The 55,565-nt window shown below is 64.4% G+C and carries 55 protein-coding genes, 3 pseudogenes and 1 riboswitch (2 of these 59 cut by a window edge); of the genes and pseudogenes, 28 read left to right on the forward strand and 30 right to left on the reverse strand.

Annotation, left to right across the window (positions count from 1 at the left end; genetic code table 11):
- A protein-coding gene (locus LB552_RS19245) for a PrkA family serine protein kinase (RefSeq protein ID WP_140845861.1) crosses the window boundary here: on the reverse strand, positions 1-120 show its start. 1,830 nt of this gene lie to the left of the window's left edge; only the first 120 of its 1,950 coding nucleotides appear in the window; its start codon is at positions 118-120; the stop codon falls past the left edge of the window.
- A gap of 276 nt (positions 121-396) precedes the next feature.
- Between LB552_RS19245 and LB552_RS19250 the strand changes: the two genes are divergently transcribed.
- Positions 397-1,203, forward strand: a complete 807-nt coding sequence (locus tag LB552_RS19250; protein WP_224609393.1) for an alpha/beta hydrolase — start codon at positions 397-399, stop codon at positions 1,201-1,203.
- Positions 1,204-1,207: 4 nt separating this feature from the next.
- Here the strand turns inward: LB552_RS19250 and LB552_RS19255 are convergent, their stop codons facing one another.
- Complete coding sequence (locus LB552_RS19255; RefSeq protein WP_140845863.1) at positions 1,208-1,510, reverse strand: BolA family protein; 303 nt, start codon at positions 1,508-1,510, stop codon at positions 1,208-1,210.
- Positions 1,511-1,646: 136 nt separating this feature from the next.
- Here LB552_RS19255 and LB552_RS19260 point away from each other — a divergent pair, with 136 nt between their 5' ends.
- The 4 genes from LB552_RS19260 (at position 1,647) to LB552_RS19275 (ending at position 6,349) form a co-directional block, all read left to right on the forward strand.
- A complete protein-coding gene (locus tag LB552_RS19260) occupies positions 1,647-2,270 on the forward strand; it encodes a J domain-containing protein (RefSeq protein ID WP_095767437.1) in 624 nt (207 codons plus the stop codon).
- Positions 2,271-2,395: 125 nt separating this feature from the next.
- Positions 2,396-3,382, forward strand: a complete 987-nt coding sequence (gene cobS, locus LB552_RS19265) for a cobaltochelatase subunit CobS (RefSeq protein WP_095767438.1) — start codon at positions 2,396-2,398, stop codon at positions 3,380-3,382.
- Positions 3,383-3,437: 55 nt separating this feature from the next.
- Positions 3,438-5,336 carry a cobaltochelatase subunit CobT gene (gene cobT / locus LB552_RS19270; protein ID WP_224609396.1) on the forward strand — a complete coding sequence of 633 codons (1,899 nt, stop codon included), beginning with the start codon at positions 3,438-3,440 and terminating at the stop codon, positions 5,334-5,336.
- On the forward strand, positions 5,333-6,349 hold the full coding sequence (locus LB552_RS19275) for an esterase-like activity of phytase family protein (RefSeq protein ID WP_224609399.1): 1,017 nt from the start codon (positions 5,333-5,335) through the stop codon (positions 6,347-6,349). Before cobT ends, LB552_RS19275 begins: the two co-directional genes overlap by 4 nt.
- Positions 6,350-6,400: 51 nt before the next feature.
- Here the strand turns inward: LB552_RS19275 and LB552_RS19280 are convergent, their stop codons facing one another.
- The 5 genes from LB552_RS19280 to rpmB form a co-directional block, all read right to left on the reverse strand.
- Entirely contained in the window at positions 6,401-7,210 is an 810-nt protein-coding gene (locus tag LB552_RS19280) for a hypothetical protein (RefSeq protein ID WP_224609401.1), read from the reverse strand.
- A 221-nt stretch (positions 7,211-7,431) separates the two neighbouring features.
- Positions 7,432-9,207 carry a GtrA family protein gene (locus LB552_RS19285; protein WP_224609404.1) on the reverse strand — a complete coding sequence of 592 codons (1,776 nt, stop codon included), beginning with the start codon at positions 9,205-9,207 and terminating at the stop codon, positions 7,432-7,434.
- A gap of 190 nt (positions 9,208-9,397) precedes the next feature.
- Entirely contained in the window at positions 9,398-10,072 is a 675-nt protein-coding gene (locus LB552_RS19290; RefSeq protein WP_224609407.1) for a hypothetical protein, read from the reverse strand.
- Between the two features lie 29 nt (positions 10,073-10,101).
- Positions 10,102-10,782, reverse strand: coding sequence for a queuosine precursor transporter (locus LB552_RS19295; protein WP_224609410.1), 681 nt, complete (start codon positions 10,780-10,782; stop codon positions 10,102-10,104).
- A gap of 114 nt (positions 10,783-10,896) precedes the next feature.
- A complete protein-coding gene (rpmB, locus tag LB552_RS19300; protein ID WP_095767449.1) occupies positions 10,897-11,193 on the reverse strand; it encodes a 50S ribosomal protein L28 in 297 nt (98 codons plus the stop codon).
- A 256-nt stretch (positions 11,194-11,449) separates the two neighbouring features.
- Between rpmB and LB552_RS19305 the strand changes: the two genes are divergently transcribed.
- The 3 genes and pseudogenes from LB552_RS19305 to LB552_RS19315 all read left to right on the forward strand — a co-directional run bounded on the left by LB552_RS19305 (position 11,450) and on the right by LB552_RS19315 (position 13,828).
- The gene (locus LB552_RS19305) at positions 11,450-12,241 is read left to right on the forward strand and encodes a DUF3108 domain-containing protein (protein WP_224545932.1); all 792 of its coding nucleotides are present in this window, start codon (positions 11,450-11,452) and stop codon (positions 12,239-12,241) included.
- A 32-nt stretch (positions 12,242-12,273) separates the two neighbouring features.
- Positions 12,274-13,161, forward strand: a complete 888-nt coding sequence (locus tag LB552_RS19310) for a DMT family transporter (RefSeq protein ID WP_224609412.1) — start codon at positions 12,274-12,276, stop codon at positions 13,159-13,161.
- Positions 13,158-13,828: pseudogene (locus tag LB552_RS19315) on the forward strand (lysoplasmalogenase family protein). Before LB552_RS19310 ends, LB552_RS19315 begins: the two are co-directional and overlap by 4 nt.
- Positions 13,829-13,904: 76 nt before the next feature.
- On the opposite strand, the gene LB552_RS19320 reads toward LB552_RS19315, so the two are convergent.
- Positions 13,905-14,351, reverse strand: a complete 447-nt coding sequence (locus LB552_RS19320) for a cupin domain-containing protein (protein ID WP_224609415.1) — start codon at positions 14,349-14,351, stop codon at positions 13,905-13,907.
- A gap of 53 nt (positions 14,352-14,404) precedes the next feature.
- Positions 14,405-15,172, reverse strand: a complete 768-nt coding sequence (gene gloB / locus LB552_RS19325; RefSeq protein ID WP_224609418.1) for a hydroxyacylglutathione hydrolase — start codon at positions 15,170-15,172, stop codon at positions 14,405-14,407.
- Between the two features lie 116 nt (positions 15,173-15,288).
- Between gloB and LB552_RS19330 the strand changes: the two genes are divergently transcribed.
- From LB552_RS19330 to LB552_RS19340, 3 genes are all read left to right on the forward strand, one after another.
- Positions 15,289-16,065 carry a class I SAM-dependent methyltransferase gene (locus LB552_RS19330; protein ID WP_095767455.1) on the forward strand — a complete coding sequence of 259 codons (777 nt, stop codon included), beginning with the start codon at positions 15,289-15,291 and terminating at the stop codon, positions 16,063-16,065.
- Between the two features lie 120 nt (positions 16,066-16,185).
- Entirely contained in the window at positions 16,186-18,015 is a 1,830-nt protein-coding gene (locus LB552_RS19335) for an ABC transporter ATP-binding protein/permease (protein WP_224609421.1), read from the forward strand.
- Between the two features lie 61 nt (positions 18,016-18,076).
- A complete protein-coding gene (locus LB552_RS19340; protein WP_411966349.1) occupies positions 18,077-18,868 on the forward strand; it encodes a DUF1194 domain-containing protein in 792 nt (263 codons plus the stop codon).
- Positions 18,869-18,882: 14 nt separating this feature from the next.
- On the opposite strand, the gene LB552_RS19345 is transcribed toward LB552_RS19340, so the two are convergent.
- Positions 18,883-19,812 carry a glycosyltransferase family 2 protein gene (locus LB552_RS19345; protein WP_224609428.1) on the reverse strand — a complete coding sequence of 310 codons (930 nt, stop codon included), beginning with the start codon at positions 19,810-19,812 and terminating at the stop codon, positions 18,883-18,885.
- 239 nt (positions 19,813-20,051) lie between these two features.
- Here LB552_RS19345 and LB552_RS19350 point away from each other — a divergent pair.
- Positions 20,052-20,225, forward strand: a pseudogene (locus tag LB552_RS19350) (DUF1330 domain-containing protein); the annotation flags it as partial.
- Positions 20,226-20,241: 16 nt separating this feature from the next.
- Here LB552_RS19350 and LB552_RS19355 read toward each other — a convergent pair.
- From LB552_RS19355 to metX, 4 genes are read right to left on the reverse strand one after another with little or no spacing between them, the layout of a single operon-like run.
- Positions 20,242-21,234 (reverse strand): glycosyltransferase, encoded by a 993-nt coding sequence (locus LB552_RS19355; RefSeq protein ID WP_224609431.1) that lies wholly within the window; start codon positions 21,232-21,234, stop codon positions 20,242-20,244.
- 30 nt (positions 21,235-21,264) lie between these two features.
- Positions 21,265-21,624: a Stf0 family sulfotransferase gene (locus tag LB552_RS29900; protein ID WP_411966351.1), complete on the reverse strand. Its 360-nt coding sequence runs from the start codon at positions 21,622-21,624 to the stop codon at positions 21,265-21,267.
- A gap of 22 nt (positions 21,625-21,646) precedes the next feature.
- Positions 21,647-22,261: a methionine biosynthesis protein MetW gene (gene metW, locus LB552_RS19365; RefSeq protein ID WP_224609435.1), complete on the reverse strand. Its 615-nt coding sequence runs from the start codon at positions 22,259-22,261 to the stop codon at positions 21,647-21,649.
- Between the two features lie 58 nt (positions 22,262-22,319).
- Positions 22,320-23,489, reverse strand: coding sequence for a homoserine O-acetyltransferase MetX (gene metX, locus LB552_RS19370; RefSeq protein WP_095767562.1), 1,170 nt, complete (start codon positions 23,487-23,489; stop codon positions 22,320-22,322).
- Positions 23,490-23,586: 97 nt separating this feature from the next.
- Positions 23,587-23,664, reverse strand: a riboswitch (SAM riboswitch).
- 146 nt (positions 23,665-23,810) lie between these two features.
- On the opposite strand from metX, the gene hisC reads away from it, so the two are divergent.
- Positions 23,811-24,914 carry a histidinol-phosphate transaminase gene (hisC, locus tag LB552_RS19375; RefSeq protein ID WP_224609437.1) on the forward strand — a complete coding sequence of 368 codons (1,104 nt, stop codon included), beginning with the start codon at positions 23,811-23,813 and terminating at the stop codon, positions 24,912-24,914.
- A gap of 6 nt (positions 24,915-24,920) precedes the next feature.
- Positions 24,921-25,856 (forward strand): prephenate/arogenate dehydrogenase family protein, encoded by a 936-nt coding sequence (locus tag LB552_RS19380; RefSeq protein ID WP_181174906.1) that lies wholly within the window; start codon positions 24,921-24,923, stop codon positions 25,854-25,856.
- 331 nt (positions 25,857-26,187) lie between these two features.
- On the opposite strand, the gene LB552_RS19385 is transcribed toward LB552_RS19380, so the two are convergent.
- Together LB552_RS19385 and LB552_RS19390 are read right to left on the reverse strand one after the other, a co-directional pair.
- Positions 26,188-27,120, reverse strand: coding sequence for a sugar kinase (locus LB552_RS19385; RefSeq protein WP_224609440.1), 933 nt, complete (start codon positions 27,118-27,120; stop codon positions 26,188-26,190).
- Positions 27,121-27,209: 89 nt separating this feature from the next.
- A complete protein-coding gene (locus LB552_RS19390) occupies positions 27,210-28,208 on the reverse strand; it encodes a DUF2125 domain-containing protein (protein ID WP_224609443.1) in 999 nt (332 codons plus the stop codon).
- A gap of 118 nt (positions 28,209-28,326) precedes the next feature.
- Between LB552_RS19390 and LB552_RS19395 the strand changes: the two are divergent.
- From LB552_RS19395 to LB552_RS19405, 3 genes and pseudogenes are all read left to right on the forward strand, one after another.
- A pseudogene (locus tag LB552_RS19395) lies at positions 28,327-28,847 on the forward strand (gamma-glutamylcyclotransferase).
- A 212-nt stretch (positions 28,848-29,059) separates the two neighbouring features.
- On the forward strand, positions 29,060-30,007 hold the full coding sequence (locus LB552_RS19400) for an aldo/keto reductase (RefSeq protein ID WP_224609446.1): 948 nt from the start codon (positions 29,060-29,062) through the stop codon (positions 30,005-30,007).
- A gap of 84 nt (positions 30,008-30,091) precedes the next feature.
- The gene (locus tag LB552_RS19405; RefSeq protein ID WP_224609448.1) at positions 30,092-30,712 is read left to right on the forward strand and encodes a LysE family translocator; all 621 of its coding nucleotides are present in this window, start codon (positions 30,092-30,094) and stop codon (positions 30,710-30,712) included.
- 4 nt (positions 30,713-30,716) lie between these two features.
- Here LB552_RS19405 and LB552_RS19410 read toward each other — a convergent pair whose 3' ends face one another.
- On the reverse strand, positions 30,717-31,511 hold the full coding sequence (locus LB552_RS19410; RefSeq protein ID WP_224609451.1) for a lysophospholipid acyltransferase family protein: 795 nt from the start codon (positions 31,509-31,511) through the stop codon (positions 30,717-30,719).
- Between the two features lie 81 nt (positions 31,512-31,592).
- On the reverse strand, positions 31,593-32,495 hold the full coding sequence (locus LB552_RS19415; protein ID WP_224609454.1) for a LysR family transcriptional regulator: 903 nt from the start codon (positions 32,493-32,495) through the stop codon (positions 31,593-31,595).
- A 101-nt stretch (positions 32,496-32,596) separates the two neighbouring features.
- Here LB552_RS19415 and LB552_RS19420 point away from each other — a divergent pair, with 101 nt between their 5' ends.
- A complete protein-coding gene (locus LB552_RS19420; RefSeq protein ID WP_224609457.1) occupies positions 32,597-33,211 on the forward strand; it encodes a pyridoxamine 5'-phosphate oxidase family protein in 615 nt (204 codons plus the stop codon).
- Here the strand turns inward: LB552_RS19420 and LB552_RS19425 are convergent.
- The 3 genes from LB552_RS19425 to ftsE form a co-directional block, all read right to left on the reverse strand.
- The gene (locus LB552_RS19425) at positions 33,208-33,936 is read right to left on the reverse strand and encodes a YdcF family protein (RefSeq protein ID WP_224609460.1); all 729 of its coding nucleotides are present in this window, start codon (positions 33,934-33,936) and stop codon (positions 33,208-33,210) included. The two genes, LB552_RS19420 and LB552_RS19425, sit on opposite strands and share 4 nt — an antisense overlap.
- Before the next feature lie 156 nt (positions 33,937-34,092).
- Entirely contained in the window at positions 34,093-35,079 is a 987-nt protein-coding gene (locus tag LB552_RS19430) for a cell division protein FtsX (protein WP_224607996.1), read from the reverse strand.
- A complete protein-coding gene (gene ftsE, locus LB552_RS19435) occupies positions 35,072-35,731 on the reverse strand; it encodes a cell division ATP-binding protein FtsE (protein ID WP_140632926.1) in 660 nt (219 codons plus the stop codon). Before ftsE ends, LB552_RS19430 begins: the two co-directional genes overlap by 8 nt.
- 181 nt (positions 35,732-35,912) lie before the next feature.
- Between ftsE and LB552_RS19440 the strand changes: the two genes are divergently transcribed.
- The 3 genes from LB552_RS19440 to LB552_RS19450 all read left to right on the forward strand — a co-directional run bounded on the left by LB552_RS19440 (position 35,913) and on the right by LB552_RS19450 (position 37,718).
- Positions 35,913-36,545: a hypothetical protein gene (locus LB552_RS19440; RefSeq protein ID WP_224609463.1), complete on the forward strand. Its 633-nt coding sequence runs from the start codon at positions 35,913-35,915 to the stop codon at positions 36,543-36,545.
- Between the two features lie 178 nt (positions 36,546-36,723).
- Positions 36,724-37,266, forward strand: a complete 543-nt coding sequence (gene hpt, locus LB552_RS19445; protein WP_095767471.1) for a hypoxanthine phosphoribosyltransferase — start codon at positions 36,724-36,726, stop codon at positions 37,264-37,266.
- Positions 37,267-37,346: 80 nt separating this feature from the next.
- On the forward strand, positions 37,347-37,718 hold the full coding sequence (locus LB552_RS19450; RefSeq protein ID WP_224527434.1) for a response regulator: 372 nt from the start codon (positions 37,347-37,349) through the stop codon (positions 37,716-37,718).
- On the opposite strand, the gene LB552_RS19455 is transcribed toward LB552_RS19450, so the two are convergent.
- Entirely contained in the window at positions 37,701-38,666 is a 966-nt protein-coding gene (locus LB552_RS19455) for a DMT family transporter (RefSeq protein WP_224609466.1), read from the reverse strand. The two genes, LB552_RS19450 and LB552_RS19455, sit on opposite strands and share 18 nt — an antisense overlap.
- A 187-nt stretch (positions 38,667-38,853) precedes the next feature.
- On the opposite strand from LB552_RS19455, the gene LB552_RS19460 reads away from it, so the two are divergent.
- Positions 38,854-39,738 carry a LysR family transcriptional regulator gene (locus LB552_RS19460; protein ID WP_224609469.1) on the forward strand — a complete coding sequence of 295 codons (885 nt, stop codon included), beginning with the start codon at positions 38,854-38,856 and terminating at the stop codon, positions 39,736-39,738.
- Here LB552_RS19460 and LB552_RS19465 read toward each other — a convergent pair.
- The 6 genes from LB552_RS19465 to argH form a co-directional block, all read right to left on the reverse strand.
- Positions 39,735-40,337: a 2-hydroxychromene-2-carboxylate isomerase gene (locus tag LB552_RS19465; protein WP_224609472.1), complete on the reverse strand. Its 603-nt coding sequence runs from the start codon at positions 40,335-40,337 to the stop codon at positions 39,735-39,737. The genes LB552_RS19460 and LB552_RS19465 overlap by 4 nt on opposite strands.
- Before the next feature lie 71 nt (positions 40,338-40,408).
- Positions 40,409-43,024 (reverse strand): TIGR02302 family protein, encoded by a 2,616-nt coding sequence (locus LB552_RS19470; protein WP_224609475.1) that lies wholly within the window; start codon positions 43,022-43,024, stop codon positions 40,409-40,411.
- Positions 43,025-43,139: 115 nt separating this feature from the next.
- Complete coding sequence (locus tag LB552_RS19475; protein ID WP_224609478.1) at positions 43,140-44,081, reverse strand: threonine/serine dehydratase; 942 nt, start codon at positions 44,079-44,081, stop codon at positions 43,140-43,142.
- Between the two features lie 29 nt (positions 44,082-44,110).
- Positions 44,111-45,379: a diaminopimelate decarboxylase gene (gene lysA, locus LB552_RS19480; RefSeq protein WP_224609481.1), complete on the reverse strand. Its 1,269-nt coding sequence runs from the start codon at positions 45,377-45,379 to the stop codon at positions 44,111-44,113.
- Between the two features lie 54 nt (positions 45,380-45,433).
- Positions 45,434-45,640, reverse strand: a complete 207-nt coding sequence (locus tag LB552_RS19485) for a lipoprotein (protein WP_095767477.1) — start codon at positions 45,638-45,640, stop codon at positions 45,434-45,436.
- 153 nt (positions 45,641-45,793) lie between these two features.
- Positions 45,794-47,194: an argininosuccinate lyase gene (argH, locus tag LB552_RS19490; protein WP_224609484.1), complete on the reverse strand. Its 1,401-nt coding sequence runs from the start codon at positions 47,192-47,194 to the stop codon at positions 45,794-45,796.
- Between the two features lie 33 nt (positions 47,195-47,227).
- Between argH and tlpA the strand changes: the two genes are divergently transcribed.
- On the forward strand, positions 47,228-47,911 hold the full coding sequence (gene tlpA, locus LB552_RS19495) for a thiol:disulfide interchange protein TlpA (RefSeq protein ID WP_224609487.1): 684 nt from the start codon (positions 47,228-47,230) through the stop codon (positions 47,909-47,911).
- Between the two features lie 9 nt (positions 47,912-47,920).
- Here the strand turns inward: tlpA and LB552_RS19500 are convergent, their stop codons facing one another.
- Complete coding sequence (locus LB552_RS19500; protein ID WP_224609490.1) at positions 47,921-48,961, reverse strand: endonuclease/exonuclease/phosphatase family protein; 1,041 nt, start codon at positions 48,959-48,961, stop codon at positions 47,921-47,923.
- Positions 48,962-49,201: 240 nt separating this feature from the next.
- Between LB552_RS19500 and LB552_RS19505 the strand changes: the two genes are divergently transcribed.
- The 5 genes from LB552_RS19505 to LB552_RS19525 all read left to right on the forward strand — a co-directional run bounded on the left by LB552_RS19505 (position 49,202) and on the right by LB552_RS19525 (position 54,488).
- Complete coding sequence (locus LB552_RS19505; RefSeq protein ID WP_224609493.1) at positions 49,202-50,554, forward strand: extracellular solute-binding protein; 1,353 nt, start codon at positions 49,202-49,204, stop codon at positions 50,552-50,554.
- A gap of 169 nt (positions 50,555-50,723) precedes the next feature.
- Positions 50,724-51,608, forward strand: a complete 885-nt coding sequence (locus LB552_RS19510) for an ABC transporter permease subunit (protein ID WP_224609496.1) — start codon at positions 50,724-50,726, stop codon at positions 51,606-51,608.
- Positions 51,609-51,616: 8 nt separating this feature from the next.
- Positions 51,617-52,531 (forward strand): ABC transporter permease subunit, encoded by a 915-nt coding sequence (locus LB552_RS19515; protein ID WP_224609499.1) that lies wholly within the window; start codon positions 51,617-51,619, stop codon positions 52,529-52,531.
- 11 nt (positions 52,532-52,542) lie between these two features.
- Positions 52,543-53,643 (forward strand): sn-glycerol-3-phosphate ABC transporter ATP-binding protein UgpC, encoded by a 1,101-nt coding sequence (gene ugpC, locus LB552_RS19520; RefSeq protein WP_224546004.1) that lies wholly within the window; start codon positions 52,543-52,545, stop codon positions 53,641-53,643.
- A 47-nt stretch (positions 53,644-53,690) separates the two neighbouring features.
- Positions 53,691-54,488, forward strand: a complete 798-nt coding sequence (locus tag LB552_RS19525; protein WP_224609503.1) for a phosphodiesterase — start codon at positions 53,691-53,693, stop codon at positions 54,486-54,488.
- Positions 54,489-54,639: 151 nt separating this feature from the next.
- On the opposite strand, the gene LB552_RS19530 is transcribed toward LB552_RS19525, so the two are convergent.
- Positions 54,640-55,565 carry the 3' portion of an ABC transporter ATP-binding protein gene (locus tag LB552_RS19530; RefSeq protein ID WP_095767486.1) on the reverse strand. 157 nt of this gene lie beyond the right edge of the window, so the window shows 926 of its 1,083 coding nt (coding positions 158-1,083); the start codon falls outside the window, past its right edge; its stop codon occupies positions 54,640-54,642.

A 55,565-nucleotide genomic window follows, 5' to 3' on the forward strand; every position in this document is an offset into this window, starting at 1 on the left:
ATACATGGATTTGTCTTCGCGGCAGGCCAGGAGATATTGCTGCAGGCTGATCTCTTCCTGAGCCGCGTTGGAATAAATCTCCGAAAACAGATCGAAGACGTCTGATTGGTTCTCGCGCATGGTGCTTTGCCTCGGAGCCGGTGGGCTGCCAATCGGCTCATCGCTGCATCAACTGCCGGAAAGCACTGTTTGTTCCCTTCACATGAAGGATAGCGCATGCAATCTGGCATTGACCCGGGGGATACCCGACGCGGCCGAAAATGCTCGCCCGAGAAATACGTGGTGATTGCCGGCGGAGCTTCAAGGTCCTGATTTGGTTTGCTGCCCACAAGTTGTCATTATTGATCCAATCGAGGTGCGCGGCGCGCTTGCGCCGCAACCTGGCCGGAGATGACGATGATCGATCGACGCGGCTTCATCGCGGCATCCCTGGGGGCGCTGCTGCCGGCAGGTGCGTCAGCCGCCAGGCGTCCGGGCCGGCAGGCACCGCAAACCCTCGATTACGGTCCGGCCAAGCTCGATGTCTACGCGCCGGACGGCGCAAACAACCTGCCGGTGGTTTTCTTTGTCCATGGCGGCGCCTGGCGGTTCGGCAAACGCGGCCAGGTCGGCTCAAAGCCGGACTTCCTGCTCGCCAATGGCTTCGTGTTCGTCTCGATCGATTACCGCATGCTGCCGGGAGCCGATGTCGCCACCCAGGCCGGCGACGTCGAAAAAGCCTACGCCTATGTGCGCGCCAACATTGCCCGATACGGCGGCGATCCCAGTCGCATCGTCGGCATGGGCCATTCGGCCGGGTGCCATCTGATCGCGCTGACCGGCATGCGCGGCGGTTTGCCCGGTGTCGCCGCGCTGATCCTGGACGATACCAGGGCCTATGATCTTGCGGCGCTTTCCAGGAATGGCGGCATGATGGGCGCCTATGCGCGTGCCTTTCCCGACCCGACACAATGGGCGGCGCTGTCGCCGTCGACCTATGTCGACGGCAGGAAACATCCGCCGACCTTCATCGCCTATTCGCGCGCGCCCGGGCGAGCCGAAGCGTCGAAGGCTTTCGCGGAACGCCTGCGCGCCACCGGCGCCAAGGTCACGCTGTTCGACGGCAGCGCCTATACGCATATGTCGATCAATCGCGATTTCGGCCAGGACGGCGACGCCTTGACCGCGGCTGTATTGGCCTTCCTCAAGGCGAGCGTCGGCTGAGAGCTTACCAGCGCGTCTTCTCGCCGGGCGCCGCCGGCTCGATCGCCAGCGCATGCACGCCGGCCTTCAGTTCGTCCGCGAGCAATTCGTTGACGGCACGGTGGCGCTCGATGCGAGCCATGCCGGCAAAGCTCGGCGAAACGATGCGAACGCGAAAATGCGTCTCGCCGCCGCCGTCGAACGTCGCGTGGTGGCCGGACTCGACGTGATGATGCCCGGCGTGAAGGTGGCTCTCATTGATGACCGCTAGCCGTTCGGGCGAAAATGCCGCTTTCAGCTTGTTTTCGATTGTCGACTGTATGGACATCCGGGTTTCCCTTCCCCACATCTGCGGCATAGCCGCAAAATCTTGAATTTCGACCGCTTTTAAGCCGCGATTCAGCGGTTAGGGCGATCATCGGCGAAATGTCAATTCTTGTTTCGCACATGCGAACAGCCCATAAATGGGTGAGATGAAAGCGTACCCCAAATATTTCGAGAAAATTCGAATTCGGCCGGAGAAGGACGCGGAGCTGAAGTCGCGCGCCCCGATCTGCCAGTGGGACGGCTGCAACGAGGCCGGCACGCATCGCGCGCCGGTCGGGCGCCTCAAAGAGGGCGAGTATTTTCGCTTCTGCTTCGACCATGTGCGCGAATACAACAAGGGCTTCAACTACTTCTCCGGCGTGTCGGACACCGAGATCGCCCGCTTCCAGAAGGAGGCGCTGACCGGCCACAGGCCCACATGGCGCATGGGCGCCAATGGCGGCGGGACGCGCTCGGCGCCGGATTTCGCGCAGCAGCGTTCGGGGCGGGCCGGCTACTACAACCGCATGCGCGATCCCTTCAACCTGTTCAGCGGCGGAGCACGCGAGCCGCGCGAGCGCAAGGCAAAGCCACTTGAGGCCAAGGCGCTGGAAACGCTTGGCCTTGACACAAAGGCGACTGGTCAGGACATCAAGGCGCGCTATAAGGAACTCGTTAAGCGCCACCATCCGGATGCGAATGGCGGCGACAGAGGTTCGGAAGACCGGTTCCGCGATGTGCTGCAGGCGTATCGCGTGCTCAAGCAAGCAGGATTGTGCTGAGCGGCCCCACGGTACCAAGTCGTTTTTCCAACTTTCATATGGTTGGAAAAGGCTCTAAGACCGCCCCCGGACAAAATCGATTGCCGGCGAAACGCGGCGTTTCGCCCGTGGAGACGTTGATAGTGATGAACAAGGTCGATCGCGACATCGCCAACCTGCCCGACACGACCGTGCCGGTGAAGGAGAAATTCGGCTTCGATTCCAAGATGATCGTTCCCGCCTATTCGGCGGCGACCGAGCATGTACCGGACATCGACCCGGATTATCTGTTCGACAAGGCGACGACACTGGCGATCCTCGCCGGCTTTGCCTACAACCGCCGCGTCATGGTGTCGGGCTATCACGGCACCGGCAAGTCGACGCATATCGAGCAGGTCGCAGCGCGGCTCAACTGGCCCTGCGTGCGCGTCAACCTCGACAGCCATGTCAGCCGCATCGACCTCGTCGGCAAGGACGCCATCGTCGTCAAGGAAGGGCTGCAGGTCACCGAATTCCGCGACGGCATCCTGCCCTGGGCCTATCAGCACAATGTGGCGCTCTGCTTCGACGAATATGATGCCGGCCGTCCGGACGTGATGTTCGTCATCCAGCGCGTGCTGGAATCGTCGGGTCGCCTGACCCTGCTCGACCAGAGCCGGGTCATCCGCCCGCACCCTGCATTCCGGCTGTTCGCCACCGCCAACACGGTCGGTCTCGGCGACACCACGGGCCTCTATCACGGTACGCAGCAGATCAACCAGGCGCAGATGGACCGCTGGTCGATCGTCACCACGCTCAATTACCTGCCGCACGACAATGAAGTGAATATCGTGCTGGCCAAGGCCAAGCACTATCGCGACAGCAAGGGCAAGGACATCGTCAACAAGATGGTGCGCGTCGCCGACATGACGCGTTCGGCCTTCATCAACGGCGACCTGTCGACCGTGATGAGCCCGCGCACCGTCATCACCTGGGCCGAGAACGCCGAGATTTTCGGCGACATCGGCATGGCGTTCCGGCTGACCTTCCTCAACAAGTGCGACGAGCTGGAGCGTTCGGTGGTGGCCGAGTTCTACCAGCGCGCCTTCGGCGAGGATCTGCCGGAGAGCGCCGCCAACGTGGTGCTGGGGTAGGTGCGCGGCTGAAAAGGCCTCCAGCCTTTCAGCATGAATCGCGCAGGGAATGATCATGGCGGGTCCAGGCGACAACACGCGCAATAAGCCGAAGAACGGGTCTGAAGCCGACAGCTTCAAGCGCGCGGTGACCGTGTGCATGCGCGCCGTCGCCGGCGACAAGGACCTCGAGGTCGGTTTTGCCAAGGACCGGCCGGCTTTGGCCGGCAACCGCGCGCGCCTGCCCGAGCTGCCGAAGAAAGCGTCCCGCAACGACATCGCGATCACGCGCGGCCTGGGCGACTCCATGGCGCTGAAGCGCGCCTGTCACGATCAGCGCATCCACAACAGGCTGGCGCCGGAAGGCAAGCTGGCGCGTTCCATCTTCGACGCCGTCGAGCAGGCGCGCGTCGAGGCGATCGGCAGCCGCGCCATGCAGGGCGTGGCCGACAATATCGGCTCGATGCTCGAGGACAAATACGCCAAGGCGAACCTCGTCGACGTCAGGGACAAGGCGGACGCGCCGCTCGAGGAAGCGATTGCGCTGATGGTGCGCGAGAAGCTCACCGGACGTTCCGTGCCGAAGAGCGGCGAGCGGCTGGTCGATCTCTGGCGTCCCTGGATCGAGGAAAAGGCGAGCAGCGACCTGGACGGCCTGTCGGCCAAGCTCGAGGACCAGCAGGCCTTTGCCCGCGTCGTGCGCGACATGCTGGTTTCCATGGAAATGGCCGAGCAACTCGGCGAAGACCAGGAAACCGACGACTCGGAGGAAAACGAAGAGAACGAGCAGCAGGGCGAGGAACAGAGCGAGGAAGGCGGCGAGGAGGATTCAGGCTCCGAGCAGTCGCAGTCGGAAGATGCCGAAGCCTCCGCCGACGACGAAGAGTCGGCCGAGACCGAAGCGACCGACGCCACCTCCGACGACCTGTCCGATGAGGACGACGCCGACGCCGAGACGCCGGGCGAGGCCAAGCGAAACGACAATCCGTTCCTGAACCTGCCGAAAGAGATCGACTACAAGGTATTCACCACCGCCTTCGACGAGACGGTAGGCGCCGAGGAGCTGTGCGAGGAAGAGGAGCTCGACCGGCTGCGCGCCTTCCTCGACAAGCAGCTTGCCAACCTTTCCGGCGTTGTCGGGCGGCTCGCCAACCGGCTGCAGCGCCGGCTGATGGCGCAGCAGAACCGCTCCTGGGATTTCGACCTGGAGGAAGGCTATCTCGATCCGGCCCGCCTGGTGCGCGTGGTCATCGACCCGATGCAGCCGCTGTCCTTCAAGCAGGAGCGCGACACCAAGTTCCGCGACACGGTGGTGTCGCTGGTGCTCGACAATTCGGGCTCCATGCGCGGCCGGCCGATAACCGTCGCCGCGACCTGCGCCGACATCCTGGCGCGCACGCTGGAGCGCTGCGGCGTTTCGGTGGAAATCCTCGGCTTCACCACGCGGGCGTGGAAAGGCGGGCAGGCGCGCGAGAAGTGGCTGAAGGATGGCAAGCCGCCTAACCCCGGCCGGCTCAACGACCTGCGCCACATCATCTATAAATCCGCCGATCATCCGTGGCGGCGCGCGCGGCGCAATCTCGGGCTGATGATGCGCGAGGGCCTGCTCAAGGAAAACATCGACGGCGAGGCACTGCTATGGGCGCATAACCGGCTGATCGGCCGGCCGGAGCAGCGTAAGATCCTGATGATGATCTCGGATGGCGCGCCGGTCGACGATTCCACGCTGTCGGTCAATCCGGGCAATTACCTGGAACGCCATCTGCGGGCGGTCATCGAGCTGATCGAGACGCGCTCGCCGGTCGAGCTTCTGGCGATCGGCATCGGCCACGACGTCACGCGCTATTATCGCCGCGCCGTCACAATCGTCGATGCCGAGGAACTGGCCGGCGCCATGACCGAGCAGCTCGCCTCGCTCTTCGGCGAGGAAAGCGCGCGCGACACGCGGCGCGGCGGATTGCGACGCGCCGGATGATCCTTTGGGGGCGGCGTGCGCGGCGGACGCTTTTCGCCTGCGTGCTGGCCTGTGCATCGCCGGCAATTGCCGCTCCGGGAACTCCCGTCGAAACAGTCGGGATTTCGGCGCGGCCGATCAGCCAGTTCCATATCGGCCGCGACGAGACGCGGTTCGGGCCGCTTGAATTCGTCGGCGGGCTGGAGATGACCTCGCAGGCACGCGATTTCGGCGCGCTGTCGGCTTTTCGCTTTCTGAAGCCGGGCAGCGACTTCATCGGTGTCGCCGACACCGGCTTCTGGTTCTTCGGCACGATCACGCATGACGCCGACCGACGTCCGTCGGGCGTTTCGAACTTCCGCCTGCAGCAGATGGTCGACGCTTCGGGCCGGCCGATCGACCGGAAATGGAAGGTCGACGCTGAGGGGCTCGCGGTCAGGGACGGTATCGCCACCGTCGGCTTTGAGCGCGACCAGCGCGTCGCCCAGTTCAAGATCGATCCCGACAATATGAAAGCGCCGATCCGGCAGCTCGATTACCAGATCCCCGCCCGGGAGCTGCGCCAGAACCGCGGCTTCGAGACCGTCACCCATGCCAATCCTTATGGGCAGCACGCGGGCGGCCTGGTCGTGGTCTCGGAGAGGAGCCTCGATGACGCCGGCAACGTCTACGCCGCCATCATCGGGGGGCCGCATAAGGGCGTCTTCACCGTCAGACGCGACGGCGATTTCGACATCACCGACGGCGCCTTCCTGCCGGATGGCGACCTGTTGCTGCTGGAGCGCAGTTTTTCGATCGCGCGCGGGGTGAAAATGCGGCTGCGGCGCATCTATGGCGAAAGCGTCGAGAAGGGCGCGGTCGCCGATGGGCCGGTGCTGATGGAGGCCGATATGGACTACCAGATCGACAATATGGAAGGGCTGGATGTCTGGACCCGCGAGGATGGCGCGCTGATGGTGTCGCTGATATCCGACGACAACCATTCGATCCTGCAGCGCAACCTCTATCTGGAATTCATCCTGCACCAGGACTGAGGACGGCGGGCCGGCATGGATTCAGCCGTGCCGACGGCGGGCGCCGAGAGATTACCGGCCGACGTGGCGGACTTCGTTCATCACGAAATTGGCCGCGCGCTTGCTCCGGTTACGGATCTTGAGCGTCGCGGTGTTGTCCACGAAATAGGTGTGAAGGATGCTGTCGCGGGTGCGGACTTCCGGCCCGACAGTGTCGACCGCGTGCCAGGTGTCGGTGCCGACCGCAAAGGCGTAGCCGGTGTTCGGCGAAAACGACATCCGGTGCGAATTCTCGAAACGCCCGTCCGGCATGCGCTCGGCGAAGCGGGTGCCGATATGGTTGATCGAGTCGTCCTCCGGCAGATAGAACTGGACCGTGATGCCCTTCCATTTCGTGTCGGTGTGGAAGCCGATCTTGTAGCCCGCCACGTCGCGCGTCAGCATCGGCACCGGATACATGCCGACCTTCATGAAGTCCGAGCCGAACCGGCGCTCCAAGCCCGGGGCAAGGCGGCGCATGAATGCGTCCTTCAGCTGCGGCGCGTGCAATGCCTTGCCAACCAGGGACCAAATCGCCCGCTTCTCCTGCGGCAGATGGCGGATGTATTCGGGGTAGAGGTCGATCTTGATCCGCGTCGGGGTGCCGTCAGCCTTGATATTCACATTGTTGCGTCCCTTGAGCGCACGATATTCGCGCGCCTCCGGCATGGCGGCGCGCATGCGCTGATAAAGGTCCGCCGGGAAAACATCGGTCATTTCCAGATGCCAGAAAGGCTTTTCCACAAATGCGGCACGGTTCACGGCGTCCACCATGTGAGAGACAACATGCTGCAGCGTTTGTGTGGCTGATGCTGGCGCCGCCGCGCCCTCTATGGCCGACATGGATGTCTTCTCCCCAACCTAAAACCCCGAATCCAAATTTCTTGAATACATATATCGCCGCCTAAACGAGATGCTAACCAAAGCACAGGCTGGATTGCAACGATCCACGGAACTGATTTCGATAGCGGCTTTCTAAATCACGCAGTGAAATTGCATCAGCGCAGAGCAGGCGTATTGCGAAGGGCGCTGTCGACGATGCTGATATGGCCGCGGGCCGATATTCAACGAACCTTGTAGATCTCGATCGGCTTTCCCGCGGTAGACTGGTCCAGTTCGAGCCACTCAGGCAGGTCGCCCCGCAGCAACGCCGCGACAAGGCCCTTCGGCGCGTCCAGAGCCAGCGATATCTCTTCCGTGTTGCCGCGACAGATCGCGACCAGCCCGACATGCTCGCGTTCGATGACGGCGCGGGCGGCCTCCGGCGTTCCCATGAAAGCGTCGAGCATGGCGAGATTGCCGCCGACATTGCGGTGGTAAGGGCCGGCCAGCGCCCGGTGGCCGGTGAAGGTCAATATTCCCGAGCCGAGATTGGACGAGGCAAGCACCGTCGTCACGGGCATCGCGGCAAGATCATGGAAGTCGCCCGGCTTGCCGCAGGTCACGGCATGGTCGGGGTCGGAATTAACCCGCTGTGGCGCCTGCCGAACCACGGACTGCGCCGCCACCGCGACCCCGGCCCAGGTCGCGTTGAGCGAGACCAGCCACGCCATGACGATGCCGGTGGAAAGGCGCCATGAGGGCGCGGCGTTCGCCCGCAGGCGGATTCTCGCGATCCAGGCCGAGAGCGGCAGCACGGCGAAGGCGACGGAGAAGGTCGAGCCGCGCACCTGCCAGAGGCTGACGCCGAAGGCGACGACGAGCAGGATGGCGGCGAGCATCTCGGCGCGGCGCAGCCGACGGGTTCGGAGCTGAAAGCCGACCAGCAGGATCGCGATGAAGGGCGTCACATAGCGCGCCGCCATCAGCTTCGGCTGGTGGATGGCGACGCTCCAGAAGGGCTGTGCTTCGACCACGTCGGCCAGCCAATAGGTGCGGATACGTTCGTCCATGCCCGCATAGGGCGATGCCAGGCATTGCGGGAAGAACACGATCACAACGACCGCGACCACCGCCATCAGCACCAGCATCGAAACCAGCCGCGCCCGGCGGCTGGATGCGGCAAAGGTACTGGCGATCACGAGGCCGAAGCCGGACAATGCGGCAACGGCGAACTGGAAAGAGGAGAAGGCGTCGCATTGGGCCACGCCCCAGTCGGCCGGCCGGATGGTCGCCACGAAGACCAGGGAGGCTATGCCGGCAAATCCGATGCCAAAGCCTCGTGCCGTGCCGCGCTCCTTGTCGTCGAGGATGAACAGGACAGCGGCGCAGATGCCGAGCACCGCCACATAGGGAGCCGTCTCCATGCCGACCGCGAGCGTCAGGCCGGCGCAAATGCCCGATAGAAGGGCCGCGGGCCGCCAGGAGGGCGCTTCCATCAGAAGCCAGAGGCCGGCCGCCGTCAGAAGCAGCTGGACATTGTGGTGATCGATCACGCCCGGGCTGTAGATCACCAGGTAGAAAAGCGCCGCCGTCGACAGAATGACTGCCGGCATCGCGACATTCGCAGCGGCGAAGCGCTGCGAGGCGCGCATCAGCACGAATATGGTCAGCCCGTAGAGGAGGGTCGGCCAGATGATCTGCGCGACGCGCTCGGCCGTGGCCGTGCTGGCGCCCAGCGCATCGAAGGCCATGATGGTCAGCGCGAGCGGCGTATCGACAAGCCGCGACCAATGCATGACGAAGCCGCCCGAGGTGCCCATCCTGTATTGGTGCAGATCGAACCAGCCCTGCCCGCCGAGCAGGTCGCGAACCTCGACCAGCCGCAGCATGCTGTCATTGTCGGCGCCGTAGTCGCCAAGGGTCGGAAAACCGGAAACGGCGTTGATCGTCAGCACCACCAGCGTGGCGCACAGCGCAAGCAGAAGGTCGTTTTTCCAACCGGTGCCCGGCATGGTCATGCTGGTCGCGATGCCCTAAAGCAATTCCAGGAAAAGTGTGCCACGGTTTTCCGTCAGGAATGGCGTCAAAACGAAGAGATAGAGTGGTCCGCCGTTTCCGTGAAACGGCGGACCACTCTGGAGAATTTTCGCGATCCTGCACGATCGGGCGTAACAAAGCGTAAAGCCGCCGCGGCTGTGGCTGAAAGCGTCAGCCCTGGTTGGTTGCGATCCAAATGACGTGGCGGGCGCCGCGCTTGCCGTTGGCCCGCGTGTTGATCTCCTCGACCGCGAAGCCGGCCTGTTTCAGCCGTCGGGTGAAGCCGCTGTCCGGCCCCTGCGACCAAACCGCCAGCACGCCGCCGGGCCTCAACGCGGCGCGCGCGGCCGCAAGGCCGGCGGCGCCGTAGAGCGTGTCATTGCCCTCGTAGACGATGCCTTCGGGACCGTTGTCGACATCGAGCAGGATCGCGTCCCAGGCGGCTTTCTCCGCCCGTATCACCTGGCCGACATCGGCTTCGCGGATGGTGACGCGGGGATCGTCGAGGCAGCCGCCGAAGATCCCCGACATGGGGCCGCGTGCCCAGGCGACGACCGCGGGGACGAGCTCGGCCACGGTGACGGCAGCGTTCCGATCGAGCGCGGCGAGAGCGGCGCGCAAGGTAAAGCCCATGCCGAGCCCGCCGATAAGGATGCTTGGCCGCTTGCGGCCGGCGATACGCTGACAGGAAAGCCTGGCCAGCACTTCCTCGGAACCGCTGAGGCGGCTGTTCATCAGCTCGTTGGTGCCGAGCATGATCGAGAATTCAGCGCCGCGCCGCTTCAGGCGCAGCTCCTGGCCGCCATCGGGCGTGCGGGCGGAGTCAAGCTGAACCCAGGGGATCACGGCCTGATTCCACTTGCTGGGTTCATGGCCTAGAACGCGACCGCCGGTTGGCTCCAGCGCGCGGCGAGCAGCCGGTAGGGGATCAGCGCCACCACGGCGATGATCAGCTTGACCGAAAGGTCGCCAAGCGCCCAGGAGACCCAGCGCATCGTCTCGACCGGCAGCACACCCACCAGCGGCGCGGTCTCCAACGCGAAGCTGTCGTTGGGACCGGCAAAGGCGAAGGCGGCGGAGAAGGCGACGCCGAAGAAGACGACGGTATCGAAGATGGAGCCGACCAGCGTGCCGACGATCGGCGCGCGCCACCAGCTCTGCCGGCGCAGCCGGTTGAAGACGGTAACGTCCAACAATTGCGCGGCGAGGAAGGCAGCTCCCGAGGCGGCTGCGATGCGCACCAGCCGGTCGGCGGCGGTCTCGAACTCGATCAGTCCATGACGGAAGAGGAAGGGCGGAATCAGGATCGAACAGGTCACCGCGGTCATGAAGCCGACGAACACCACCTTGCGCGCCACGGCCGGGCCATAGCGGCGGTTGGCGAGGTCGGTGACCAGGAAGGAGAAGGGATAGGTGAAGGCGCCCCAGGTCAGCAGGTCCGCCAACGACAGGCCGCCGACTTGGCCCTGCATCGGGAACTGCACGAGGATGTTCGACGCCACGACGACAAACGCCATGGCGGCCACGAAGGGCAAATATCGCGTCAGGAAATACATTTTTTTATCCTGGGTAATGGAACCAGCCGAGCGTCATGCCGACGCTCGCTCCTGTTTCGAGCACCGGTCTGGCCGGGGCTCGAGGCGGTCGTCCCCCGCCTAAAAGCTGCGGCTTTAAGCGGCCGACTGCTCGGCCAGCTTCTTGGCGATCTGCTTCTTGAGCAGACGGGCGCGCTGCGACAATTCCTTGACGTCGGCCTTGGCCAGGAAAGCGTCGAGGCCGCCGCGGTGCTCGACCGAACGCAGCGCGTTGGCCGAAATGCGCAGGCGAACATTCTGGTTCAGCGCTTCGGAAATCAGCGTCACATTGACCAGGTTCGGCAGGAAGCGACGCTTGGTCTTGTTGTTGGCGTGGCTCACATTATTGCCGGTCTGGACTGCCTTGGCAGTGAGTTCGCAGGTGCGGGACATCTTGTCTAACCTCAGTTCTAAGCCTGCCAAACCATTCTGCCCGCGCCGGGCGGCGCGCGGTCTCGGTCAGGCGGCCTTTGGAAAAGTTGGCGTTCCATAGTGGCATTTCACCACTGCGTCAAGCTCCGGCACGCGCCCCGCTGTCAGGCACGCTCCATATAAAGGCCGGATTTCACAGTATAAGCCCATCGCGAAGGGATCTGCCAGGCTGGAGCCGCTGCGTTCCGGCCGAACCGCCAGGGATCAGCCAGCCGCCATGCTCCGTCCTTCTCATGCATTCGCCGCCCTGCTTGCCGTTGCCGTGCCGGCAACGAGCTTCGCCGCCGCGCCGCCGCAGTCGTTCAAGGGCGAGTATACGGTGTCGTTTCTCGGCCTTTCGATCGCCAGGGCGACTTTCTCCAGCCGATACCAAGGCGACAACTATGCCATTGACGGCACCGTCTCGGCCGCCGGCCTCGGCAAGTTGTTCGACGACACGAAAGGCACGATTTCCTCGAAAGGCACCATTTCCGGTAAGCAGATGCAACCGCACGCATTCCGGGCCGACTATACGTCGGGCAAGAAGGCCTCGATGGTCGATATCCGCTTCAACAACGGCGCCGTCACCTCCACGCAAGTCGTTCCCGCGCCAAAGAAGCGCGATCCGAAGAGCTGGGTGCCGCTGGGCGATAGCGACCTGAAATCGGTGCTCGATCCGATGGCCGCGACCGTCATCCACGCCGACAGCCTGGACAAGGTCTGCGGACGCACGGTCAAGTTCTATGATGGCGAGATGCGCGCCGACCTGACCTTGACCTATGCCTCCAAGGGTTCGATCTCGGTGCCGGGCTACAAGGGCGACACGGTGACCTGCAAAATGGGCTTCGAGCCGGTGGCGGGCTATCGCAAGGGCCGCAAGGCATTGAATTTCCTGAAGAACAAGAGCCGCATGCTGGTGACGTTTGCACCGCTCGGCCAATCCGGCATATATGCGCCGATCCGCGCCACGGTCGGGACCCAGATTGGTCCGCTGACCATCAGCGCGAGACGGTTCGAAGCGGTAAATTAGGACAGGCGCCACCGCGCGCCGGCGGGGGCAATATGGGGCGCGCAACACTGATCGGGTTTTCGGCGGTCGCCATGTGGGCGCTGCTGGCGCTGCTCACCAACGCTTCCGGACAGGTGCCACCCTTCCTGTTGTCGGCCATCACCTTCGCCATCGGCACCTGCGTCGGCCTTGCGGCGCGGCTGGCGATACCGGCTCCCGACCGGAGCCGGAAGATCCCTCGCCAAGTCTGGGTGATCGGGATAGCCGGGCTGTTCGGCTATCATTTCTTCTACTTCACGGCGCTGCGCAATGCGCCGGCGGTCGAGGCGAGCCTGATCGCCTATCTGTGGCCGCTGCTGATCGTGCTCGGCTCGGCGCTGATGCCGGGCGAGCGGCTGGCCTGGAACCATGTCGTCGGCGCGCTGCTCGGCCTTGCCGGCACCTTCCTGATCGTCACCAAGGGTGGCGGGCTGGCTTTCGACGCGCGCTACGCCTTCGGCTATGCGATGGCCGCCGTCTGCGCGCTGTTGTGGTCGTCCTATTCGCTCTTGTCGCGGCGTTTTCCGTCGGTGCCGACCTCGATCGTCACCTGGTTCTGCGCGGCGACGTCGGCGCTGTCGCTGGCCTGCCATCTGCTGCTTGAGAAGACGGTGCTGCCGGACAGCCTCGGGCAATGGCTGGCCGTCATCGGGCTCGGCCTGATGCCGGTGGGCGCGGCCTTCTATGCCTGGGACATCGGCGTCAAGCGCGGCAACATCCAGGTGCTGGGCGCGGCGAGCTATGCCGCGCCGCTTCTGTCGACGCTGGTGCTGATCGCTGCCGGCGTCGCCGAGCCGTCGCTGCGCATCCTCGCTGCCTGCGTGCTCATCACCGGTGGCGCTGCGCTCGCGGCGAAGTCGCTGCTGATGCGCAAGCCGGCGGCGAAAGAGGTCAACGCATGATGCCGTTTTCCGGCGGCATCGAGGCCAACGCCAACGCGACGCTTTTGTTCTCGTTCGTCGCGGCCGTGATCTACGCCTTTGCGCTCGACATGCCGCCGAAGTGGACGCGCACGGCGGCAAAGACGCTTGCCGTGGCTTTGCTGGCCGTGCTTGCCGCCATGCAGGGCGGTCCGCTGCTGCTCGTCGCGGCGCTGGCACTCAGCGCCGTCGGCGACGCCTTTCTGTCACGCGACGGCGAAAAGGCCTTTCTCGGCGGGTGGCGAGCTTTCTCGCCGGTCATATCGCCTATATCGCGCTGTTTTCGCAGGCAGGCGGCGGGCTCGGCCTGTTGAGCGCCGAACCCTGGCGCGGCGCGATCGCCTTGGCCATGGCCGCATTCAGCACCGTCATGCTTGCCGCGCTCTGGCGCCGCGTCGGCCCGCAACTGCGCGCGCCGGTCGCCGTCTATGTCGCGGCGATCCTCGCCATGGGCATTTCGGCGCTCACCACGGACTATCCCTGGGTGATTGCCGGCGCGGTGCTGTTCATCGCCTCGGACGGGCTGCTGGCGGCCGAGCGCTTCCTGCTCGCGGCGATCTCGCCGCATCGCGTCTGGATGCGCTATGCGGTCTGGGTGCTTTACTATGCCGCCCAGTTGGCGATCACGCTGGGACTTCTACTCGCCTAGTGCGTTTCACCGTTTAACGGAAACGACGAAACGCTTTATCTCTTTGTTTTTTACACAATTCCGGACGGAAAACCGCTCACAGTTTTCCTGGAATTGCTCTAGCCGGCTGCCAGCCCGGCTCGGCCAGCTCGAAAGCGGCGAAATCGAAGCCCGGCGCCACGGTGCAGCCGACCAGCGTCCACTCGCCCAGGCTGCGCGCCGACTGCCACCAGCCGGCCGGCACGACGATCTGCGGCCGCTCGCCGGCGGTAAGGGCCGTGCCAAGCACCTGCTCGATGACGGCGCCTGCGCCTTCCTCATGCATCGACAGCGCCAGCGGCGCTCCGGCATAAAAATGCCAGACCTCGGCCGCATCCTTCACCCGGTGCCAGGCCGAAAGCTGGCCGTGCTCGAGCAGGAAATAGATCGCGGTCGAATGACCGCGCGGGCCGCCTGTGGTGTCGCGAAAGGTCTCGGCGTACCAGCCGCCCTCCGGATGCGGCTCGAGGCCTAGCGTTGCGATGATCTCGGCGGCGCTGGTCATTGGCGGCCTTTGCTGCGACGAACGTCGAGCCTTTTGGTCGACATGCGGTGGAACTAAAAATTGTCCTTGCGCTTGCGGATCTCTGCAAACACCTCGGCGTCCGAGGCTTTCTCCATGCCGAGATGCTTACGGATCGCCGGGTCGTGCCAACGCAGGAACGGGTTGGTCGACAGTTCCTCTCCGATGGTCGTCGGCAATGTCGGCTTGTCGTCGGCGCGCAGCGCTTCGATCCTCGCCGCGCGCTGCTTCAGCGCCGAGTTGGTCGGGTCGACCGTCACCGCGAAACGGGCATTGGCCAAGGTGTATTCGTGGCCGCAATAGATGGCGGTTTGCGCCGGCAGCGCCGCCAGCTTCTTCAAAGAGTCATACATGACCGGCGGCTTGCATTCGAACAGGCGGCCGCAACCCAGCGCAAACAGCGTATCGGCGGTGAAGGCCACTTTCGAGGCCGGCAGATAGTAGGAGACGTGGCCGGCGGTATGGCCGGGCGTCTCGATGACCTCGATTCGTTCCTCGCCAAGGAGCACGACCGAGCCTTGGCTGACCGTCTCGTCGATGCCGGGGATCTTCGCCTTCTCGGCTTCCGGGCCGACGATGCGCAATTTGAAGCGTTCCTTCAGCGCCAGATTGGCTTCGACATGGTCAGCATGATGGTGCGTGGTGAGGATCAATGTCGGCGTCCAGCCGGTGCGCTTGACCGCCGCCAGGATCGGCGCTTCTTGCGGCGCGTCGATGATCGCCGTCTGTCCGCTTTTCGGATCGTGGACCAGCACGCCGAAATTGTCGGTGCGGCACATGAACTGCTCGATTTCGACCGGCATCGCATGTCTCCCTTTGTCGTCGCAGACATAGGGCGGCCGGCCGCCGATGTCATCCGGGTTTGTTGAACTCGGCGCCTTTGTTGAACTTGGGCCCCTTCGCGGCTACCGTCGCGCGCATGCATTCGGATATCGTCGACCTGCGTTCCTTCTATTCGACCACGCTCGGGCGCCTGGCCGAGCATTCGATCACCATGGCGCTGTCGTCCGTATGGGCGACCGTTCCCAATGAGCGGCTGGTCGGCCTCGGCTATGCGCTGCCATGGCTGGAACGCTTCGGCACCGATGCCGAGCGCGTCTTCGCCTTCATGCCGGCAACGCAAGGCGCGGTGGTGTGGCCGGTGTCGGGGCCGACGGCGACGGCGCTGGTCTTCGACGAGGAACTGCCGCTGGTCGATTCCTGCATTGACCGCGTGCTTTTGGTGCATTCGCTCGAACATGCCGAAAATCCGCGCGAGACGCTGAACGAGATCTGGCGCGTGCTGTCGCCGGCCGGGCGTGTGGTCATCGTCGTGCCCAACCGGCGCGGCGTCTGGGCGCGGTTCGAGCACACGCCCTTCGGCAACGGCCGGCCGTTCTCGCGCGGCCAGTTGACCGAGCTGCTGCGCGAGGCGAATTTCACCCCGGCGACATGGAGCGATGCGCTGTTCTTCCCGCCGTCGCCGCGGCGTTTCATGATGCGCTTCCACAATGTGCTGGAGAAGGCCGGCCGGCGGTTCTGGCCGATCTTTTCCGGCGTCATCGTCGTCGAGGCGCAGAAGCGGCTCTACCAGGGCGTGCCGGTCGCGCAGCGTGCCTCTCGCCGCGTCTTCGTGCCGGTCTTCTCGCCGCAGGGCGCAACGCGGCTTGGCCGGCGTGCGGCTGACGCCGCGCCTGGCCAAGTGACGCGTTCGTGATCGCCGCGCCTTGCATCGCGCGGCAATCGTCATCCTATCTGAGGCATGCCCGAGCTAAGGCTAAGGCATGCTCGCTCGGCGCAGCGTTCATGACCGCAGCGGAAACCAGGAATATTCTTCATGGACGACCAGACCAATAAAAAGCCGGGGCCGCAGAAACCCGTTGTCTCGGTGGAGGCGAGCAGCCTCGCCGACCAGGTGGCGACGATCAAGCTGGGGCTGAAATCCTCGCCGGTGCGCAGGCAACTTGCCTGGGTCTCCATCGGTATCGTCGCGGTCATCGTCGCAACCTCGGTCGGACAGGTCCTGCTCAATCGCTGGAACCAGCCTTTCTACGATGCGCTGGCCCGGCGCGACATGACGGCCTTCCTACACCAGCTTCTGGTCTTTGCGATGATCGCCGGCGGGCTTCTGGTGCTCAATATCGGCCAGACCTGGCTCAACCAGATGATCCGTCTGAGGCTGCGCGAGGCGCTGACGCTCGACCTGATCGATCAATGGATGCGCCCGGCGCGGGCCTTCCGGCTTGCCAATGCCGGCGCCATCGGCGTCAATCCCGACCAGCGCATGCAGCAAGATGCCGCTCATTTGTCGGATCTGTCGACGGATCTGGGCGTCGGCCTGCTGCAGTCGTTCATTCTGCTTGTCTCCTTCATCGGCGTGCTGTGGGAGCTGTCTTCCGGCTTCGTGTTCCATGTCGGCGGCCATTCGCTGGAGATACCGGGCTACATGGTCTGGGCCGCGTTCCTCTATGCCGGCATCGCCTCGTGGCTGAGCTGGCTGGTCGGGCGTCCGCTGATCGGCCTCAACAGCGAGCGCTACACCCGCGAGGCGGAGCTGCGCTCCTCCATGGTGCGGGTCAACGAGAATGTCGATGCGATCGCGCTCTATCATGGCGAGCCCGACGCCAGACGCCGGCTCGAGCTCGATCTCGGCACGGTGCTGGGCGCCATGCGGCGCATCTTCACCGCCCAGATCAACCTGGCCTGGGTGACCGACACCTATGGCTGGATAACCGTGGTGGCGCCCATCCTGGTGGCGTCGCCGGTCTATTTCTCGGGCGACATCTCATTCGGCGGGTTGATGATGGCGGTCGGCGCCTTCAACCAGGTTCATTCATCCCTGCGCTGGTTCATCAACAACATCGGCAGTATCGCCGACTGGCGCGCGACGCTGATGCGCGTGGCCGATTTCCGCATCGCGCTCACCGAAACCGACGCGCTGCATGATACGGAAAAACACATCCAGTTCGGCGAAAACGCCAATGGCAGCCTGACCTTCGACACGCTTCAGGTGGCTTCGCCGGAAGGCTGCACCAAGCTTGCCCAGACGGATGTCGAAATCCACGCCGGCGAGCGCGTCATGATCACCGGCGAGCCGGGCGCCGGCAAGACATTGTTCTTCCGCGCCCTTGCCGGTCTGTGGCCGTGGGGGAGCGGGCGGATCGGCCTGCCGGCCGGCGAGACCCCCATCTTCGTGCCGCGCGTGCCCTATTTCCCGGCCGGCACGCTGCGCGAGGTGCTCGATCATCCGAACGGCGAGGCCCCGGCCAGCGATGCCGAGATCGCGGCGGTGCTTGGCGAGGTCGGCCTCGATCCACTGGCAACCACCCTTGATCGTCCCAGGCGATGGGAACGCGAGCTCGGCGATGACGAACAACGGGCGCTGGCTTTCGCCAGGCTCGCCTTGCGCAAGCCGAAATGGGTAATCATCGACGAAGCCCTGGATGCGTTCGACGGGCCGACGTTGCGGCGGGTGCTGGCCATGCTGCAGAAGCGCCTGCCCGAAACCGCAATCATCAATATCGGGCGGGGCCAGCACAATACCCAGTTCTTCCCGCGCGCGCTGAATATCGTGAAGGATACCGGCGCACCGGCTTTGAAGCCGGCCCGTGTCCGCGCCGGCGCGATCGAGCCACCACCCATCGCTGCCCGCCAGGGGAAGAAATAGCTTATTTTCGCCGTGATCGCCGGGAAAATCCGCCGGGTCGTTCGAGGCTGCCATGCTTGCGATGCTCGGCCTGCTTGTGTGCCTTGCCTGCGCCGAGGCGGCGCCATTGCCCATGCCGGGCAAAGGCGCGCCGGTGGACGTGGAACTTGTGCTTGCCGTCGACATCTCGCAGTCGATGGACCAGCGTGAACTCGCCCTGCAGCGCGCCGGCTATGTCGAAGCGCTGCGCCACCCCGACTTCATCAACGCCGTACGCTCGGGTCCAAATGGCCGCATTGCGCTCGCCTATTTCGAATGGGCGGGCGTCGTGCGCGAGGACGGGGCCATTGCCTGGCAGATCATCGACGGCGAGGACAGCGCCAACGCCTTCGCCGACAAGATCGCCGCGCGGCCGTTCCGCAGCTTCCGCGGCACCTCGATCTCGGGCGCCCTCGGCTTCGGCGCCGGGCTCCTGGAGAGAACCGGCTTTTCGGCGCCGCGCCGCGTCATCGACATATCGGGAGACGGGCCCAACAATACCGGGCTGCCCGTCACAGCAGTCCGCGATGCCGCCGTTGCCAGCGGTGTCGTCATCAACGGCCTGCCTATACTGATCAGTCCGTCGCCGAGTGTCGGCCGTCTCGACCGCTACTACGCCGACTGCGTGACCGGAGGAGCCGGTTCGTTCGTGCTGCCGATCTACGCGGCGTCCGAATTCTCGACCGCCGTCCGCCGCAAGCTGGTCCAGGAAGTCAGCGGCCTGACAGACGCCAGATCCTTCCATGTCGAGGATGCGATGCCGGTCGATTGCCTGCTGGGCGAGCGCCTGCGGCAGCGGTTTTCCGATCCTTATTTCCCGGAACTCGACAGATAGCCGTCTTGCGGTTCTCAGACCGCCCGGGCGCCGTATTTGGCGCGGAACTCGTCGTAGCAATCGCGCCGCCAGCGGCGGCCGACGACATAGCCGCGCAAGAGTTCGGCGGGCGAGTAGCCGAGCGACTTGGACGACCGGTTGGCAAGATAGCCCGAAAACGCCTGCGGCAACCTGCCCTTGAGGATATCGGCGATGATCTGACGCGCAATCATGTAAGGCGGAACGTCGGGATAGCGGTCGGCGATATAAGGATGCTTGTCGATGAGACTGGCATAGGCCTCGACATAGCCGTCGCGGCGGCCGGAGATCGAATTCTCCGAATTGTACTTCCTCCAGTCGATATCCTCGGACAGCAAGGCGCCGCCGCGTTGGGCAAAGCGCAGCAGCAATTCGCGATCCTGCATGCGCGTGATGTCGCTATCATAGCCGCCGATCGCCAGCAGCGACTCGCGCCTTGCGGTGATCGCCGAGCCAGCAATGAAGATGGTCTGCGAGACCAGGGCGCGCTGCAGCGTGCTCTTGTCGAGGAAGGCGTCGCGATTGATGCATTTGGTGCTGCGGCCGCCCTTCAGCGATACGAACGAGCTGATGAGGACTTCGAGCGAGGGGTTCCCGTCGAAGCGTGCCAGCGTCCGTTCCAGCCGGTCGGGCAGGTAGACATCGTCCGAATCGAGAAACGTCACGACCGGCGCCCGCGCGCGCTCGATGCCGGCATTGCGCGCGGCATTGGCGCCGCGCCATTTGGCGCCGACATAAATCAGCCTCGGGTCGCGGATTTCGGCGAGCGCAGCGGCCGTCCCGTCGGTCGAACCGTCGTCGACCACAATGTGCTCGAAGCGGGTAAGTGTCTGCGCCAGAACGCTTTCCACCGCGCGCACGACCTGGCTGCGACGGTTATGGGTTGGCGTGATCACTGAGATCAGCGGAACGTCCTGGCTCGACATCGGGCTGCCACCACCGGTCGGATCTAGCGTTTGTCGGATGGGTCCGATGGCTATCTTCGTATCCCACCTCTGATTTGCGGCCGACGCTACAAAAAACCCCCCCATTGTGTCACGCCAGGCCGGCCGAGAAATGCCGAAATTAGCGGTTTTTCCGCAACATTGCGGTCTGATGGCAACACAACTGGCCTTCCTGTTGATTAGGCGGCCCGCCAACAGGAAACAACGGACGGTTTTGCCCTTGGCCCGGGCACCTGATCGTCATCGAATTCCCCGGCAGGCAGCATGTGCGGGACTGGTGCAATTCACCGGCCTATCAGGCGATCCTTTCGCCGCGCACCGAGAACTCGCAATCCGACGTGATCTTCGTTGACGGCGTCGAGCATCCGCATAAGGCTACGGATGTGCTTGGCTAGCGAGAAAAGATTGGCGTTAGCTGTGCCCGATATAGTCCGGCACCATTTCGACCTCGTCGCGGACAAGGCCGGCCGCCAGGCTGAAATGGCCAAAAAACGCCAGAGTATAGAACGCCAGTCCGACAATGACAGCAAACGGGATTTGCCAGAACGGCATGCCGGTCTGCCGCGCATGGCCTGTCACTCGCCGGATCGTGCGCCAAGACATAGTTCCCCAGCGCGTGAAGGATTTGACGATACGCCGAGCCCTGCCAGGTGCATGAAGCTCGACGAATTTTCGATCGGCGTCCCTGCCGGTTACCAGCGCGCGCCAAAAGAAGAACCCCCAGCCCCGCGGCGAGTAGTGGTGAACGCGTGCGTCCACGTTGACTATCTTGTGGCCTTCGCTCCAAAGCTGGTGCATCAGCAACGTGCACGAGACCTTGAAGCCGTTGTGGGCTGGAAATGGGTGACTGGATATCCAGTCGTGCCGAAAGGCAATGTTGTTGGCGTTGAGAGCACGCTTCGAGGCGAATCTCTCGTCTCCCTCAGCCATCGGGAAAAACCAGATCAACGCGAAGGTTCGCGAGAAGAAGTCATCGTATGAAAGATAGGTGTGTCCATTCACACAGATGGTTTCAGGCTGGTCGACGAAGGGTTTCAGCAGAGTTGAGAGCCAGTTCCGTTCCGGAACTGTATCGGAATCGAGAAAAACAAGGACGCTCCCTTCGCACGAGGGAATGCCGTTGTTCTTGAGGTCGTAATATCTGCCGCCAGGGAACGCCGCGAAGGCCAGATCGGCAACCTGCTCCAGTTGTGGCGCTTCAGCTCCGATGCTGCTTCGCAGTGAGACTGCGTCAGTTTCGAGGCCGCCGTGCGAGATTATGACCTTCGGCTTCGGAAATCCGGTAGCGGAAGCCTGGGCGATCTCGCGCGCCAAGGCCTTCAGCCCAAGGCCAATCTCGTCCCAGTCGATGGATTTGGCATTCTCCATCTCCAAGACAATAGAATAGGTGGGATGTTCAGCCATCGTGGCACAACCGGTTGATCAACCCAGTGGCTATAGTCCTAACAGCATGCTGTCAAACGATCGGGATGCAATTATGCGCTGCGAATTTGTCAGATGAGTTATCTTATCGGCAAGTTGTGCGAACTGACTCGCAAAGAGCTTGATTGCATAGACGCCGGTAGAGGACCGCCCCTGTGTCAGCGCACGCAGTAGCTGGGCGCGGGGATCTCGCGGATAATCCGGCAGCTCCAGCAGACGTCGCCCGCCGAACCATTCCAGCGGATGGCCCAGCCCGGCGGAAACCATCAAACCTGCAAGATGATTGCTACCGCTGCGCGGCGATGTGCAGACGAGAATTCCCGCCCGTATTTCGGAAAGAATATTCGGGGGATTTCCACCACTGCCGGCGATCGACGAAAGAAACGAATTTCCGTCATCGCCTCAGCAAAAACACCGCCTGCTGACCAAAAAAATTCCAGAACCACCAGGGCATCGACAGGCCGATCTTCTGGCCGTTGGCGTCGAGCGCGGTTGCCTTCTCGACGGTCGCGCCGAGCTCTTCGCACAGATTGACGAAGTCGCGGATGGTGCAGAAATGGATGTTGGGCGTGTCGTACCAGGAGTAGGGCAGGTCCTTGGTGACCGGCATCCTGCCCTTGACCAACAGCGAGAAGCGCACGCGCCAGTGGCCGAAATTGGGGAAGGACACAATGGCGCGGTTGCCGATACGAAGCAGCTCGTCGAGCACCAGCTTCGGGTTGCGGGTCGCCTGCAGGGTCTGTGAGAGCACGACGAAATCGAAGCCCTTGTCGGGATAGAATTCGAGGTCCTTGTCGGCATCGCCCTGAACGACGGAAAGGCCGCGCGCCACGCATTCGTTGACGCCGCGCTGCGACAGTTCCAGCCCGCGGCCGTCGACCTGCTTGGTCGCCTGCAGGAGCTCCAGAAGCAGTCCGTCGCCCGAGCCGACATCGAGGACGCGCGAATTGGCCGGGATGAGATCGGTGACGACATCGAGGTCGACACGCTGGGCGCGATTGACGCTCATGGCTTCGCCTCCTGCATAGCGCATGATCCCGGTCCGAAAAGTCGGCGACTTGTCGGGGTCATAGGCTGAGCCCCCTGGCGCGGGCGGCGGAGGCGATGAAGCCGTTGATGGCCGCGAACAGCTCCGGCTCATCGAGCAGGAAGGCGTCGTGGCCGCGATCGGTCTCGATCTCGACGAAGGATACGGAAGCGCCCGCCGCGTTCAAGGCATGCACGATCGATCGGCTCTCCTCGGTCGGGAACAGCCAGTCGCTGGTGAAGGAAACCAGGCAAAAACGCGTCTTGGTGCCGGCGAAGGCGTCGGCGAGGCGCCCGCCGTGATCGGCGGCAAGGTCGAAATAGTCCATCGCGCGGGTCAGATAGAGGTAGGAATTGGCGTCGAAGCGGTCGACGAAAGTCATGCCCTGATGGCGCAGATAGCTCTCGATCTGGAAATCGGCGTCGAAGCCGAAGGTGAGCGCCTCGCGGTCCTGCAAATTGCGGCCGAACTTGCGGTGGAGCGCGGCTTCCGAAAGGTAGGTGATATGAGCGGCCATGCGCGCGACGGCGAGCCCTTTTTCCGGCCGCTTGCCGAAATCGAGATATTTGCCGCCATGCCAGTCGGGATCGGCCATGACGGCCTGTCGGCCGACTTCATGGAAGGCGATGTTCTGCGAGGAATGGCGGGCGCCGGTGGCGATGGGCAGGACGCAGAACACGCGCTCCGAATGGCTCGCCGCCCATTCAAGAACCTGCATGCCGCCCATCGAGCCGCCAAGGACGCAAAACAGCTTCTCGATGCCGAAATGATCGACCAGCATCGTCTGCGCGCGCACCATGTCGCGTATGGTGATGATCGGCAGGTCGAGCCCGTAGGGCTTGCCGGTCGCCGGGTTTGTGGAGGCCGGACCAGTCGAGCCGAGGCAGCCGCCGACGACATTGGAGCAGATGACGAAGAAACGGTTGGTATCGATGATCCTGCCGGGCCCGATCAGCACTTCCCACCAGCCCGGCTTGCCGGTCACCGGATTGGTGTTGGCGACATGCTGGTCGCCGGTCAGCGCATGGCAGACGAGGATGGCATTGGAACGCGCGTCGTTGAGCGTGCCATAGGTCTGGTAGGCAATCTGGAAGGGCGCAAGAAAGGTGCCGGCGTCGAGCTTCAGCGGCTTGTCGGGGCCGAACCGCAGCACCGGGCTCGACGGATGGTCGGCCTCGTCGTTGGTTCTTGCAGCACGCTGAGCGGCCATGTCCGTCCTCATCCTGTCCCGCATCGGTTTCGTCCCGACGCGGTGTCCGGCCGGCAGCGGACAATAAAAAACCGGCATTGCCGTCGCAAAGCCGGTTACAGGGTTGCAAACGGCCCTTTAGCGAATTGTTTAACGTGGCTGCAAGCCGACCGGCCAAATCACCACGGGAGTCTGGCAATCCTTCTAGGACCAGCGCCGCGCTTCGTCAACGGGTGGCCTCCTCGCGACCGGATACGGGTGCCAGCCGGCGGCACTCGACATTCCAGCCCGTGGCCTGTATTTCCGCTGCGGCCTTGAAGGCCTTCTCGACGGATTTGTGACATGAAGCAGGATCAGCCCCGTCCGACGCCCCGCGCGGGCATCATGGACATCGAGGCCTATGTACCGGGAAAAAGCACCGCGCCGGCCGGCGTGGCGAAAGTCTACAAGCTGTCGGCGAACGAAAATCCGCTCGGGCCCTCGCCGAAAGCGATCGAGGCCGCGCGCGAAGTGGCGGCGAAGCTCGATGTCTATCCGGACGGCTCTGCCCGCCGGCTGCGCGAGGCGATCGCCGAGGTGCATGGGCTGAACCCGGCCAACATCATCTGCTCCAACGGCTCCGACGAGATCCTGGGGCTGCTGGCGCAGAGCTATCTTGCGCCGGGCGACGAGGCCGTGTTCACCGAGCACGCCTTCATGGTCTACAAGATCTATATCCAGGCGGCCGGCGCCAAGCCGGTGGCGGTCAAGGAAACCGAGGAGCGCGCCGACATCGACGCGATTTTGGCCGCGGTGACGCCGGCGACGCGGATCGTGTTCCTCGCCAATCCCAACAATCCGACGGGCACCTATGTGCCGTTCCAGGAAGTGCGCCGGCTGCACGCTGCATTGCCGAAGAACGTGCTCCTGGTGCTCGACGCGGCCTATGCCGAATATGTGCGGCGCAACGACTACGAGGCCGGCATCGAGCTCGCCGGCAGTTCCGAGAACGTGGTGATGACCCGCACCTTCTCCAAGCTCGGGCTCGGCGGCGCGCGCGTCGGCTGGATGTACGGGCCGGCGCATATCGTCGATGCGATCAACCGCGTTCGCGGCCCCTTCAACGTCAACGCCACAGCGATCGAGGCTGGCATCGCCGCGATCCGCGACCGTGCCCATATCGAGCGCAGCGTGGCGCATAACGAGAAATGGCTGGCCTGGCTCAGCGCCGAGCTGACCGGGCTCGGCCTGCGCGTCACGCCGAGCGTCGGCAATTTCGTGCTGATCCATTTTCCCGACGGCAACAAACATTCAGCGGCGGCCGCGGATGATTATCTGAGCGCCCGCGGCTACATCCTTCGCCGCGTCACCGGCTACGGCTTCCCCAATGCGCTGCGCATGAGCGTCGGCACCGAGGAAGCCAATCGCGGCGTCATCGATGCGCTTAAGACCTTCCTGAAAAGCTAGAACACCATGGCGTCACCGATGTTCGAGAAAATAGCGCTGGTCGGCATCGGCCTGATCGGCTCGTCGCTTGCCCGCATTGTCCGCCGCGAGGGTCTGGCGCGCCATATCGCCATAGCGACGCGCAGCCAATCGACGCTCAAGCGCGCCGAGGAGCTTGGCCTCGGCGATTCCTATAGCACCGATGCTCGCGAAGCCGTGCGTGACGCCGATCTCGTCATCGTCTCGGTTCCGGTCGGCTCGTCCGGCGAGGTCGCGGCCGAGATCGCGCCAGCGCTGAAAAAGGGCGCCATCCTCACCGATGTCGGCTCGACCAAAGCCTCCGTCATCGCGCAAATGCAGCCGCATGTGCCCGAAGGCGTGCACTTCATCCCCGGACATCCGCTGGCCGGCACGGAAAAGTCCGGGCCCGATGCCGGCTTTGCCGATCTCTTCGAGAATCGCTGGTGCATCTTCACGCCGCTGCCGGGCACCGATCCCGCGGCGCTCGAGACGCTTTCAGAATTCTGGCGGCGCTGCGGCTCCAACATCGACACGATGGACCCGCAGCACCACGACATGACGCTCGCGATCGTTTCGCATCTGCCGCATATCATCGCCTACAACATCGTCGGCACGGCGGACGATCTGGAAGCGGTGACCAAGAGTGAAGTCATCAAATATTCCGCTTCCGGCTTCCGCGACTTCACCCGCCTTGCCGCCTCCGACCCGACCATGTGGCGGGACGTCTGCCTGCACAACAAGGACGCGATCCTGGAGATGCTGGCGCGGTTCTCGGAGGATCTGGCTTCGCTGCAGCGAGCGATCCGTTGGGGCGACGGCGAGAAGCTGTTCGACCTCTTCACCCGCACCCGCGCCATCCGCCGCTCGATCATCGAGGCCGGCCAGGATATCGATGTGCCGGATTTCGGCCGGCAGGCGGTCGAGCACCCGGCGAAGCCTTAGGCTTTTCCCTCGTTCTTCTGGCGTGGATTGACCTGTCAGCCTGAGCAGGCGCATGCGCTTGAGATTGGCCGAAACGTCCATCGCGATCGTCATCCACGGGCGGAGCAAGGAGCGAAGCGACGCGCGCAGACCCGAGGATCCATTCCGTGACTTCCGAGCGCTGTCGCGGTGCAGAATTCTGCTCCGCCGCATTCCATGGCTCAGGTCACGGAATGGATCTCCGCGACGCCGCTTCGCGGCTGCTCCGCCCTGGAATGACGAGGTTGAGCGGCTTACGCCAACCCCAGCATTTGTGCCGATTTCGCGGAAATAGCCGAGATACTTTTGCGTTCTAGCCCTGGGCTGGCGGCCAGTGCGCCGCCATCATCGCCAGCGTTTCGGCCCGATCCGGCGCGCCGAGGCGGCCGCCGAAGCGCAGGCATTTGAGCGCGGCGGCGGCGCTGGCAAAGCGCAGGGCTTCCTCCATGGGCATGGCCTCCGCGAGGCCGACGGCGAAGGCGCCGTGGAAGACGTCGCCGGCGGCGAGCGTATCAATCGCCTTGACCTTCGGCGCCTCGACATGGCGCACGCGCCGAGTCGCGCGGTCGTGCCACCAGGTGCCGGCCGCGCCGCCGGTCACCGCGACAAAGGCATCGGTGCGCGAAGCGAGGTCGGCGCAGGCGCTTTCGGGGTCGAGCGCGTGGCCGCAGACGATGCGCGCCGCCGGTTCGGAAGCGACGATGTGCGAGGCCAAGGGCAAGAGCCGCTCCAGCACCTCGATCGGCGCGGTGTCGGCGTCCAGGATCGCCGGACGGCCGGTCGATCTGGCCGCGTTTAAGGCAAGGGCCGCGGCGCCTGGCCAGCGGACATCCACCAGCACGCCGTCGAAGCCGGAGAGGTCGGCAAGCGGCAGCGCCTCGGGATCGGCTTGCGCCTTTTTATCATAGAAGGGGACGATGACGCGCTCGCCATGCGCATCCACCAGGATCGCGGCCAGCGCCGATCGCGCGCCGGCGACGCGACGGATGAGGCTGCAGTCGATACCTTCGGCCTGAATGTCGGCGATAAGCTGGTCGCCGACCGGATCGTCGCCCGCGCTCGCCCATAGCGAGACTTCGGCGCCGAGACGCCGAGCGGCGCAGGCGGCGCTTGTCGCCATGCCGGAAGCGATCTGGACGCCGTCGCTGGCGATGAACTTGCCTTGATGCGCGGGCAGCGTCTCGACGCGAAGGATCGTATCGAGGGTGAAGGCGCCGACGCTGAGCAGTCTGACCGGCTTCGGCATCGTTGCTTTACTCTTCTCAGTCGGCATGATCTCACCCGAAAACCGGTCCCCACCTTTTGCTATGCTGACCTTCGGTTCGGGACCACGCTCTATTCAAGCGGCTTGACCTTGCCGAGCGGGATGAAGCCCAGCGAAGCCTTGCCCTTGACGATCTTGAGCGGCAAGGAGGGTTCCTTGCCAAGCATGGCAATGGCAGAAAAACCCTGCTCGATTTCGCTTTCATGCTCGGGAATCGCGCCGGCAAGGATAGATGCCACCGCTTTCGGGTCCTTGAGCTTGATCGTCAGGTCCCCGTTGACCAGCCCTTCCGCATCCACGGAGACCGGTCCGGACACGGTGACACGCGCCGTGCCCGACGACAGGTCGAGCTTGGCGATCTCGATCGACTGGCCGCGCAGGCTCTTCGGCGGCGCTGCGATCAGCGCCACGCCGTTCTTCAGCGTCACGTCGCCACTGCCGTCCAGCGCCGGCAGTGCGCGCCCGTCGATAGCATCCGCGTTGATCTCCAGGTCGCCGAAGCTGCCGACATAATTGATGTCCTGGCCGGCCGGCTGCAATTGGCCGGCCGCCTTGCCGGCGCTGAACAATTGCATCGGATCCGTGTCGTCCTGCGGGTCGGTCTGACCGTTCAGGCCTTCAGCCTGCACGGAAACGCTCCTTGGCAACGGCCACCACACTTTGACATTGGCCTGCAACCGGTCCCAGTCGATCCAGAGCGGCGGCATACCAGGCGCCATCGTCCTCAACGGCCCGCGCAGGTCGACGACCGGCGACAAGGGTTCGGCGATCCCGGCGACGGCGTTGAAGCTGCCGGTGGAGGCGGCGACCTTCCGGGTATCGTCTTCATAGGCGATGTTGTCGCAGGAGACCGTGAAGCTCATCGGATAGCCGCTGACGGCGAGGTTGGCGCAGCCGGCGGCGATCCCTTTGCTGCCCAGTCTCGCCACCGCGTGGTCGGCCTCGGTCTTGAGCCTGTCGGCGAGATAGAACCAGCCGCCGCTATAGGCGGCGAACAGCACGACAAGGAGTGCGGCAAGCCAGAACAGCCGGCGGCGAAGTTTGGGCGATCGCTCGTCACTTGACGTCATGCTGCGGCTCTCGTTAACCCGGCGAGCGGGCATTTACCAATACGCAAACAAGCGGGGGCCAGAAGAAGCACCTCGGCGGTGCGGTGTCGTTCACTCGAATGCGATCAGGCTTGGCGATATGGGCGATTTTTGGGTTTTTGGCTATGGGTCGCTGATCTGGCGGCCCGGATTTGCCCATGTCGAGACGCGCCGCGCCCGGCTTTACGGCTATCGCCGCTCGCTTTGCGTCTATTCCTTCGTGCATCGCGGCACGCGCGCGCGGCCGGGCCTGGTGCTCGGCCTCGACCGGGGCGGGTCCTGCGTCGCCTCGCCTACCGTGTTCCCGGCAATTTGCGCGACGAGGTGCTTTCCTATCTGCGCGAGCGCGAGCTGGTCACCAGCATCTATCTCGAACGCATCCTCGATGTCCGGCTGGATGGTGGAGGCGCGGTCGAGGCGGTCGCCTACACCGTCGACCGCCAGCATGAGCAGTATGCCGGCGCGCTCGACGCCGATCACGCGGCCAGGATCGTTCGCGGCGCGGTCGGCCAATCCGGGCGAAACGAGGACTATGTCTTGAGCACACTTGAGCATCTCGAGGCGCTCGGCATCCGCGATCACTGGCTGGAGGAGGTGGGCCGTCGGGTCGCGTATTCGTGACGCGCATTTTCGGCGAAATAATTTCGCCTCCAATGCTCTATCTCTTTGTTTTTACGCAATACCAGACGCAAAACCGCGACGCAGTTTTGCTGGAATTGCTCTGGTCCGATCAAAAAACAAAACCATGCCTTTGACCTCGCCCGGCCGCGACCTAGCTTAGCGGCATCCCATCCTTGGGCGTCAGGCCCGTTCCAGCATCACGGAGATCAGTCTTGCAGAAACGTCGTCTCGGTCGCACCGACCTTTCTATCGCGCCGCTGGTCCTGGGCGGCAACGTCTTCGGCTGGACCGCCGACGAGAAGACCTCCTTCGACCTGCTCGACCGGTTCATCGCTGCCGGCTTTAACGCCGTCGATACGGCCGATGCCTATTCGCGCTGGGTTCCCGGCAACAAGGGCGGCGAATCGGAAACGATCATCGGCAACTGGATGAAGAGCCGCGGCAACCGCGATCAGGTCATCGTCATCACCAAGGTCGGTTCGGACATGGGCCAGGGCAAGCGCGACCTCTCCGCTGCCTATATCGAAAAGGCGGTCGACGCTTCACTGAAGCGGCTGCAAACCGATGTCATCGACCTCTATCTGTCGCACTGGCCGGATCCGGCCACGCCTTACGAGGAAACGCTCGGTGCCTATCAGCGGCTGCTCGAAAAGGGCAAGATCCGCTATCCCGGCTGCTCCAATCTCGATGCCGGCCAGCTGCGAGCCGCGCTCGACGTCGCCAGCCTGCGCAGCCTGCCACGTTACGGGGTGCTGCAGCCCGAATACAATTTGTACGACCGCTCGTCGCTCGACGGACCGCTGCTCGACCTCTGCAAAGCCGAGGATATCGGCGTCATTACCTATTTCAGCCTCGCCAAGGGATTCCTGAGCGGCAAATACCGCAGCAAGGCCGATCTCGGCCAGAGCGAGCGCGGCGAAGACGTCGCCGAATATCTCAACGAGCGCGGCATGCGCATCCTTTCCGCGCTCGATGCCGTGGCCGAGCGCCATTCGGCCAAGCAGGCGGAGGTGGCGCTGGCCTGGATCATCGCGCGGCCGGGCGTCACCGCGCCGATCGCCAGTGCCACGACCCTGGCCCAGATGGATAGCCTAATCCGCGCCGCGTCGCTCAAGCTTTCGGCGGACGACGTCGCGGCATTGGATCGCGCCAGCGCCTGACAGCGCACTGCGCACGATCGTCCAAGACGGTCATGACAAAACCCGCTTCAGTCCTGTCGCATCGCGGCGGCAGGAGGGTTCGGCATGGCCGATGGCATCTTGAACGAGGCGCAGACCTGGCAGCAGGTGCTGGCGCTTATCCTGGCGGCGATGGTCGTCATGGGCAGCCCGGGACCTGCGACCATCAGCGTGACCGCGGTCGGTGCGGCTTTCGGTCTGCGCCCTTCCCTGGGTTACACGTCCGGTGTGGCGCTCGGCACGATCGCCGTGCTTGTGGCGGTGGCGGCCGGGATTTTCGGCATGCTGACCTCGCTGCCGGTTCTGGCGCCGGTGCTGGCGGTCGCCTCGGCAGGCTACATCCTGTATCTCGCCTTCAAAATAGCGACAGCGCCGCCATTGGCGGAGCGCGGGAGCACGGCGACGAAGCCCGATTTTCTCGGCGGCTTCATGCTCGCCGTCGCCAACCCGAAAGCCTATGTGGCGATCGGAGCGGTTTTCGCCGGCGCCGCGTCGCAGGCCGATGCGCTCGGCGTCTCCATCAGGCTGTTGGTGCTTGCCGCGATGATCGTCGCCATCCACGTTGTGTGGCTGCTTGCCGGAACGGCGTTCGCGCGCGTCCTGCGCCATCCGCTGGCCTCCCGGATCATCAACCTGGTGTTTGCCGGCACGCTGGTGCTGATGACCCTGCTGGTGGTGCTGCGGTAGCCGATCAGGTCTTCGCGGTTACGCCGAGTTCCGCCAGCCGCTTCACCGCCGTCGGCGGCATCGGCGGCGGGTTCGGCGCCTGCGCGGCCTCGACGAGCATCTGGTCGCAGGCGGCCTCGGTCTCGCCGATCAGCCGCTGCATGAATTCCTCCTTGCCGAGTCCTGGCGGGATCGCGGGCAAGAAGCGGGCCTTGATGGTGCCGGGATAGCGCAGGAACTTGCGGCGCGGCCAGTAGAGGCCGGCAACATGGGCAACCGGCACGACGGGAACGCCGAGCTGCGTGTAAAGCTCGACGATACCGTATTTGTAAGACGGCTCGGCGCCCGGCGGGCGGCGGGTGCCTTCGGGATAGATGATGAGCTGGCGCGGATTGCGGTTCATCTCCTGCCTGGTCGCGACGACGACCGCCTTCAGCGCTTTCGAACGGTTGCCGCGGTCGACCGGGATCATGCGCATCTTCAAGATGTACCAGCCGAAAAAGGGGATCCAGGTCAGTTCGCGCTTCAGGATGTAGAGCGCGTCGTCGAGATAGGGGAAGAAGGCGATCGCATCCCAGAAGGATTGATGCTTCGGCGCCAGGATGAAGGAGCCTTCGGGCAGGTTCTCGACACCCGTGATCTCGCTCTTCGTCGCGGCGATCTTGTCATAGAGCCACATCGAGGTGCGCGACCAGAATTTCGGCACGAACCAGGCGCGGTGGCGCGGCGACAGGAAATAGAAAGGCGTCCAGAAGATCATCTGGACGATCAGGCTGAGATAGAAGACGAAGTTGAACGCCAGCGAGCGAATGATGAGCATGCAAGGGGCCCGTGAGGAAGTGTGCGTTGGTTACACCAAGCGGCGGAAAAAAGGAAACGCCGCCATTGTCGAATGGTGCCGCTAGAGTGACCGAGCCAGCCGTTCCTTGAGACGCGGCGCGGCGAAATCGAGGAAGGCGCGCAGCTTTACCGGTAGCCGGCCCTGGCCGGCATGGACGAGGCTCACCGGCCAGGGCGGCGGTTCGAAGGCCTGCAGCACCAGCCGCAGCGCGCCGGCGCGCACCGCGGCATCCGCCTGGTAGGAGAGCACCTTCGTCAGCCCGAGCCCGGCAATCGCGGCATCAATGGCCGCTTCGGCGGTGTTGACTTGCAGGCGCGAGCGAACAGGGATTGTCGTTTCCGCCTTGCCGGTTCCGAAGCTCCATGCCGCGGGAGCGGCGAGACCTTCGAAGGTGACACAGTCGTGGCCGGCAAGGTCTTGCGGGGTCGTCGGCGTGCCGTGCAAGGCGAGATAGGCGGGACTTGCGCAGACGATACGGCGGATCGAGCCGATGCGGATTGCAACCATGGCGGAATCCGGCAGCTCGCCGATGCGCAGGGCGAGATCGATATGCTCCTCGACCAGTTGGGTGATCCGGTCCGACAGGGTCAAGCGGACATCCACTTGCGGGTAGACGGCGAGAAAGCCGGCGATCACCGGCAGCACATGCAGGCGGCCGAACACGACCGGCGCCGTGATGACCAGCTCGCCGGTCGGGCTCGAATATTCGCCGGCAGCATCGCGCTCGGCCTCGCTCACCTCGTCGAGGATGCGACGGCAGGCGGCAAGATAGGACTGGCCGGCATCGGTCAGCGTCAGGCGCCGCGTCGAGCGGTTGAGCAGACGCGTCCCCAAATGCTTCTCCAGTTCGGAAAGCTTGCGGCTCACCGTCGGCAGCGGCACGCCGGCGCGCTTGGCTGCAGCGGAAAGGCTGCCGGCCTCCACCGTGGCAACGAACAGGGACATAGCGTTGAGGCGGTCCATTATTCTTCCGAAATATGGAAAGATAGATTGCAAACATGCTCTCTACATCCGGTTTTCGGAAGAGCCTAACTGATGTGCGATCCTGTCCGCGGAGCGCCAGCATGAATGAATTCACCAGCGACGTCGCCTTCACGCCTACCGTCAAGGCCATCCAGTCCCGCAAGGGGTCGCGCAATTCCTATGCGCGCGTAGAGCAGCACGGCGGCTGGCGGGCAACGATCGCTCCGGATCTTGCCGCCTTCATCGAAGCACAGACCAGCGTGTTCCTGGCGACGGCCAACGCCGAAGGCCAGCCCTACATCCAGCATCGCGGTGGGCCGGCCGGTTTCCTCAAGGTGCTGGACGAGCACATGATCGGCTTTGCGGACTTTTCCGGCAATCGGCAGTTCATCACCCAGGGCAATCTCGAGGACAATGACCAGGCCTTCCTGTTCCTGATCGACTATATGCTCCGGCAGCGCATCAAGATCTGGGGCAGGGCGCGCGTCGTTGAGAATGACCCGGAGCTGACGGCGAAGCTGATGCCCGCGGACTACAAGGCGCGGCCGGAGCAGGCGATCCTGTTCACGGTCTCCGCCTGGGACGCCAATTGCCCGCAGCACATCCCGCAGCGCTTCGAGGCGGCGGATGTCGCGGCCGCACTTGCCGAGCGCGACCGGCGCATCGCCAGCCTGGAGCAGGAGATTGCGCGCCTGCGCACGCCAGGCGAAGTCTAATTCTTCACCACCGTCGAGGCTTCGGCGAGCGCGACGCCTTCGGGCGTCGCGCGCAGCGGAAGGAAGCCGCGCGCCAGAGACAGCACATATTTGCTGTATTCGGTGAGCAGCACACGCAGGGCCTCCGGCTTGGTCAGCCAGCCGCCGTTGCCGAGATTGGTATTGACCACCGGATAGGGCTCCAGGCGCGCGCCATGCAGCAGCCGGCCCATCTCGAGCAAGCTGCGCGGCATGTGGTAATTGTTGGTGACGATGATGATGCTGCCATAGGCGTGGTTTTCCACCCATTTGGCGCTTTCCTCGGCATTGCCGATGGTGTCGAGCGCGGCGCGGTCGATATCGACGCAACAGGAAAAGAGCTGTTTGTCGCCGCCCATCGCCGCCTGCAGCTGGCGCTTGGTTGCCGACGGATGGACGCCGCTGATCAGCAGCCGTTCGCCCTTGCCGGAGGCCAACAGGTCCATCGCCGCGTCGAGCCGCGACTGCCCGCCGGTGAGCACGATGATGGCGTCGGCCCTGGCCGGATTGGCCGGAGTCGTCATATGGCTGACCTTGTCGGCAAACCAGCCGAAGCCGCCGGCAAAAAGCACCAGCGCGGCGAGAACCACGAAACCGCAGACGCGCAGGGCGAGCCTCAAACGACCGAACCCGGCGAAGGCAGCGCTGCGCACACGCATCGCCGGCATTCGTCCAGCCGTCTCGATCGAATCCCGCGCTTCCATCATCCCCGGTTAATCCTGAAAGCCTCTAATGGTTAACTCCGAAATGCGGCCGTTGATAGGTGAGACGGCGCACATTGCGTTACGGCAAGTGTCCCACGCGTGATCATTGTCTTGTTTGTTTATAGCGCTTTGCGCCGGTTTCCGGATTGATCTCATCGGTCAGCCCGCATCCGGCTGGCGAACGTCGATGTCGCTGAGATAGGCGACAACGGTCGCATGCGAGGTGGCCGCGGTCAGCGCGCCGATCACCAGCACCATCAGACCGACGCCGAAATAGCCGGCTGAGCCGATGGCGAAATTGCCGAACAAAGCGGTTGCCTGGTCGGCCTGGGGCGTCGCCATGTTGCGCGACGACCACCAGGAAAAGACGATGAAGACGGCGATCGCCAGGGCGCCGCCGGCGGCCGCGCCCTTCATGCCGGTGACCAGGAAATGCCAGCGGAATTCGCGCGCGATGAAGCGCGCCTCGGCGCCGACGAAATGCAGCACCTCGATGATGTGGCCGTTGCCGGCCATGGCGCCGCGTGTGGCGAACACCACCGTCAGCACGGTTGCCGACAGCATCAGAACCAGAACGGCAATGCCGATCGTCACGGTCGTGCGCGCCATGGCGACCAGCCGGTCGACCCAGGTGCGGTGATCGTCGAGTGCCGCGGTCGGTATTTTCGGCGTGATGGCGGCGCGCATGGCGGCAAAATCGGGCGGGCTGGCCTCGTCGATGGTGACGATGATGAGCCGCGGCACCGGCAGCTCGTCAATGTTGAGGCCGCTGCCCAGCCACGGTTCCAGAAGACGCGCGGTCGCGTCGCGGTCGATGATCTTGGTGCCCTTCACGCCGGGGAACTCGCTGGCGATCTGCGAGGCCTGCGCAAGGGCCGCCTCCATGTCCAGACCGTCGGCCGGCTTGATCTGGATCGTCGCCTCGCGCGATATCTGGTTCTCCCAGACGGAGGCGGTATCGCGCACCAGCGTCACGGCGCCGAAGGTGAGGCAGGACAGGAAGGTCATGATGGCGATGACCAGCACCAGCGCCCGTCCAGCGATGTTCTGCGCCGGTACGATAGGCGCCGTCTTGCGCTGGACACGCCGGACCGTCGTCGTCTCGAGCGTTTCGTGCTGGAGGTGATCGGCCGGAAGGTCAGTCATAAACGTCCAACCTTCCACCGGCCAGGATCATGCGACGCGCATCGACCTGTTCCATCAGGCCGAGGTCGTGGGTGGCGATCACCACGGCGGTGCCCAGCCGGTTGAGCTCGATGAACAGTCTTAGCAGCCTGCGCGCCAGCGGCGGATCGACATTGCCGGTCGGCTCGTCGGCAAGCAGGATCTCCGGCTGTTCGATCAAGGCCCGGGCGATCGCGGCGCGCTGCTTCTCGCCGCCCGACAGCACCGGCGGCAGCACATGCATGCGGTCGCCGAGCCCGACCCATTTCAGCAGCTCGGTGACGTCGGTGCGGTAGGTCGCCTCCTCGCGCCCGCGCACGCGCAAGGGCAGGGCGACATTCTCGTAGGTCGTCATGTGGTCGAGCAGGCGGAAATCCTGGAACACCACGCCGATGCGGCGGCGCAGCAGCGGCAGCTCGCCGCGCGATATGCGCGAGCGGTCCTTGCCGAAGATTGTGATCAGGCCGCGCGTCGGCTTCAGCGACATGAACAAAAGGCGCAGCAAGGTCGTCTTGCCGGCGCCCGAAGGGCCGCTCAGGAACTGGAAGGAGCGCTCCGGAATGTGCAGGGAGATGTCCCGGAGGATCTCCGGACCCATGCCATAGCGGAGGCCGACATTTTCGAAGCGGATCACGTTCGGCGACCTGGAAACTCTCGGCGGCGACGCGCCACAATCTATCTTAACAGACCATCGGCCGGCATGGTTAACCGGCGGTTAATTTTGCAACGTCCAGCATGCATCAAAGCCATTCCGGTGGGGAAGCGTTAACCAATTGCGTTTACGCAAAAGAAACGAAGACTGCACTGGTGCCGTAATGGCTGACGAGAGAACCGCGCGCCCTGTTTCCGGCGAAATCATGACCGGCACGGCAACAAATGCCGCGCCGGAACGCGTCACGTTCGATGCGGCCGACATCGTCGATGCCGACTATGTGGTGCTGCCGCGTTTTGCCGCTTATCCAGAATCGGCACCGCCGCCGCAGATGCCGTCGACGCCATCGATCGGCGGCATGGGCATGCTGCGCAGACCGGAGGCGGCGCCGTCGCGATCCTCGCGTGGCGGTCCATTGTTCTGGATAGCCGGCGTCGGCATAGCGCTCGCATCCTTCTGGGTGTCGGGTGGTCATGCGCTGGTCCGGCAAAGCCCCTTTTGGACGACCGCCGCGCCGGCGAGCGCGCTCACCATCTCCGGCGTGACGTCGCGCATCGATGCGTCGGGATTGAAGCCGGTGCTGTTCGTGGATGGCGAGGCGGCGAATGACGGGATGAAGTCGGAAACGCTGCCGCCGCTCGAAATCCGCGTCACCGATAACAATTCCAATATCATCCGCTACAGGCTGGGGACATCGAACCGTTCGCTGCGCCCGGGCGAAAGATTCGGCTTTTCGAGCCGCCTCGATGTGCCTAAAGACGGCGTCAGGACAGTCTCCGTAATCTTCGCCGGCTAGGTGTGTCGATATTCAGGTGAGGCCGGCCTGCGAACGAGGGCTTCCTTCGCTTCCGGTGCTCACGTACTTCAAGTACGCTCCGCTTCGGTTCTCGGAAGCCATCGTTCTCGACTCGGCCTGACCTGAATCTCGACACACCTAGCGCCTGGCGTCCTAGGTGGTTTTGAAGGACAAAAGAATGCCAGTTGTACGCGGCAAGGACATCGAGGTCCTGTTTTCGGCGTCGGCGATCGCGCGCCGCAATCTCGAACTCGCCAAGGAAATCGCCGGGCGCGATTACCATGACCTGCTGGTGATCTCGATCCTCAAGGGCTCGTTCGTCTTCGCCGCCGATCTCATCCGCGCCATGCATGATGTCGGCCTGTCGCCGGAAGTCGAGTTTATCTTCATCTCCAGCTACGGCGCCGGCACGACCAGCGGCGAGGTCAGGGTGCTGCGCGACATCGACAACGAGGTCGCCGGCCGCGACGTGCTGTTGATCGACGACATACTCGAATCCGGCAAGACGCTTTCCTACACCCGCGACCTGATGCTTTCGCGCGGCGCCAAGAGCTGCGCCATCGCGGTGCTGCTCGACAAGCGCATGCGCCGCCAGACCTCGCTCAACGCCGATTATGTGGGCTTCGACTGCCCAGACTATTTCGTCGTCGGCTACGGCATGGATGTGGCCCATGCGTTCCGCGAGCTGCCGTTTGTCGGGGTGGTGAAAGGCGACGCCTGAGAAGGCGGCGCCATTCCGAAAAGCCGCCGATCGTTAGAATTTTCAGAAAACATCAACGTTTCGGCGGCATCTATCTCGGCATGGCAAAGCTTCTGATCGTCGAGGACGATGAGTCCGTCCGCACCCTCGCTGCCCGCGCGCTCGAGCGCGATGGCCATAATGTCACCATCGCCACCGACGGCGCGCAGGGGCTGGACATGATCCGGCAGGCGCGCGGCGGTTTCGATCTGGTGGTGTCCGACATCCGCATGCCGGAAATGGACGGCATCGAGATGGCGACATCGGCTGCAAGAGAGTTCCCGACGATGCGGATCATGCTGATGACCGGCTATGCCGACCAGCGCGAGCGCGCCGAGGAGCTCAACGGCATCATCCTCGACGTCGTGCAGAAGCCGTTCACGCTTGCCGAGATCCGTGGCCGCGTCGGCAAGGCATTAAGCTGCTTCGCTTGAGACCGCATCGGCCGTGACAGCGGCGGCCGGCGCCGCACTTCGCCGACGCCCGCCGCTGAGCGCAAGCAGGCCGGCGCCGATGATCAGCGCCGCGCCCAGCACCGTGGTTTCGCGCGGCACTTCGGCGAAGAACAGGAAACCCCACAGCGGCGACCACAGGATGCCGGTATATTCGAAAGTGGCGACGCGATTGGCCGGCGCCATCCGGTAGGCCTGCGAGAGCAGGATCATGCCGGCGGACGCGACGAGGCCGCAGGCGGCCATCTTCAGGAAGTCCGGCATTGTCGGCCATACCCATGGCCGCACCAGGAATTCGACGCTCGGATGCGCCGCATGGGTGATGCCGGCAAGGTGGAAGACGGTTGCGACGGCGATGGCGCCGCTGAGATAGGCGCCGTTCTGATAGAAGGCCATCACGGTCGATGATTCGGTGTCGCCGATACGGCGCGCCATCAGTTGCGAGAAGCCGTAGAGGAAGGCCGAGCCCAGCGACAGCAGCGCCGCCCAGTCGAACACGCCGGCGCCGGGACGCACCATCACAAGCACGCCGACCAGGCCGATCAGCACCGTCGACAGCATCTTCCATGAGACGCGCTCGCCGAGATAGGGACCGGCCATCGCCATGATGAACAGCGGCGCCATGAAATAAAGCGCCACCGCATCGGCCAGCGGCAAGGCGGCGATCGCCAGATAATAGACCGTGTAGGACGAGAACTGGATGAAGGCGCGCAGCGTCAGCATGCCTGCCCGCTTCGACAGCACCGCCTTCAGGCCGACGTCGGCCTGGACGAGCACGATCAGGATCGGCAGCGCGACGATGGCGCGGATCGCCATCACCTCGGTCACCGGATAGCCGCCCGAAACCGCCTTCACCAGCGGATCCTGCAACGAAAAAACCAGCACGCCGAGGCAGAGGCTCAGAATGCCAAGCACCGTCCGGTTCTGCATGATCGATCCAGCGAAAAAGAACCCGCCACCATTTTCAGGCAGCGGGTACGAGTGAGGACTCTTCGATTGGTCCGCGACCGATTTCGCGGCCGCATATCCAATGGGTGTCATGACTATCCTGCGGCGTTTGACATCTGGCAAACGAATTGGAATGATGCCAGCAATCAACTTTGCTTATGGCGACTCGATGCGACCAGTCCTCGACAGCGACCTCTTGCGCACCTTCGTGGCGGTGGCCGAAACCGGCAATTTCACCCGCGCGGCGGAGAAAGCCGGGCGCACGCAATCGGCCGTGTCCATGCAGATGAAGAAGCTGGAGGACATGGTCGGCGACAATCTGTTCGAGCGCGGCTCGCGCGGCGTGGCGCTGACGCGCCGCGGCGGCGAGCTCATCGCCAACGCGCGCCGCATCGTCTCGCTGCTGGACGAGACCGCTGCCTCGCTGGTGGCGCCGCCGCTCGGTGGGCTGGTGCGCATCGGCATTCCGGCCGAGTACGGCCGCTCGATCCTGTCGCGGGCGCTGGGCGAATTCGCCAAGCGCCATCCGCGCGTCGAGGTCACGGTGCGCTACGCGCATTCGGATTCGCAGGTGCGGGCGCTCGCGGCCGGCGAGCTCGACCTCGCCGTGGTGTTCGAATGGGAGGGCTCTTCCGGCGGCGAGGTGCTGATGCACGACCCGACGGTGTGGGTGACGTCGACGCTGCACCACATGCATGAGGAACGGCCGGTGCCGATCGCGCTCTACAGCCGCAACGGCTGGTGCCGCGACTTCGCCATCAAGTCGCTGCAGCAGCGCGGCCTCGACTACCGCGTCGCCTACACCAGCGACACCAATGGCGGCCTGACGCTGGCCGTCACGTCCGGCCTGGCGATCGCGCCGATCTCGCGCAGCAACATCCCGCCTGATTGCCGCGAACTGACGGCCGCCGACGGTTTCGGCGACATCGATTCCTCCAACGTCGTCCTGCATCGCAATCCGCTGGCGACCGGCGAGGCGATCGACGGCATGGAGAACGCCATACGCGAGGCGTTCATGCTGACCAGGCAGGCGGGCTCGGCGGCCGGGCTTTAGTCCGGCGGGCCACTTTCAATCTGCCTGAGCCAGCGCATGGCATCATCGAGGCGATCGTCGCCCCAGAACAGCTCGCCATCGACGAGGAAACTCGGCGAGCCGAAAATGCCGAGCGTCTTGGCTTGTTCGGTCGCGGCGGCGAGGTCAGCCTTGGCGGCATCGCTATCGGCCTCCCGCAGGATCGGTTCCGGTTCCTGCCCCGCTTTCTTGATGCTTGCCGAGATGTTCGGCTCGCTGCCGGCCGGCTCACCCATCTCGAACCAGCGCCGGTAGCTCTCCCTGGCATAGGCCTCGCACCAGCCCTCCCGCGCGGCAATGACGGCGACGCGATTGGCGCGCTCAAGTTCGGCAAGCGGGTAGGGCGCGGGCAGTTTAGGCACCATCCTGTACATCGCCGCGCGACGCTCTATGTCGCGCCACATATAGGCGGCCTTCACCGGTTTCTTGGCGAAGGGGATATTGTCCATCTCGATCATGATCGAGCGCACGTTGAACGGCCGCCAGCGGAACTCGATGCCGGTCTCAGCCTGGATCTTCGCCAGTCGCATCACCGAAAGGTAGGTGTAGGTGCTGCCGATGGAAAACCAGAAATCGATCATCGCCCTGTGCTCTCGGCCATGACGCTACCGGTTCTGAATGTGCAGGGCAATCTCGCAACGCCGATGACGGACTATTTCAGCTCCAGCAGCCGCTCGAGATAGCTGCGCTCGATATCGGGGCTGAGCGCGTTGCCGAGCCGTTTGCGGATCGCGTCGAGGATCTGGCGCGCGCGCTGGACGTCGATCTCGTCGGGAACCTTGACCGAGGTGCCGTCATCGGGACCGTTGGTGGCGCGCGGCCTCCCCAGCGGGTCGCGGTCGGCGTCCTGCTGGCGGCCGCCCTGCTCGCTGCCGCCCTGGTCGCCCTGCATGGCCTGCATCTGCTTCATCATTTCCTTGGCACCGCGGCGGAGCGCCTCCAGCGCGCGGCCCTGGTGGCCGACGGCCTGGTCGCCGTCGCCCTGGCCGAGCGACTGTTCGGCATTGCCCATCGATTTGCCGGCCTCGCCAAAGCCCTCATTGGGCTCCATGCCCATGCCTTCGAGGCCTTTCTTCAACTGATCGAGCTCGCTCTGCAACTGGCCCTGGCCTTCCTGCAGCTGCTTCAGCGCATCGGCCAAATCCTTCGGCGACATTTTCGGCCGGCCCAGCGGATCGCGGTCCTGGCCGGGACCGGGCCGCTGCTGCTGGTCGTCGGACTGGCCCTGTTCGCCATCCTCGCCAAGCTGCTGCTGCTCGCCGCCTTCGCCACGCTGCCCGCGCTGCATCTGGTCCAGCCGGAAGGTGTCGTTCATCATTTCCTGCTGGCGGCGCATGATATCGCCGAGCTTGTCCATCTGCTGGCGCATCTCGCTGTCCTGCTCGCCGCCCGGCTGCTGGCGGCCGGCCTGCAGGTTGTTCATCATGTCCTGCAGCTCGGAGAGAAGCTGCTGGGCCTTGTCGCGATCGCCCGATTTGGCCAGATTCTCGATCTGGTCCATCATGCGGTCGATATCGCTCTGGCGCAGCTCGCGGCCGTTCTGCTGCATCTGCGGCGCGTTCGGGTTCTGCTGCGCGCGCTGGGCGAATTCCTGCAGGAACTGGTTCATCGCCTCGCGCAGTTCCTTCATCGCCTTTTCGATCTCCTGATCGCTGGCGCCGTTCTTGATGGCGTCCTGCAACGCCTGCTGCGCCTGGCGCAGCCGCCGCTCGGCGGCCGACAGATTACCTTCCTCAATGCCGAGCGCGATCTCCCACAGATAGGACACGACGTTGCGCAACTGATCGTCGCTCTCGGAGAGCTTCAGCCGGCTCCTCGCGCTCATGATGGCGAGATAGTTCGACATGTTGTCGAACGTGTCCTCGGGCCGCAGCGTGACCGCCTCCATCAGGTCGAGAACGCGCGGCTTGGCATTGGTGTCGAGCGCCACCAGCCGGCGCTGTTCGATCACCGCTCTGGCCAGCGGATTGGCGAAGGGCCGCTCCGGCATGACAAGCGTTTTGGTTTCGCTGGTCGCGGTGTGGCCGGCGTCGTCCGTTGCAGTGAGCGTCAGCTTGATGTTGCTGCCGGCCCAGACATGCTCGGTCAGGTCCTTGGTCGTCTTGGCCGCGCTCGGCTTGCCGCCGCGGCGCGGCAACGTCAATGGCATGTCGGGCGCGCCGTAAAGCGGATGCGCGTTGGCGGCGGGCGGATCCGAAAGCTCGAAAACGGCCTTGGCGGAGGCTGCACCATAGTCGTCGGCGATCTCGTAATTGAGCTCGATGACGCCGTTGACGGCGCGCTTCGGCTCGCCGACGAAGCGGATCGTCGGCGGCTTGTCGGGAATGACGGCAAAGGCCCAGTGGCCGAGATCGCCTTCGCCGGATTTCAGCGTCAGCGTGCCGTTGGTGTTCAGCTTGCTGGAGAACTGGCGCACTTTTGGTGCGGTCTGGCCGGCGGCAGGCGCGGGACCTTTCGGCGCGGCGGGCTCGATGGCGCGGTCATTGCCGCCTTGATCGGCATAGCTCAGCGTCTCCTCGCCCGAACCGCCAGTGACGCGCAGCGAGATGTCGCTGCCTTGCGGAACGGAAAAGGTCTGGACGGCCTGGTTGGCATCGGCCGTCAGGAACACCGGCGCCTTGCCGGTATAGGCAGGGGGCGTCACCCAGGCGTCGATGCGCGGGGGCACGGCATCATGCGAGGCGCGCGCGACGAAACCGTCGCTGACCCTGCCGCCAAAGGGTCCGAAGGAGAAGGCAAGCGCCGTGACGAACAGCAGCCCCGCCACGGCGCGCAAGCCCCAGCGGTCAAAGTCCGGCACGCCGGTGCGCGGCCGGTCGGCGCCGAGGCTGGAAAGCCGCTCGGCCATGCGCTTCTGGTGCTCGCGCCACAACGCCTGCGAGAAGATGCTCTCGGCGCCGCTCGGCCGGTCGGTCTGCACCTGCACCGGGCTGTGCAGCAATTCGTTCGCCGCTTCGATGCGCCGGTCGATCTCGGCTGCCGAGGGCATGCGGAAGAAGCGCAGCGGGTAGAGCGCGGCGACCGCCGCCAGCCCGAACAGGATCAGAAAACCGACGCGCGCCGCGTCGGGCAGGCGCGGGAACAGGCCAAACCACGAAAAGCTGAAGAACAGGCTGGCGACGACCAGCAGCGGCAGCACGAGCGGCCAGGCGCGCTCGAAGGTCATCGAGGCCCGCGTCGCCAACCGGCTGAGCGCCAAGCGCCCTGCAAAGCCGCGTCCATCGCTGGCCCGGCTGCGTTCGCCGCTGGAAATGGGTCGTTCGGTCATCGGCCCTTCCTGCCCGGGCACGATAGCCCGGACGTCATCGCCAGAAGGATACCAGCAAACACGGCAAAGGCGAGGCGGGTTCCAAAAAACGTGAAGCGGTTTGGCCGGGTTATGATCAGAAATTGGCGAGATTCGTGTTCGAGCCGCAGACGAGGACCGCAACGCGCTCGCCGTCTCCGGGCACATAGCGTCCGGAAAGCATGGCGGCGAAGGCGGCGGCGCCACCCGGCTCGGCGATGATTCGCACGCGGTCCCACAGCGCCTTCTGCGCCGCGACGATGTCGTCGTCGCTGACCAGGATCGAGCGCTCGACGAAGGCTTCGGCGATCGGAAACATCATTTCGCCGACGCGCTTCGGCGCCAGCGAATCGGCGGCGATGCCTTCGGCGGGCGCATCGACCGGCTCTCCTGCTTCCAGGGCGCGGTAAAGCGTCGGCGCCCCCTCGGGCTCGATGGCGACGATGCGGATGCGGCCAGCGAACCAGGCCGCGATGCCGCCGATCAGGCCGCCGCCGCCGACCGCGACCAGCAGCGTGTCGATCTCGGGCAGATCGGCCTCGATCTCCAGGCCGAGCGTGCCCTGGCCGAGCAGCGTTTCTTCCTGGTTGAAGGCGTGCACCTGCAAGGCGCCGGTGCTGGCCGCGAAGTCTTCGCTGGCGGCCAGCGCTTCGGCATAGCGCGCGCCGCCGACGATCAGCTCGGCGCCGTAGCCGCGAATGCGCGCGAGCTTCGCCGGCGGGCTGACTTCGGGCACGAAGATGGTCGCCTTGTGCCCGAGCTTCATGGCGGCGTAAGCGACGGCGGCACCATGATTGCCGCCGGAAGCGGCGACCACGCCGGCTTCGGGCACTCGGCGTTCGAGCAGGTTGGTGAAGGCGCCGCGCGCCTTGAACGAGCCGGAATGCTGGAGGCATTCGAGCTTCAGGTCGGCCGGAAAGGCGGGCCGGTCGAAATCCGACATGTCGACGCGCATGATCGGCGTGCGGCGCACATAGCGCCGGATGCGCCGCTCCACGGCGGCGATGCGTTCGCGCGTGATCGTCTTTTTTTCCAGCATGGCCAGCTCCTTAAGGCGCGCCGCTTGGGTTACTTCAGCCAGTCGGGGACCGAATCCAATCCAATCAGGTCCTCATAGGTCTGGCGCGGCCGCACGACGTGAAAACGGTCGCCGTCGACCAGCACCTCGGGCACCAGGAGCCTGGTGTTGTAGGTGCCGGCTTGCACCGCGCCATAGGCGCCGGCGGTGGAAACCGCGATCAGGTCGCCCGCCTTCAATCTCGGAAGATCGCGGTCGAGACCGATGAAGTCGCCGGTCTCGCAGACCGGGCCGACGACGTCGACCTTCATGCGCGGCGTAGAGGCGGGCGGCTGCACCACCGGCCTGATGTCGTGGAAGGCGTCATAGAGCGTCGGCCGGATCAGGTCGTTCATGGCGGCGTCAACGACGAGGAAGTTCTTGGCGTCGCCTTCCTTCACGTAGATGACCTCAGACACGAGGATGCCGGCATTGCCGACGATCAGGCGGCCGGGCTCGAACATCACCTTCAGGCCGAGCTTGGTGACGTGCTTCCTGACGATTTCGGCGTAAGCGTCGGGCAAAGGGGGCGGGCTGTTGTCGACGCGGTAAGGAATGCCGAGGCCGCCGCCGAGATCGACATGCTCGATCGCATGCCCGTCGGCGCGCAGCGCTCCGACCAGCTCGACCAGCAATGCGAAGGCATCGTCGAAAGGCTGCAATTCGGTGATCTGGCTGCCGATATGGGTGTCGATGCCGGTCACCTTGATGCCCGGCAGTTGCGCGGCGCGGGCATAGACCTGCCGCGCGCGCTGCCACGGGATGCCGAACTTGTTCTCGGCCTTGCCGGTCGAGATCTTCTTGTGAGTCCTGGCATCGACATCCGGATTGATGCGCAGCGAGACCGGCGCCACCTTGCCGAGCGCGGTCGCTCGCGCCGACAAAAGCTCCAGCTCAGGCTCGGATTCGACGTTGAAGCAGAGAATGCCGGCCGAAAGCGCAAAGTCCATCTCGCGCGCCGTTTTGCCAACGCCGGAAAACAGGATCTTGCCGGCCGGGATGCCGGCGGCCAAAGCGCGGCGCAATTCGCCTTCGGAGACCACGTCGGCGCCGGCGCCCTGCCTAGCCAGCGTCCTCAGCACGGCCTGGTTGGAATTCGCCTTCATGGCGTAGCAGACCAGCGCGTCGAGGCCGGAAAAAGCCTCCTTGAAGACGCGGAAATGCCGGGTCAGCGTCGCGGTCGAATAGCAATAGAAGGGCGTGCCGACCTCGGCTGCGATGTCGGGAATGGCGACGTCCTCGGCATGGAGCACGCCGTCGCGGTAGTCGAAATGGTTCACGGGTTCGGTTCCGGAAAGTTGAAGCTCGATGAGACCGGGTCAATCTCACCGGCTCTACAGCAGGGGATCGAGGATGAACTTCCTGTCCTTGACCGGTTTTTCCGGCTCGGGCGGCACCGGCTGCTTGGCGCGTTCCGCGTCCTTGCGCGCCTGCTCCGCCGCCTCATAAGGCGTGTCGAGGCCGGTCTTCCTGCCGCAGGCCGTGACGGTGACTACCGCAGCCAGCAGCGCCAGCGTCACCAAAATCCTGCTACGGGTCATCGATCCATCCGTTCGAAACTGATTGCGTGCTGCGCTTTTAGCCGAGTTTTCAGCGCTTTGCATCCCGGCAATTTAAAGGGCGGCGCGCTTTAAATCTTTGTTTTGATGCATGTCGTTCTCCCAGAACCGCTGCACACTTCTGGGCGACATGCATTAAGCCTTGGCGAGCCGCCTTTTCCAGTAGCGGACCTGCTTTCGCACTTCCGATGGCGCGGTGCCGCCGAAGCTTGTGCGGCTCTTCACCGAATTCTGCACGGCAAGCACCGAGAAGATGTCGTCGGTGATGCCCGGATGGATGGAGCGCAGGTCGTCCAGCGAGAGCTTCTCCAGCCCGACCTTCTTCTCCTCGGCCAGCGCCACGGCGCGGCCGGTGACATGATGGGCTTCGCGGAAGGGGAGGCCCAGATTGCGCACCAGCCAGTCGGCCAGATCGGTCGCGGTGGCGTGGCCGGCGCCTGCGGCCTTCTTCATGGCGGCGGCGTTGACGGTCATGTCGCGCACCATGCCGGCGGTCGCCGCCAGCATCAGGTCGAGTGTCTCGGCGGCGTCGAAAACCGCTTCCTTGTCCTCCTGCATGTCCTTGCCGTAGGTCAGCGGCATGCCCTTCATCACCGTCAGCAGGCCGACGAGATGGCCGTTGACGCGGCCGGTCTTGCCGCGCACCAGCTCGGCGGCATCCGGGTTCTTCTTCTGCGGCATGATCGAGGAGCCGGTAGAGAATGAGTCCGACAGGCGGATGAAGCCGAATTGCGGCGTCGACCAGATGATGATCTCCTCGGCCAGCCTGGACAAATGCGTCGCGCAGATCGCGGCGAGGCTCAGGAACTCGAGCGCGAAATCCCGGTCCGAGACGCTGTCCAGCGAATTGCGCGTTGGCTCGCGGAAGCCCAGCGCCTTCGCCGTCATGTGGCGGTCGATGGAAAAGCTGGTGCCGGCAAGGGCCGCGGCGCCCAGCGGGCTTTCATCCATGCGCTCGATGGCGTCGCGGACGCGCGAGAGGTCGCGGCCGAACATCTCGACATAGGCCATCAAATGGTGGCCGAAGGTCACCGGCTGCGCCGCCTGCATATGGGTGAAGCCGGGCATGACGGTTGCCGCATGTTCCTCGGCGCGTTCCAGGAACGCGGCGATCAGGTCCTTCAGCGCCCGGGCGACGCGCTGGCATTCCTGCTTGACCCAGAGCCGGAGGTCGACCGCCACCTGGTCGTTGCGCGAGCGAGCGGTGTGCAGGCGTCCCGCCGCCGGGCCGATAAGGTCGGCAAGGCGGGCCTCGACATTCATGTGGATGTCTTCGAGCTTGGTCGAGAATTCGAACGTGCCTGCCTCGATCTCTTTCAGGATCGTGTTCAGTCCGTGAGCGATTTTTTCTTGATCGGCGGCCGAAATAATGCCCGTTTGAGCCAACATCTCGCTATGGGCGATCGATCCGCTTATGTCCTGCGCATAGAGCTTGCGGTCGAAGCCGATCGACGCGTTGATCGCTTCCATGATCGCGGCCGGACCCGAGGCAAAACGTCCGCCCCACATCTGGTTGCTGGCCTTCTTGTCGCTCATCGCTATAACCCGTGCTCCGGAGCAGTTTTGAAAATGGCAGACGGCAAGAGATTGTTTTTTCCGACTACGCGCCTCATCCTCGCCGCTCTGGTGGCGGGCGTGCTGGCCGGCGCGGTCGCGGTATATGTCAGCGAGAGCGGTTCTGGCAACAACGCTCCCGAGAAGGCCGTCGCGGTCGCCGGCAAGGACGATGCCGCCTGCGCGCCAAAGGCCGCCCGCGCCAAGCAGGTCGCCGCCAAGGCCGTCGGCCAGGTCGCGGCTCTGCAGCCGGCCGATCCGCCGCAATCGCTGAAGAGCTTGGCCTTCAACGGCCCCGACGGCAAGCCAATGACAATTGCCGACTATGCCGGCAAGACCGTGCTGCTCAATCTGTGGGCGACATGGTGCGCGCCGTGCCGCGCCGAGATGCCGGCGCTCGACGCGCTGCAGAAGGAGAAGGGCGGCAAGGACTTCGAGGTGATCGCGGTCAATGTCGACACCGGCGACGATACGAAGCCGAAGAAGTTCCTCAAGGAAATCGGCGTCGAGACGCTCGGCTTCTACCGGGACTCGACGATCGCCCTGTTCAACGAGGCGAAGAGGCGCGGCCTGGCGCTCGGGCTTCCCGTGACCATGCTGATCGACGGCGAAGGCTGCCTGATAGCGCATATGAACGGCCCGGCCGAATGGTCGAGCCCCGACGCCAAGCGGCTGGTGGAAGCGGCGCTCGAGCCCTGATCGTGGCCGCTATCTTACCCGCACCGTAACCACCAGCGCCTCGTGGTCGGCGCTCGGGCTGCCGTCCGGCAACACCGCCGGCAGTGTCTCCGGTGCGCTTGCCGCGAGGCCGCGGGTGAAGAACCAGTCGATATGGCCGGTGGGCGTGCTGTCGCCCGCCGGGCGCCGCTGCGTCGGCTTGTCGAACGCATTGGCGTCGCGCCAATCGTAGCCGCGCCCGGCCATGACGGCGAAGAGGGGCTCGTGGCGGTCGGGGCACATCAGCCGGTCCGGCTCGGCATCGATGCAAGCCTGCCATGCTGCCGGGTCGGTGTGACGCTCTTCATAGGTTGCGGTCAGCGTGTTGAAATCGCCGCCGATCAGGACCGGCGCTTCGGCGTCATACCTGTCGATGGCGTCGAGGAGGTGGCGCGTCTGGTCGGCACGGTCGGCAGGCGTCGTACGGTTCTCGAGATGCACCGAGACGACGGTGACGCGGCGGTCGCCGACCATCACCTGGCCGCCAAGCGCCATGCGGCCTCCGACGCGCGGCTGGCCGTGCTCCGGCAGGAACCAGGCGCCGGCCGCATCCAGCCGAACGAGGAAAGGCCGCAGCAGCGGGACGGCGCTGGTTATGGCGTTGCCATGGAAGCCCTCGATGTTCTCGGCGCCGCCATTTGCCGCTTGCTCCGCCTCATTGCCGGTGCCGAGTTCGAGGAACTCGACGCCATAGGCATAGGAATGGCCTAGACGATCGGCAAGCCGGCTCAGAAGATGGCCGTTGCCGGAGCGCGCCATGCCCTTGTCGACTTCGGACAGCAGCACGACGTGCGGCGCCCGGCCGGCGATCGTAGTAGCGATGGCATCGACATGACGCAGCCGCTCGACGTTCCAGGCCATGACGGTCAGGCTTTCGCCGGCGCTCTCGCGCGACGCCTTGCCGCCGATCTCGATCTCGCCGAGGGCGGGAACGGCAGCCGCGTGGCGCAGATGGGCGGCGCTGTCGCGCGGTCCGTCCCGCATGGCGTTGCGGGCGGCGACGGGCACGTGCGTGAGCTGCGGGACCAGCATGTCTCTTCTCATCCAGTTAGCCGGTTAATCACGGAGGCCTTTTCGCCGCCTGGCGGCGCCCTAGCTCTCTAAAGCGCCGATGTGACGTTTTCATGCCGGCGCGACCGCTGCCAGGGGAGGAGAGACTGGCTGTCCACGAGGGCTTCGAGCCCACAACAGAACTGTCACATACCTTCTCTATGAGAGCGGGCAAGGACTTGCGCAAAACCTTGTCACACTGCCACTCAAGAGGGAAAAACCATGACGATCATCAAGCGGGGCTTTGCCGCCCTTGCCGCCGGCGCGCTCAGCACCGCGCTTGCGGTTCCTGCATTTGCGGAGCCGGTCAAATTCGATTTCTGGTTCGGTCTTTCGGGCGATCTCGCCCGTGTCGTCGATACGCTGTGCAAGAACTTCAACGAATCCCAGAAGGACTATCAGGTCGTCTGCACCAGCCAGGGCAATTACGACGCCACGCTGCAGAACACGATCGCCGCCTTCCGCGCCGGCAAGCAGCCCACCGTCGTCCAGGTCTATGACGTCGGCACCGCCACCATGATGCTGTCGGGCGCCTATAAGCCCGCCGACAAGCTGATGGAAGAGAACGGTTACAAGATCGACTATAGCGATTATTTCCCCGGCATCGCGCGCTATTACGCGACCTCGAAGGGCGAGATGCTGTCCTTCCCGTTCAACTCGTCGACGGCGCTGATGTACTGGAACAAGGACGCCTTCGCCAAGATCGGCAAGACCGAGGCGCCGAAGACCTGGGAAGACGTCGCCGCCGACCTCAAGGCGCTGAAGGACGCCGGCTATGATTGCCCGATGGCGATCAACATCTCGGCCAATGAAAGCTGGCAACTGATGGAGCAGTTCTCGGCGCTGCACAACCAGCCGATCGCCACGAAGAACAATGGCTATGACGGTCTCGACGCTCGTCTCGAAATCAACAAGACCAAGTTCGTCCAGTACGTCACCGATCTCAAGAAGTGGTATGACGCCGGTTTGGTCAAGATCAAGTCCAAGGACCTTGGCCAGGACATGGTTCAGGCCTTCGCCACCGGCACCTGCCAGCTCATCCTGACCTCGGTCGGCGATCACGGCACGGTTGGCCGCACCCAGAAGGAAGGCATGAAATGGGACGTCGCCGAGCTCCCGGTCTATGCCGGCACCGAGCGCAAGAACTCGCTGGTCGGCGGCGCTTCGCTGTGGGTGCTGTCCGGCAAGTCGGACGCCGAATACAAGGGCGCGGCAGCGTTCCTCAACTTCATCCACGACCCCAAGACCGCTTTGTTCTGGTCGACCAACACCGGCTACATCCCGGTGACGAAGTCGGGCTTCGATTTCATGAAGTCCAACGGCTTCTACGACAAGGCGCCCTATAAGGGCCGCGAAGTGGCGATCGCCAGCCTGACCGCGTCGGAGCCGACCGAGATCACCCGCGGCATCCGCCTCGGCAACTTCACCCAGATCCGCGCCGAGTTCGGCACGCAGATGCAGGCGATCTTCGCCAACAAGGTCAGCGTGCAGGAAGGCCTCGACGCGCTGGTCAAGAATGGCGACGCGATCCTCGAGCGCTTCCAGCAGACCTATCCGGGTAAGACCCTGCCCTGATCCCGGATACTGGAACGGCCGCCCGCCGAGTATCGACGGGCGGCCATTTCATATGGGTTTTTGATTTGGGCATGTCTTTGTCTTCCGAAACCGGTACCCACTTTCGGGAGACATGCCTTAGTCTTGTGCCGCGCGAGCGGGTTGGCGGTTCAACGACATCGGCGGATCGATGGAAAAACGCGTCACTTTCAGCAAATGGACGATCGGCATCCTGTTCGCGGTGCCGCAGCTAATTCTGATCTTCACCTTCTTCTACTGGCCGGCCGGGCAGGCCGTGTACTGGTCGCTGACGCTGCAGCAGCCCTGGGGCGGCGGCAATATCTGGGTCGGGCTCGACAATTTCCGCTCGATCCTGTCCAACGCCAGCTACTGGGACTCGATCACCGCCAGCATGATCTTCGCCGGCATCAGCACGGGACTTGCGATGACAATCGCGCTGGTTCTCGCCGCCTTGACCGACCGCCAGCTTGCCGGCTCATGGCTTTACCGCGTGGTGCTGATCTGGCCTTACGGCATCGCCGCACCGGCGCTGGCGCTGGCGTTTCGCTTCATCCTGGCACCGGAAGCCGGCTTCATGGCCGTGGTCAACCAAGTCTGGCCCGGCTTCTGGGACCCCGGCCTTGACGGCACCGACGCCATGGCCTCGATCATCATCGCCTTCTCGTGGAAGTATGTCGGCTATAATTTCATCTTCTTCCTCGCCGCCTTCCAGGCGATTCCGCGCTCGCTGATCGAGGCGGCGGCGATGGACGGCTCCGGCGCCATCCGGCGCTTCTGGGATATCCAGTTTCCGCTGATCACGCCGACCATCTTCTTCCTGCTGGTCATCAACATCACCGAGAGCTTCCAGGATTCCTTCGGCATCGTCGACATCATGACCGCAGGCGGACCGGCCAACGCCACCAATCTGATGGTCTACAAGATTTATTCCGACGGCTTCAAAGGCCTCGATTATTCGGGCGCCGCCGCGCAGAGCATCATCCTGATGCTGCTCATCATCGCGCTCACCATCGTCCAGTTCCGCTTCATCGAGCGGCGCGTGCATTATCGTTGAGGCGGGCCATGGTCGAGCGCACCCCGATCCTCAATTTCTTCACGCATCTGATCCTGTTCGTCGGCTTCGTATTCTGCGTGGCGCCGTTCGTCATCGTAGCGGTCGCCGCATCGCATAATCTGAAGGACGTCAACGACGTGCCGATGTCGCTGCTGCCGGGTAGCGATTTCTGGGTCAACATCAGGACGGCCTGGACGACCGCCGATCTCGGCCCGAAGCTGTTCAATTCCTTCATCATGGCGTTTGGCGTGGCCGCCGGGAAAGTCATCATCTCGGCGCTGACCGCCTTCTCGATCGTCTATTTCCGTTATCCCGGCCGCATGCTGATGTTCTGGCTGATCTTCATCACGCTGATGCTGCCGCTCGAGGTGCGCATCGTGCCGACCTACGCGGTGGTCGCCAACGTGCTCGAGCCCTATCAGGCGATCATGGACCTGACCGGCCTCTCCTGGCTGATCGAAAAGGTCTCTGGCGTGCAGGTTTCGCTCAGCCTGGGACTGCTCAATTCCTATAGCGGCCTGATCCTGCCGCTGGTCGCGACCGCCACCGGCACCTTCCTCTACCGCCAGTTCTTCCTGACCGTGCCGGATGAGTTGACCGAAGCGGCGCGCATGGACGGCGCCGGTGCGCTCCGCTTCTTCGTCGATATCCTGCTGCCGCTGTCGCGCAACAACATGGCGGCGCTCGGCACCATCATGTTCCTGTGGGCCTGGAACCAGTATCTGTGGCCGTTGCTTATCACCACCGACCAGTCGCATGCGATGGCGGTGACAGAGCTGAAGCAGCTCATCCCCAATGTCGGCGGCGCACCGGAATGGCATATCGCCATGGCCGGCACGCTGATCGTCATGCTGCCGCCGCTGATCGTCGTGGTGCTGATGCAGCGCTGGTTCGTGCGCGGCCTGATCGCCACCGAAAAATAAGGAGACGGAAAATGGCCTCCATCACCATTCGGGGCGTCAAGAAGAACTACGCCAAGACGCAGGTCGTGCATGGCGTCGACCTCGACTTCGCTTCGGGCGAATTCGTCGTCATCCTCGGGCCGTCCGGTTGCGGCAAGTCCACGCTGCTTAGAATGATTGCCGGGCTGGAAGAGATTTCCGACGGCACGATCGCGATCGACGGCACGGTGGTCAACAAGCTCGAGCCGCGCGAGCGCGGCTGCGCCATGGTGTTCCAGAACTACGCGCTCTACCCGCATATGAGCGTGGCCCAGAACATCGGCTATTCGCTGAAGGTCGCCGGCGTTCCGTCGGCCGAACGCGCCCAGCGCGTCCAGGCGGTTGCGCGCGTCCTGGAGCTGGAGCACCTGCTCGACCGCAAGCCGATGGCGCTCTCCGGCGGCCAGCGCCAGCGCGTCGCCATGGGCCGCGCCATGATCCGCGAGCCGAAGGTGTTCCTGTTCGACGAGCCGCTCTCCAACCTCGATGCCAAGCTGCGGGTGCAGATGCGCTCCGAGATCCGCAAGCTGCACCGGCGCCTCAGCGCCACCTCCGTCTTCGTCACGCACGACCAGGTCGAGGCGATGACGCTGGCCGACCGGCTGGTGGTGATGAATGGCGGCCGTGTCGAGCAGGTGGGCACACCGGCGGAAGTCTATAGCCGGCCGGCCAGCCGCTTCGTCGCCACCTTCGTCGGCGCGCCGGCGATGAACATGCTCGAAGGCACCGTCACGCTCGACGGGCTGTCATTGCTCGGCGGCAGCCGCAAGCTCAACGTGTCGCGCACGGGCGTTCCCGTGGGCGCGAAAGTCGCGGTCGGTATCCGGCCGGAGGCGGTGCGCATGGTGGCGCCGGGCACGCCGGGAGCGCTTGCGGCGACCGTCGACCTCATCGAGGAATTGGGCGCCGGCCGCGTCGTCTATGTCGATCTCGACGGCGCGCCGTTCTCTGTCGTGACGTCGGAGATCGTCCACTCCGAACCGGGCAGCACGATCGGCCTGCAGTTCGCCGAAGCGGACCTGCACTTCTTCTCCTCGGAGACGGGCGGCAGACTCGACGTGTTCAAGGCCTCGGTGCCGGAACCGGTGCTGTAAGGCGGGCCTTGCAAGGCTGACTTTGCAATTATCTGAGGGTTCACGGAATGAAGATCATCCAGGTCACCGACGTCCATCTCGATCGTCGGCGCCAGATACGCTATGGCGCGGATCTGAACGAGCGGCTCGATCGCTGCATAGATCATATCAATGCTCGGCATGGAGATGCGGCGCTCTGCATCTTCACCGGCGATCTGGCCGACGACGGCGAAGCCGAGAGCTATGCCGATTTGAAATCGGCGCTGAGCCGGCTCACTGTGCCTTACCAGCTGCTGCCTGGAAACCATGACCGGCGCGCCAATCTGATCGCCGCCTTTCCGGATAACGGGACGGACGGCAACGGCTTCGTGCAGTCGGTGCTCGACACGCCGGAAGGGCGCCTCGTCTTTCTCGACAGCATGGCGGAGGGCCGCGTCACCGGCGAGTTGTGCGACAACCGGCTTGCATGGCTCGACGCACGGCTTGGCGAGGCGGCAGGCAAGGCCGTTTATATTTTCCTGCATCATCCACCCGTCGAGCTTGGCCTCACTCTGCTCGACCCGCTCGGCCTCGAACAGCCGCAGCGGCTCATCGACGTGCTGACCCGCCACGGCAATGTCCGCTACATCTTCTTCGGCCATGTCCATCGCGACATCGCCGGCACCGTCGCCGGCATTCCGTTCTCGGTGCAGCGCGGCCTGCATGCCCGCTTCATGCTCGACCTGGTCGGCGACGAAGTGGTCGAGCAGGCGCCGCCCGCCTATTCGATTATCCTGATCGATGGGCAGCGCGTGGTCATCCACAGCGTTGATTTCCTGGAGCAATGGCCGCTTTGGTCGCCTGCAACTGGGCAGCGCGTGCGCTGAGGCATGCCGATATTCAGGTGAGGCCGGCCTGCAAACGGCGGTTTCCTGCGCTTCCGGTGCTCACGTACTTCAAGTACGCTCCGCTCCGGTTCTCGGAACCCGCCGTTTTCGGCTCGGCCTGACCTGAATCTCGACACGCCTCAACCCCGACCTAAGCAAAGACATGCGCCTTGCCGGTGACGGTCAAGCGCACGATCTCGCCGATCTCCGGCGCGTCCATGCCCGTCCTGCGCAGGATCAGCGGCGTGTTGCCGATGGCGGCCGCATCGGGCGGGTCCGGGCTGTTGAGCAGCCGCACCGCGACGGTGCAGACCGAACCAGCGAACTCGCAGTCCGTCACTTCGCCGAACAGCATGTCGGGTGTGCCCGACATGCCTTCGCGCGAGGTCCGTTTGAGTAGGATCTGCTCGGGCCGCAGCATGATGCGGGCGACATCGCGCCGTCCCTTCGTGTCGACGGCGATGCGGCCGAGCCGCGAGACGGCGAAGCCGTCCGCGATCCTGGCCGGCACGATGATGGCGTCGCCGAGGAACTCGGCGACCATCCTGTCCCTGGGTTGGAAATAGAGCTCTCGCGGCGTGCCGACCTGCGAGAACAGCCCTTCGCGCATCACCGCCACCTGGCTGGCGAAGGACAGCGCCTCGGCCTGGTCGTGCGTGACCAGGATGGTGGTGATGCCCGCCTCTTCCAGAAGCTCGGCCACCGCCTTGCGCATCGAAGCGCGAAGCCCGGTGTCGAGCGCCGAGAACGGTTCGTCAAGCAGCATCAGCCGGGGCTTCATCGCCATGGCGCGGGCAAGCGCCACGCGCTGCTGCTGCCCGCCGGAAAGCTCGTGCGGCCGGCGCTTCAGGATCGCCTTGTCCAGTCCGACGATATAGGCGAGCTCGACGATATGCTCGGCTCGCTTGTCGGCATTCCGCGGAATGCCGAAGCCGATATTGTCGGCGATGGTGAGATGCGGGAACAGGGCACCGTCCTGGGCCACCACGCCGATGCCGCGGCGATGCGCGGGCACGGCCGCGCCGCCGTTGGCGAGCACCTTGCCGTCGAGTGCGATGCGGCCGCGGTCCGGCGCCT

Origin of the sequence: Mesorhizobium sp. CA7 (genome assembly GCF_020165015.1) — a bacterium.
Taxonomy (GTDB): Bacteria; Pseudomonadota; Alphaproteobacteria; order Rhizobiales; family Rhizobiaceae; genus Mesorhizobium.

Coding starts and splice junctions, on each gene's coding strand:
- LB552_RS19250 (WP_224609393.1), top strand. CDS start 397: ATGATCGATCGACGCGGCTTCATCGCGGCATCCCTGGGGGCGCTGCTG.
- LB552_RS19255 (WP_140845863.1), bottom strand. CDS start 1,510: ATGTCCATACAGTCGACAATCGAAAACAAGCTGAAAGCGGCATTTTCG.
- LB552_RS19260 (WP_095767437.1), top strand. CDS start 1,647: ATGGGTGAGATGAAAGCGTACCCCAAATATTTCGAGAAAATTCGAATT.
- cobS (WP_095767438.1), top strand. CDS start 2,396: ATGAACAAGGTCGATCGCGACATCGCCAACCTGCCCGACACGACCGTG.
- cobT (WP_224609396.1), top strand. CDS start 3,438: ATGGCGGGTCCAGGCGACAACACGCGCAATAAGCCGAAGAACGGGTCT.
- LB552_RS19275 (WP_224609399.1), top strand. CDS start 5,333: ATGATCCTTTGGGGGCGGCGTGCGCGGCGGACGCTTTTCGCCTGCGTG.
- LB552_RS19280 (WP_224609401.1), bottom strand. CDS start 7,210: ATGTCGGCCATAGAGGGCGCGGCGGCGCCAGCATCAGCCACACAAACG.
- LB552_RS19285 (WP_224609404.1), bottom strand. CDS start 9,207: ATGACCATGCCGGGCACCGGTTGGAAAAACGACCTTCTGCTTGCGCTG.
- LB552_RS19295 (WP_224609410.1), bottom strand. CDS start 10,782: ATGTATTTCCTGACGCGATATTTGCCCTTCGTGGCCGCCATGGCGTTT.
- rpmB (WP_095767449.1), bottom strand. CDS start 11,193: ATGTCCCGCACCTGCGAACTCACTGCCAAGGCAGTCCAGACCGGCAAT.
- LB552_RS19305 (WP_224545932.1), top strand. CDS start 11,450: ATGCTCCGTCCTTCTCATGCATTCGCCGCCCTGCTTGCCGTTGCCGTG.
- LB552_RS19310 (WP_224609412.1), top strand. CDS start 12,274: ATGGGGCGCGCAACACTGATCGGGTTTTCGGCGGTCGCCATGTGGGCG.
- LB552_RS19320 (WP_224609415.1), bottom strand. CDS start 14,351: ATGACCAGCGCCGCCGAGATCATCGCAACGCTAGGCCTCGAGCCGCAT.
- gloB (WP_224609418.1), bottom strand. CDS start 15,172: ATGCCGGTCGAAATCGAGCAGTTCATGTGCCGCACCGACAATTTCGGC.
- LB552_RS19330 (WP_095767455.1), top strand. CDS start 15,289: ATGCATTCGGATATCGTCGACCTGCGTTCCTTCTATTCGACCACGCTC.
- LB552_RS19335 (WP_224609421.1), top strand. CDS start 16,186: ATGGACGACCAGACCAATAAAAAGCCGGGGCCGCAGAAACCCGTTGTC.
- LB552_RS19340 (WP_411966349.1), top strand. CDS start 18,077: ATGCTCGGCCTGCTTGTGTGCCTTGCCTGCGCCGAGGCGGCGCCATTG.
- LB552_RS19345 (WP_224609428.1), bottom strand. CDS start 19,812: ATGTCGAGCCAGGACGTTCCGCTGATCTCAGTGATCACGCCAACCCAT.
- LB552_RS19355 (WP_224609431.1), bottom strand. CDS start 21,234: ATGGCTGAACATCCCACCTATTCTATTGTCTTGGAGATGGAGAATGCC.
- metW (WP_224609435.1), bottom strand. CDS start 22,261: ATGAGCGTCAATCGCGCCCAGCGTGTCGACCTCGATGTCGTCACCGAT.
- metX (WP_095767562.1), bottom strand. CDS start 23,489: ATGGCCGCTCAGCGTGCTGCAAGAACCAACGACGAGGCCGACCATCCG.
- hisC (WP_224609437.1), top strand. CDS start 23,811: ATGAAGCAGGATCAGCCCCGTCCGACGCCCCGCGCGGGCATCATGGAC.
- LB552_RS19380 (WP_181174906.1), top strand. CDS start 24,921: ATGGCGTCACCGATGTTCGAGAAAATAGCGCTGGTCGGCATCGGCCTG.
- LB552_RS19385 (WP_224609440.1), bottom strand. CDS start 27,120: ATGCCGAAGCCGGTCAGACTGCTCAGCGTCGGCGCCTTCACCCTCGAT.
- LB552_RS19390 (WP_224609443.1), bottom strand. CDS start 28,208: ATGACGTCAAGTGACGAGCGATCGCCCAAACTTCGCCGCCGGCTGTTC.
- LB552_RS19405 (WP_224609448.1), top strand. CDS start 30,092: ATGGCCGATGGCATCTTGAACGAGGCGCAGACCTGGCAGCAGGTGCTG.
- LB552_RS19410 (WP_224609451.1), bottom strand. CDS start 31,511: ATGCTCATCATTCGCTCGCTGGCGTTCAACTTCGTCTTCTATCTCAGC.
- LB552_RS19415 (WP_224609454.1), bottom strand. CDS start 32,495: ATGGACCGCCTCAACGCTATGTCCCTGTTCGTTGCCACGGTGGAGGCC.
- LB552_RS19420 (WP_224609457.1), top strand. CDS start 32,597: ATGAATGAATTCACCAGCGACGTCGCCTTCACGCCTACCGTCAAGGCC.
- LB552_RS19425 (WP_224609460.1), bottom strand. CDS start 33,936: ATGATGGAAGCGCGGGATTCGATCGAGACGGCTGGACGAATGCCGGCG.
- LB552_RS19430 (WP_224607996.1), bottom strand. CDS start 35,079: ATGACTGACCTTCCGGCCGATCACCTCCAGCACGAAACGCTCGAGACG.
- LB552_RS19440 (WP_224609463.1), top strand. CDS start 35,913: ATGGCTGACGAGAGAACCGCGCGCCCTGTTTCCGGCGAAATCATGACC.
- hpt (WP_095767471.1), top strand. CDS start 36,724: ATGCCAGTTGTACGCGGCAAGGACATCGAGGTCCTGTTTTCGGCGTCG.
- LB552_RS19450 (WP_224527434.1), top strand. CDS start 37,347: ATGGCAAAGCTTCTGATCGTCGAGGACGATGAGTCCGTCCGCACCCTC.
- LB552_RS19455 (WP_224609466.1), bottom strand. CDS start 38,666: ATGCAGAACCGGACGGTGCTTGGCATTCTGAGCCTCTGCCTCGGCGTG.
- LB552_RS19460 (WP_224609469.1), top strand. CDS start 38,854: ATGCGACCAGTCCTCGACAGCGACCTCTTGCGCACCTTCGTGGCGGTG.
- LB552_RS19465 (WP_224609472.1), bottom strand. CDS start 40,337: ATGATCGATTTCTGGTTTTCCATCGGCAGCACCTACACCTACCTTTCG.
- LB552_RS19470 (WP_224609475.1), bottom strand. CDS start 43,024: ATGACCGAACGACCCATTTCCAGCGGCGAACGCAGCCGGGCCAGCGAT.
- LB552_RS19475 (WP_224609478.1), bottom strand. CDS start 44,081: ATGCTGGAAAAAAAGACGATCACGCGCGAACGCATCGCCGCCGTGGAG.
- LB552_RS19485 (WP_095767477.1), bottom strand. CDS start 45,640: ATGACCCGTAGCAGGATTTTGGTGACGCTGGCGCTGCTGGCTGCGGTA.
- argH (WP_224609484.1), bottom strand. CDS start 47,194: ATGAGCGACAAGAAGGCCAGCAACCAGATGTGGGGCGGACGTTTTGCC.
- tlpA (WP_224609487.1), top strand. CDS start 47,228: ATGGCAGACGGCAAGAGATTGTTTTTTCCGACTACGCGCCTCATCCTC.
- LB552_RS19500 (WP_224609490.1), bottom strand. CDS start 48,961: ATGCTGGTCCCGCAGCTCACGCACGTGCCCGTCGCCGCCCGCAACGCC.
- LB552_RS19505 (WP_224609493.1), top strand. CDS start 49,202: ATGACGATCATCAAGCGGGGCTTTGCCGCCCTTGCCGCCGGCGCGCTC.
- LB552_RS19510 (WP_224609496.1), top strand. CDS start 50,724: ATGGAAAAACGCGTCACTTTCAGCAAATGGACGATCGGCATCCTGTTC.
- LB552_RS19515 (WP_224609499.1), top strand. CDS start 51,617: ATGGTCGAGCGCACCCCGATCCTCAATTTCTTCACGCATCTGATCCTG.
- ugpC (WP_224546004.1), top strand. CDS start 52,543: ATGGCCTCCATCACCATTCGGGGCGTCAAGAAGAACTACGCCAAGACG.
- LB552_RS19525 (WP_224609503.1), top strand. CDS start 53,691: ATGAAGATCATCCAGGTCACCGACGTCCATCTCGATCGTCGGCGCCAG.